The 56,930-nt window shown below is 60.9% G+C and carries 50 protein-coding genes and 2 pseudogenes (2 of these 52 cut by a window edge); 36 read left to right on the top strand and 16 right to left on the bottom strand.

What is annotated here, in order from left to right; genetic code table 11:
- From K6M89_RS01285 to K6M89_RS01295, 3 genes are all read left to right on the top strand, one after another.
- Nucleotides 1-567: the 3' portion of a pyrroline-5-carboxylate reductase gene (locus K6M89_RS01285; RefSeq protein ID WP_222138144.1), read on the top strand. Its footprint begins 216 nt before the window's first position; the window shows 567 of its 783 coding nt (coding positions 217-783); its start codon lies off the left edge, out of view; the stop codon is at nt 565-567.
- 5 nt (nt 568-572) lie between these two features.
- Nucleotides 573-1,019 (top strand): DUF5086 family protein, encoded by a 447-nt coding sequence (locus K6M89_RS01290; RefSeq protein WP_222138145.1) that lies wholly within the window; start codon nt 573-575, stop codon nt 1,017-1,019.
- A 285-nt stretch (nt 1,020-1,304) separates the two neighbouring features.
- Nucleotides 1,305-2,492, top strand: a complete 1,188-nt coding sequence (locus K6M89_RS01295) for an aq_1923 C-terminal domain (protein WP_222138146.1) — start codon at nt 1,305-1,307, stop codon at nt 2,490-2,492.
- Between the two features lie 89 nt (nt 2,493-2,581).
- Here K6M89_RS01295 and K6M89_RS01300 read toward each other — a convergent pair whose 3' ends face one another.
- Nucleotides 2,582-3,130 (bottom strand): type II toxin-antitoxin system RelB family anti-toxin, encoded by a 549-nt coding sequence (locus K6M89_RS01300; protein WP_222138147.1) that lies wholly within the window; start codon nt 3,128-3,130, stop codon nt 2,582-2,584.
- A 142-nt stretch (nt 3,131-3,272) separates the two neighbouring features.
- Between K6M89_RS01300 and aptA the strand changes: the two genes are divergently transcribed.
- A complete protein-coding gene (gene aptA, locus K6M89_RS01305; RefSeq protein ID WP_222138148.1) occupies nt 3,273-4,607 on the top strand; it encodes an omega-aminotransferase AptA in 1,335 nt (444 codons plus the stop codon).
- An 84-nt stretch (nt 4,608-4,691) separates the two neighbouring features.
- Here aptA and K6M89_RS01310 read toward each other — a convergent pair whose 3' ends face one another.
- From K6M89_RS01310 to alr, 3 genes are all read right to left on the bottom strand, one after another.
- Complete coding sequence (locus K6M89_RS01310) at nt 4,692-5,711, bottom strand: helix-turn-helix transcriptional regulator (RefSeq protein ID WP_222138149.1); 1,020 nt, start codon at nt 5,709-5,711, stop codon at nt 4,692-4,694.
- Between the two features lie 83 nt (nt 5,712-5,794).
- The gene (locus K6M89_RS01315) at nt 5,795-7,051 is read right to left on the bottom strand and encodes a D-amino acid dehydrogenase (RefSeq protein WP_222138150.1); all 1,257 of its coding nucleotides are present in this window, start codon (nt 7,049-7,051) and stop codon (nt 5,795-5,797) included.
- A gap of 30 nt (nt 7,052-7,081) precedes the next feature.
- On the bottom strand, nt 7,082-8,215 hold the full coding sequence (gene alr, locus K6M89_RS01320) for an alanine racemase (protein WP_222138151.1): 1,134 nt from the start codon (nt 8,213-8,215) through the stop codon (nt 7,082-7,084).
- A 125-nt stretch (nt 8,216-8,340) separates the two neighbouring features.
- On the opposite strand from alr, the gene K6M89_RS01325 reads away from it, so the two are divergent.
- Nucleotides 8,341-8,805 carry an Lrp/AsnC family transcriptional regulator gene (locus K6M89_RS01325; RefSeq protein WP_010033371.1) on the top strand — a complete coding sequence of 155 codons (465 nt, stop codon included), beginning with the start codon at nt 8,341-8,343 and terminating at the stop codon, nt 8,803-8,805.
- 16 nt (nt 8,806-8,821) lie between these two features.
- Here the strand turns inward: K6M89_RS01325 and K6M89_RS01330 are convergent, their stop codons facing one another.
- Both K6M89_RS01330 and K6M89_RS01335 read right to left on the bottom strand, forming a co-directional pair.
- On the bottom strand, nt 8,822-9,547 hold the full coding sequence (locus K6M89_RS01330) for a helix-turn-helix transcriptional regulator (protein ID WP_097581131.1): 726 nt from the start codon (nt 9,545-9,547) through the stop codon (nt 8,822-8,824).
- A gap of 158 nt (nt 9,548-9,705) precedes the next feature.
- On the bottom strand, nt 9,706-10,344 hold the full coding sequence (locus tag K6M89_RS01335) for an acyl-homoserine-lactone synthase (protein WP_222138152.1): 639 nt from the start codon (nt 10,342-10,344) through the stop codon (nt 9,706-9,708).
- A gap of 174 nt (nt 10,345-10,518) precedes the next feature.
- Between K6M89_RS01335 and K6M89_RS01340 the strand changes: the two genes are divergently transcribed.
- From K6M89_RS01340 to K6M89_RS01380, 9 genes are all read left to right on the top strand, one after another.
- Nucleotides 10,519-10,863, top strand: a complete 345-nt coding sequence (locus K6M89_RS01340) for a helix-turn-helix domain-containing protein (RefSeq protein ID WP_020919472.1) — start codon at nt 10,519-10,521, stop codon at nt 10,861-10,863.
- Between the two features lie 262 nt (nt 10,864-11,125).
- The gene (locus K6M89_RS01345) at nt 11,126-12,553 is read left to right on the top strand and encodes a glycoside hydrolase family 15 protein (protein ID WP_222138153.1); all 1,428 of its coding nucleotides are present in this window, start codon (nt 11,126-11,128) and stop codon (nt 12,551-12,553) included.
- Nucleotides 12,554-12,648: 95 nt separating this feature from the next.
- Complete coding sequence (locus K6M89_RS01350) at nt 12,649-14,520, top strand: GMC oxidoreductase (RefSeq protein WP_097581134.1); 1,872 nt, start codon at nt 12,649-12,651, stop codon at nt 14,518-14,520.
- Between the two features lie 100 nt (nt 14,521-14,620).
- A complete protein-coding gene (locus K6M89_RS01355; RefSeq protein ID WP_222138154.1) occupies nt 14,621-15,739 on the top strand; it encodes a ferritin-like domain-containing protein in 1,119 nt (372 codons plus the stop codon).
- Entirely contained in the window at nt 15,736-16,293 is a 558-nt protein-coding gene (locus K6M89_RS01360; RefSeq protein ID WP_097581136.1) for a hypothetical protein, read from the top strand. The genes K6M89_RS01355 and K6M89_RS01360 overlap by 4 nt, the downstream gene beginning before the upstream one ends.
- Nucleotides 16,259-17,197 carry a myo-inosose-2 dehydratase gene (gene iolE / locus K6M89_RS01365; RefSeq protein ID WP_222138155.1) on the top strand — a complete coding sequence of 313 codons (939 nt, stop codon included), beginning with the start codon at nt 16,259-16,261 and terminating at the stop codon, nt 17,195-17,197. The genes K6M89_RS01360 and iolE overlap by 35 nt, the downstream gene beginning before the upstream one ends.
- A gap of 128 nt (nt 17,198-17,325) precedes the next feature.
- Entirely contained in the window at nt 17,326-18,354 is a 1,029-nt protein-coding gene (locus K6M89_RS01370; RefSeq protein ID WP_222138156.1) for a sugar phosphate isomerase/epimerase family protein, read from the top strand.
- 114 nt (nt 18,355-18,468) lie between these two features.
- Nucleotides 18,469-19,293 (top strand): MBL fold metallo-hydrolase, encoded by an 825-nt coding sequence (locus K6M89_RS01375; RefSeq protein ID WP_077980537.1) that lies wholly within the window; start codon nt 18,469-18,471, stop codon nt 19,291-19,293.
- A gap of 38 nt (nt 19,294-19,331) precedes the next feature.
- Nucleotides 19,332-20,987, top strand: coding sequence for an alpha-keto acid decarboxylase family protein (locus K6M89_RS01380; RefSeq protein ID WP_222138157.1), 1,656 nt, complete (start codon nt 19,332-19,334; stop codon nt 20,985-20,987).
- 37 nt (nt 20,988-21,024) lie between these two features.
- Here the strand turns inward: K6M89_RS01380 and K6M89_RS01385 are convergent, their stop codons facing one another.
- Nucleotides 21,025-22,755, bottom strand: coding sequence for a putative bifunctional diguanylate cyclase/phosphodiesterase (locus tag K6M89_RS01385; protein ID WP_376744695.1), 1,731 nt, complete (start codon nt 22,753-22,755; stop codon nt 21,025-21,027).
- A gap of 666 nt (nt 22,756-23,421) precedes the next feature.
- Between K6M89_RS01385 and K6M89_RS01390 the strand changes: the two genes are divergently transcribed.
- From K6M89_RS01390 to K6M89_RS01405, 4 genes are read left to right on the top strand one after another with little or no spacing between them, the layout of a single operon-like run.
- Nucleotides 23,422-24,735, top strand: a complete 1,314-nt coding sequence (locus K6M89_RS01390) for a CmpA/NrtA family ABC transporter substrate-binding protein (RefSeq protein ID WP_222138159.1) — start codon at nt 23,422-23,424, stop codon at nt 24,733-24,735.
- Nucleotides 24,736-24,791: 56 nt separating this feature from the next.
- Nucleotides 24,792-25,685, top strand: a complete 894-nt coding sequence (gene ntrB, locus K6M89_RS01395; RefSeq protein WP_222138160.1) for a nitrate ABC transporter permease — start codon at nt 24,792-24,794, stop codon at nt 25,683-25,685.
- A gap of 11 nt (nt 25,686-25,696) precedes the next feature.
- The gene (locus tag K6M89_RS01400) at nt 25,697-26,494 is read left to right on the top strand and encodes an ABC transporter ATP-binding protein (protein WP_097581143.1); all 798 of its coding nucleotides are present in this window, start codon (nt 25,697-25,699) and stop codon (nt 26,492-26,494) included.
- A 46-nt stretch (nt 26,495-26,540) separates the two neighbouring features.
- A complete protein-coding gene (locus tag K6M89_RS01405) occupies nt 26,541-27,260 on the top strand; it encodes a 4'-phosphopantetheinyl transferase family protein (protein WP_222138161.1) in 720 nt (239 codons plus the stop codon).
- Here K6M89_RS01405 and K6M89_RS01410 read toward each other — a convergent pair.
- The 3 genes from K6M89_RS01410 to K6M89_RS01420 are packed head-to-tail and all read right to left on the bottom strand — an operon-like array spanning nt 27,233 to nt 32,812.
- The gene (locus tag K6M89_RS01410; protein WP_222138162.1) at nt 27,233-28,591 is read right to left on the bottom strand and encodes a lysine N(6)-hydroxylase/L-ornithine N(5)-oxygenase family protein; all 1,359 of its coding nucleotides are present in this window, start codon (nt 28,589-28,591) and stop codon (nt 27,233-27,235) included. The two genes, K6M89_RS01405 and K6M89_RS01410, sit on opposite strands and share 28 nt — an antisense overlap.
- Nucleotides 28,588-32,574 carry a non-ribosomal peptide synthetase gene (locus K6M89_RS01415; RefSeq protein ID WP_222138163.1) on the bottom strand — a complete coding sequence of 1,329 codons (3,987 nt, stop codon included), beginning with the start codon at nt 32,572-32,574 and terminating at the stop codon, nt 28,588-28,590. The genes K6M89_RS01410 and K6M89_RS01415 overlap by 4 nt, the downstream gene beginning before the upstream one ends.
- 19 nt (nt 32,575-32,593) lie before the next feature.
- Complete coding sequence (locus K6M89_RS01420) at nt 32,594-32,812, bottom strand: MbtH family protein (RefSeq protein ID WP_097581147.1); 219 nt, start codon at nt 32,810-32,812, stop codon at nt 32,594-32,596.
- 194 nt (nt 32,813-33,006) lie between these two features.
- On the opposite strand from K6M89_RS01420, the gene K6M89_RS01425 reads away from it, so the two are divergent.
- From K6M89_RS01425 to K6M89_RS01435, 3 genes are read left to right on the top strand one after another with little or no spacing between them, the layout of a single operon-like run.
- Nucleotides 33,007-33,993 (top strand): GNAT family N-acetyltransferase, encoded by a 987-nt coding sequence (locus tag K6M89_RS01425; RefSeq protein ID WP_222138362.1) that lies wholly within the window; start codon nt 33,007-33,009, stop codon nt 33,991-33,993.
- Nucleotides 33,990-35,408, top strand: a complete 1,419-nt coding sequence (locus tag K6M89_RS01430) for an MATE family efflux transporter (protein WP_222138164.1) — start codon at nt 33,990-33,992, stop codon at nt 35,406-35,408. The genes K6M89_RS01425 and K6M89_RS01430 overlap by 4 nt, the downstream gene beginning before the upstream one ends.
- 10 nt (nt 35,409-35,418) lie before the next feature.
- Nucleotides 35,419-36,606, top strand: coding sequence for a PLP-dependent transferase (locus K6M89_RS01435; protein WP_222138165.1), 1,188 nt, complete (start codon nt 35,419-35,421; stop codon nt 36,604-36,606).
- Here the strand turns inward: K6M89_RS01435 and K6M89_RS01440 are convergent.
- Nucleotides 36,497-37,153 carry a sigma-70 family RNA polymerase sigma factor gene (locus K6M89_RS01440; RefSeq protein ID WP_222138166.1) on the bottom strand — a complete coding sequence of 219 codons (657 nt, stop codon included), beginning with the start codon at nt 37,151-37,153 and terminating at the stop codon, nt 36,497-36,499. The two genes, K6M89_RS01435 and K6M89_RS01440, sit on opposite strands and share 110 nt — an antisense overlap.
- A gap of 164 nt (nt 37,154-37,317) precedes the next feature.
- Here K6M89_RS01440 and K6M89_RS01445 point away from each other — a divergent pair, with 164 nt between their 5' ends.
- From K6M89_RS01445 to fhuB, 3 genes are read left to right on the top strand one after another with little or no spacing between them, the layout of a single operon-like run.
- The gene (locus K6M89_RS01445) at nt 37,318-37,809 is read left to right on the top strand and encodes a GNAT family N-acetyltransferase (RefSeq protein WP_222138167.1); all 492 of its coding nucleotides are present in this window, start codon (nt 37,318-37,320) and stop codon (nt 37,807-37,809) included.
- A gap of 32 nt (nt 37,810-37,841) precedes the next feature.
- Nucleotides 37,842-38,672: an iron-siderophore ABC transporter substrate-binding protein gene (locus K6M89_RS01450; RefSeq protein WP_222138363.1), complete on the top strand. Its 831-nt coding sequence runs from the start codon at nt 37,842-37,844 to the stop codon at nt 38,670-38,672.
- Nucleotides 38,672-40,636, top strand: coding sequence for a Fe(3+)-hydroxamate ABC transporter permease FhuB (gene fhuB / locus K6M89_RS01455; protein ID WP_222138168.1), 1,965 nt, complete (start codon nt 38,672-38,674; stop codon nt 40,634-40,636). The genes K6M89_RS01450 and fhuB overlap by 1 nt, the downstream gene beginning before the upstream one ends.
- Before the next feature lie 13 nt (nt 40,637-40,649).
- Here fhuB and K6M89_RS01460 read toward each other — a convergent pair whose 3' ends face one another.
- Entirely contained in the window at nt 40,650-41,399 is a 750-nt protein-coding gene (locus K6M89_RS01460; protein ID WP_222138169.1) for an SDR family oxidoreductase, read from the bottom strand.
- A 95-nt stretch (nt 41,400-41,494) separates the two neighbouring features.
- Between K6M89_RS01460 and K6M89_RS01465 the strand changes: the two genes are divergently transcribed.
- Nucleotides 41,495-42,412 carry an AraC family transcriptional regulator gene (locus tag K6M89_RS01465; RefSeq protein ID WP_222138170.1) on the top strand — a complete coding sequence of 306 codons (918 nt, stop codon included), beginning with the start codon at nt 41,495-41,497 and terminating at the stop codon, nt 42,410-42,412.
- Nucleotides 42,413-42,424: 12 nt separating this feature from the next.
- Here the strand turns inward: K6M89_RS01465 and fhuF are convergent, their stop codons facing one another.
- On the bottom strand, nt 42,425-43,210 hold the full coding sequence (gene fhuF / locus K6M89_RS01470) for a siderophore-iron reductase FhuF (RefSeq protein WP_222138171.1): 786 nt from the start codon (nt 43,208-43,210) through the stop codon (nt 42,425-42,427).
- A gap of 4 nt (nt 43,211-43,214) precedes the next feature.
- Nucleotides 43,215-45,386 carry a TonB-dependent siderophore receptor gene (locus tag K6M89_RS01475; RefSeq protein WP_222138172.1) on the bottom strand — a complete coding sequence of 724 codons (2,172 nt, stop codon included), beginning with the start codon at nt 45,384-45,386 and terminating at the stop codon, nt 43,215-43,217.
- Between the two features lie 373 nt (nt 45,387-45,759).
- Between K6M89_RS01475 and K6M89_RS01480 the strand changes: the two are divergent.
- Nucleotides 45,760-46,087: pseudogene (locus K6M89_RS01480) on the top strand (ATP-binding cassette domain-containing protein); the annotation flags it as partial.
- A 5-nt stretch (nt 46,088-46,092) separates the two neighbouring features.
- Nucleotides 46,093-46,286, top strand: a pseudogene (locus K6M89_RS01485) (dihydrodipicolinate synthase family protein); the annotation flags it as partial.
- 59 nt (nt 46,287-46,345) lie between these two features.
- Here the strand turns inward: K6M89_RS01485 and K6M89_RS01490 are convergent.
- Nucleotides 46,346-47,110, bottom strand: a complete 765-nt coding sequence (locus K6M89_RS01490; RefSeq protein ID WP_222138173.1) for an IclR family transcriptional regulator — start codon at nt 47,108-47,110, stop codon at nt 46,346-46,348.
- A gap of 193 nt (nt 47,111-47,303) precedes the next feature.
- Here K6M89_RS01490 and K6M89_RS01495 point away from each other — a divergent pair, with 193 nt between their 5' ends.
- The 9 genes from K6M89_RS01495 (at nt 47,304) to K6M89_RS01535 (ending at nt 56,866) form a co-directional block, all read left to right on the top strand.
- The gene (locus K6M89_RS01495) at nt 47,304-48,878 is read left to right on the top strand and encodes an ABC transporter substrate-binding protein (RefSeq protein WP_222138174.1); all 1,575 of its coding nucleotides are present in this window, start codon (nt 47,304-47,306) and stop codon (nt 48,876-48,878) included.
- 144 nt (nt 48,879-49,022) lie between these two features.
- On the top strand, nt 49,023-49,877 hold the full coding sequence (locus K6M89_RS01500) for an alpha/beta hydrolase (protein WP_222138175.1): 855 nt from the start codon (nt 49,023-49,025) through the stop codon (nt 49,875-49,877).
- Complete coding sequence (gene ggt / locus K6M89_RS01505; protein WP_222138176.1) at nt 49,874-51,484, top strand: gamma-glutamyltransferase; 1,611 nt, start codon at nt 49,874-49,876, stop codon at nt 51,482-51,484. Before K6M89_RS01500 ends, ggt begins: the two co-directional genes overlap by 4 nt.
- Before the next feature lie 11 nt (nt 51,485-51,495).
- The gene (locus K6M89_RS01510; protein WP_222138177.1) at nt 51,496-52,470 is read left to right on the top strand and encodes an ABC transporter permease; all 975 of its coding nucleotides are present in this window, start codon (nt 51,496-51,498) and stop codon (nt 52,468-52,470) included.
- A 3-nt stretch (nt 52,471-52,473) separates the two neighbouring features.
- Nucleotides 52,474-53,388, top strand: coding sequence for an ABC transporter permease (locus K6M89_RS01515; RefSeq protein ID WP_064684084.1), 915 nt, complete (start codon nt 52,474-52,476; stop codon nt 53,386-53,388).
- Nucleotides 53,385-54,362 carry an ABC transporter ATP-binding protein gene (locus K6M89_RS01520; RefSeq protein WP_222138178.1) on the top strand — a complete coding sequence of 326 codons (978 nt, stop codon included), beginning with the start codon at nt 53,385-53,387 and terminating at the stop codon, nt 54,360-54,362. Before K6M89_RS01515 ends, K6M89_RS01520 begins: the two co-directional genes overlap by 4 nt.
- Nucleotides 54,362-55,366 (top strand): ABC transporter ATP-binding protein, encoded by a 1,005-nt coding sequence (locus K6M89_RS01525; protein WP_222138364.1) that lies wholly within the window; start codon nt 54,362-54,364, stop codon nt 55,364-55,366. Before K6M89_RS01520 ends, K6M89_RS01525 begins: the two co-directional genes overlap by 1 nt.
- A gap of 275 nt (nt 55,367-55,641) precedes the next feature.
- Nucleotides 55,642-56,316 (top strand): L,D-transpeptidase, encoded by a 675-nt coding sequence (locus tag K6M89_RS01530; RefSeq protein WP_222138179.1) that lies wholly within the window; start codon nt 55,642-55,644, stop codon nt 56,314-56,316.
- Nucleotides 56,317-56,329: 13 nt separating this feature from the next.
- On the top strand, nt 56,330-56,866 hold the full coding sequence (locus K6M89_RS01535) for an OmpA family protein (protein WP_222138180.1): 537 nt from the start codon (nt 56,330-56,332) through the stop codon (nt 56,864-56,866).
- Between the two features lie 60 nt (nt 56,867-56,926).
- Here K6M89_RS01535 and K6M89_RS01540 read toward each other — a convergent pair whose 3' ends face one another.
- Nucleotides 56,927-56,930 carry the end of a glycoside hydrolase family 3 C-terminal domain-containing protein gene (locus K6M89_RS01540; RefSeq protein ID WP_222138181.1) on the bottom strand. Its footprint extends 2,456 nt past the window's final position, so only the last 4 of its 2,460 coding nucleotides appear in the window; the start codon falls outside the window, past its right edge — the gene reads right to left on this strand; it ends in the stop codon at nt 56,927-56,929.

Genomic DNA, 56,930 nt, shown 5'->3' on the forward strand with positions numbered 1-56,930 from the left:
CCGCAGATCGCCGAGGAGGTCGTACGGGCGCTTTCGTTCAGAACCGGCCAGGTGGTCGTCAGCCTCGTTGCAGCGACCGAGCGCCAGGCTCTTCTCGATTGGATCGGCGCCGACGTGCACCTCGTCCAGGCCATCCCCCTGCCCTTCGTCGCGCAGCGGCAAGGCGTCACCGCCATTCTCCCGCCGGATGCCGCCGTCGCGGCGCTGTTCGATACGCTCGGAACCGCCGTCCAGTGTCAGTCGAAAAAGGAATATGATCTGCTCGCGGTGGCGAGCGCTGTGATGTCAACCTATTTCGGCATTATGGAAACCGTAGCCGTCTGGCTGGAAAAAAGCGGCCTCGACAGGTCGAAAGCAAATGCCTACATCGCGCCGCTTTTCGCAAGTCTGGCGCAGAAGGCCAACAGCCCAGGCACCGAGCCGTTCAGCGCGCTAAGCCGTGAATTCGCCACCAAGGGCGGATTGAACGAGCAGGTTCTTTCCGACGTCGACAAAAAGGGCGGCCTTGCTGCGCTGACGGCAGCGCTCGACGGCGTGCTCGCCCGAATCGAGGGCCGCAGCAGCTGAAGCGCATGCACGCCAAGCGAGAATCCCTTACCGTCGTTTTTTCGGTCGCCGCGATTTTGAGCCAGACGATTTTGGCGCGCGCAGAACCGGTGGAGCGACCGACCATTTCCGCCATCATTCTTTCCGTCTCACTTCGGACCGTCCATTGGGCCACCGTCCACAAGGCTCCCGATCCCGGGGAAGACGACCCCCATTACCACGTCGGGGTGATCGAGAAGGAGCGACGCACACCGCCGTGGCAATTCAAACGGCTTGCCACCCATGTCGTGGTCACGGCCGATGCGATGAACAGGAGCCGCTCGCGACAAAAAGCCAGGACCTATTTTTACAAGGATATCGAATTCCGGATCGCCTACCAGAACTGGCGCGCGCAGCCTCTCCCGCAGCGGGAGGCGGGTGTTTGCCGCACGACCATCCTCGAATGCGTCGGCCTCGCCGGCAAGCCTGACTGATTCCGCTCCACCAACGAAAATTCGCGGTTGCAAAAATCGAAGAAATGCAATTTAGCTCTGGCGATGAGTCAGAAAACTACTTTTGCTAGAGAAAATATCCTCGCCCGGCCCCCGGCGGCGGGGTGGCCGGATCTCTCCGGCCTGCCGGCTCCGGCCGATCCCGATCGCGTCACCCCCATTAGCTGATCTGACGAACCCTGACGTCCCGGCCGCTCTGCGAGCAGAGCGCGGCGGGGCATATTCCATGAATTTCCCCGCATCTACTTTCAACACAAGGACATCTCCATGAAGCATCTGCGCAATTTCCACCTGATGATGGCAAGCACCGCGTTCCTGACGCTGGCCGGCCCGGCGCTCGCCCTCGACGGCGCGGATATGATGAAGAAGCTCAGCGCCGCAACCAACGCCGGCGGCACGGTCATCACCTTCGAGAATGCCGAAGTCGACGGCGACACGGTGACGGCAACAGGCGTCCAGGTGGGATTTGCGAACCTGCCCGGCGACACGCTGAAGATCGGCGACCTCACCTTCGAGGGCGTCGAGGAAAAAGAAGGCGGCGGCTATTACGCCAAGACCCTTTCCTTCGCGGATGTCGATATCAACCAGGAGGGAGGGCGCTTTTCCGCCAAGGATATTCTGTTCACCGGCCTGACGATTCCTGCCAATGCGACCGGCGAGACGCTGGACGATATCCTTCTCTATGAGAACGCCAGCGTTGGGCCGATCGCGCTCAACATCAAGGGCAAGGATGTGCTTGCGATCGAAGGCGTCCAGGCAAACATGGGGCGCCAAGACGGCGGCTTTGCCTACGACGCCAACGTCGCCGGCTTCAAGGCCGACCTGTCGCAGGTCGAGGACGCGGCTGCGAAGGAGGCCATCGAGAAACTCGGACTGACGACGCTCGACGGCACCATGACGATGAAGGGAAGCTGGGAAGTCGAAAGCGGCAAGGTTGTCCTCGACGAATATGCTTTCGATTTCAAGAATGTCGGCCGGCTGAACTTCGCCGTCGACTTCTCCGGTTATACGCTCGGCTTCATCAAGTCGCTGCAGGAGGCGGTCAAGACAGCCGAAGCCAATCCGAACAAGGAAGAGGCCAACCAGGCCGCCGGACTTGCGATGATGGGGCTGATGCAGCAGCTGACGTTCAACAGCGCCTCGATCCGCTTCGACGACGCCTCGATCACCAAAAAGGCGCTCGACTATGCCGGCGCGAAGCAGGGCGTCACGGGCGACGAACTGGCACAATCGCTGAAGGCGCTGGTTCCGATGATGATGGCGCAACTCAACATGCCGGAACTGCAAAACCAGATATCGGCGGCCCTCAACACCTATCTCGACGGGCCGAAGAGCCTGACGATCAGCGCCGCTCCGGAAAAGCCCGTTCCCGTGCCGATGATCGTCGGGGCTGCCATGGGTGCGCCGAACACCATTCCCACGGTGCTCGGCGTCAAGGTATCGGCGAACGACTAAGTTAAGATCAACTGCCGGAGACGGGTCCTTACCGATCCGCCTTCGGGATCATCTTTCCGAAACCATTGCGCGCATTTTCTGAAATTGCGTTAAAACGTCGGCGGCGTGCAGGCGCTGATAACCTCGCAGGGCACCGGTCCGACGCAGCGGAACCGATGCGGGCGCCGGCTTTCGAAATAATAAGCGTCGCCCGGCCCAAGGATACGCCGCTCGTCGTCGACCGTGACCTCGAGTCTTCCCGAGAGCACGATCCCGCCCTCCTCCCCTTCGTGAACAAGGGGAATTTTTCCGGTGTCGGCACTCGGCTGGTAGCATTCCTTCAGTATCTGCAGGCTGCGCCCGAACAGGGTTTCACCGACTTGCTTGTAGGAAATGGCGCCTTTGCCGATCTCCACCAGCTCCTCGGCGGCGTAGAAGGCCTTTTTCGGACGCTCCGGTTCGAAGGCGAAGAATTCCGCCAGCCCGATCGGAATGCCGTCGAGAATTCGCTTCAGAGCTCCGACCGAAGGGTTGGAGGCGTTCGATTCGATCAGCGAGATCGTCGAGTTCGGCACACCGGTGCGTTTGGCGAGCTCACGCTGGGAAAGCTTGTGGGCGAGGCGCAGATGGCGAAGGCGGCTGCCGATGTCGACTGACATGATGGATCCGTTTGCGTTGTCCAGAATATCCGAAAACCTACTTTCTTATCTGTTCGATTTCAATAAGTTGCGCCGATGAAGAAAAGGACTTGTTTGAAGGATAGAAATTGCCATTCTCCAGGCGATTTCAAAGGAGGCCAGGATGGACCAGATCAGCAAGACGAATGCGCCCGTACTCGAAAATTTCTGGATGCCGTTCACCGCCAACCGGCAATTCAAGGCCGCGCCGCGCCTGCTGGCCGCTGCCGAAGGGATGTATTACACCGACGTCGATGGAAACCGGGTGCTGGACGGCACGGCCGGGCTCTGGTGCTGCAACGCCGGCCACGGCCGCAGGAAGATCGCCCAGGCGGTCGAGCGGCAGCTTGCCACGCTCGACTATGCGCCGACCTTCCAGATGGGGCACCCGATCGCCTTCGACTTCGCCGCAAAACTTGCCGCCAATGCACCGGGCGGGGCTGACGCCAAGCTCGACCGGGTCTTCTTCACCGGCTCGGGCTCGGAATCGGTCGACACGGCTCTGAAGATCGCCATCGCCTACCAGCGCGCAATCGGCCAGGGCACGCGCACCCGGATCATCGGCCGCGAAAAAGGCTATCACGGCGTTGGCTTCGGCGGCATTTCCGTCGGCGGCCTCGTCAACAATCGCCGGGTCTTCCCGCAGATCCCAGCCGATCACATGCGCCATACGCTCGATATCGAGCGCAACGCGTTTTCGAAGGGGCTGCCCGCCCACGGCGTCGAACTGGCGGATGATCTCGAGCGCCTGGTGCAACTGCACGGCGCCGAAACCATCGCAGCCGTCATCGTCGAGCCGATGTCGGGATCGGCCGGTGTTGTCCTGCCGCCAAAGGGATATCTGGAGAAGCTGCGCGCCACCGCCGACAAGTACGGCATCCTGCTGATTTTTGATGAGGTCATCACCGGCTTCGGCCGTCTCGGCACGCCTTTCGCGGTGGATTACTTCGGCGTCGTACCCGATCTGATCACCACGGCGAAGGGCCTCACCAACGGCGCCGTTCCCATGGGCGCAGTCTTTGCCAGCCGCAAGGTCTATGACGGTCTGATGGTCGGACCGGAAAATGCGATCGAGCTCTTCCACGGCTATACCTATTCCGGCCACCCCGTCGCCTGCGCCGCCGGGCTCGCCACGCTCGAAATTTACGAGGAAGAAGGCCTGCTGACCCGCGCAGCCGAGCTGGCCGACTATTGGCAGGACGCCCTCCACTCCCTGAAAGGTCTCGCGCACGTCATCGACATCCGCAACCTCGGCCTGGTCGGAGCGGTCGAACTGGCGCCGCGTGACGGCGCTCTCGGAACACGGGCCTACGACGTCTTCGTCGACTGCTTCATCAAGGGACTGCTGATCCGCGTGACCGGCGACATCATCGCCCTGTCTCCACCGCTGATCATCGAGAAGGACCAGATCGACACGCTCGTCTCGACGCTTGCCGATGCCCTGAAACGCGCGGCCTAGATCTGGCATCCGGGGCACAATCCCGTCGGCGATCGGACGCCCGGTCCCTCGCCGATGGAACCATCCGGCACGCCGAGGCGGAGCTCAACCCCTCAGCGTCTGTGAGGGCAGCTCACCGAAACGCTTCCTGTATTCGGCGGCGAAACGCCCGAGATGGGTAAATCCCCACCTGAGCGCGATATCGGCGACGGCCTGCTTCGCGCCGGATTCGAGCAAGTCGCGACGGGCAGCGACCATCCGGATTTCATGGAGGTAGGCGATCGGAGTGGTATTCCTGAACTGCCGGAAGCCCTGCTGCAAAGTCCGAATGCTGACCCTGGCTGCCGTCGCGATCTCGCTGAGCGAAATCGGTTCGGCGATGTGCGCGTGCATGAAATCGATGGCCCATTTCACATGGCGTGGAGCCGGCGCCGGTGCAGGAAGCGCCAGCTCGTTCGAATAGCGATGCGGAAAATTCTCGAGAAGCAAATAGATCGTCGCGTCACAGAGCGCGCTGACGGCCAGCGGCGACTCCTGCAGCAGCCCGCCCCCGCCAAGTCCACGATGCAGGTTCGTAACGAGTTGTTGCAACAACAGCCCCGGGCCGGCCGTCAGATCAATATAAGGATGAAAATCGGCGTCACCGGTGATCGTTCGTTCGAACATACGCGTGAGGTGCGCGTTGATCCTCGCCTGATCGACGAACAAACCGAGATGGCGGCGACGGCCAAGCAGACGGGCGCCGGTGGCGCGACCTGCTGCCAGAATGGTGGCGCGACCGGGAACTGAATGGATCGCCTCCTGCCCGACATTGAAGATCGCATCTCCCTCCACCGGTAGGAATATGATCACTTTGCCGCTCGGCGCCTCCCGCCTGAGCGAGATCGCGCCCTCATAGGCGCAATCGGCTATGGCCAGATCTCCCGCCGAGACGAAATTGCAGCTATATGCGATGGAGGCATTGGCTTGCGCCGCAGCCTTGATCGGAGAGGTCGAGGTCGACAATATTTCCGAGAGGGCATCTGGGTCCGTCCCGCTGTATGCCGTTTCCGAAAAGATTGGGCTCTGCACCGCCGGATGGTGGAGGAAGCCGCCAGCGGCATGTACCTCGGAATTAACGGACATTCACGACCTCGAATTTAATTCCTACGAGTAATAGTCGATTCCCGCAGATAAACACTTCTCTTTTTGCGCTCCCTCAGTGGATTTCAGGCGTAGCGACTGATCGCAAGATCCCGCGCGTCGATCTCAGGGGTGCGGGCGCCGACGAGGTCGCTGATGAGTCTTGCCGAGCCGGTGCTCATGGTCCAGCCGAGCGTGCCGTGACCGGTATTGAGGAAGAGGCCTACGATCTTCGTCGGACCGATGACCGGCGTGCCATCAGGAGTCATCGGGCGCAGACCCGACCAGAAGGAAGCCTTGGACACATCGCCGCCGGGAAAGAGATCGGTGACGGAATGTTCCAGCGTGCCGCGACGGGCGAGGCCGAGATCGTTGGTATAGCCTGATATCTCGGCCATGCCGCCGACGCGGATGCGGTCGCCGAGCCGGGTGATGGCGATCTTGTAGGTTTCGTCCATGACAGTCGATTCCGGCGCGCGCGACGTGTCGGTGATCGGGATGGTGAGCGAATAGCCCTTGACCGGATAGACCGGCAGGCTAATGCCGAACGGCTTGAGCAACAGCGGCGAATAGCTGCCGAGCGCAACCACCACCGCGTCCGCGCTCATCCGTTCGCGATCGCGATCGGTGACGATCCCGCGCACCCGGCCGTCTTCGACGTCCAGCGCCTTGATCGTCGTGCCATAGGCGAAGCGGACGCCGAGCGCCTCGGCTTTGGCGGCCAGCGCATTGGTGAATTTGAAACAGTCGCCGGTTTCGTCCTTCGGCGTCAGAAGGCCGCCGACGATCTTGTCGCGCACATGTCTCAGCGCCGGTTCGACACGAATGCAGCCGTCCTGGTCCAGCACCTCATAGGGGATGCCGTCGGCGGCCAGCGCCTTGACGTCCTTGGCCGAGGCCTCGAGCTGCTGCGCCGTGCGGAACAGCTGCAGGGTCCCCTGCATGCGTTCGTCATAGGCAATGCCGGTCTCCGTGCGAAGCTCGGCGAGCGCGATGCGGCTGTAATCGGCAAGGCGCAGCATGCGGCTCTTGTTGATTGCGTAACGCTCGGAGGTGCAATTGGACAGCATCCTCGTCATCCAGGCGAGCATGGCCATGTCGAATTTCGGGCGCAGGATGAGCGGCGCATGCTTCATGAACAGCCATTTCATGGCCTTCACGGGAATGCCGGGGGCTGCCCAAGGCGAGCAATAACCGAAGGAGACCTCGCCGGCATTGGCTAAGCTCGTCTCCAGCGCCGGCCCGGATTGCCGGTCGACGACGGTTACCTCATGGCCGGATTTGGCCAGCTGATAGGCGGATGTGACGCCGACGATGCCGGCACCCAGAACGATGACTTTCATGATTTCCTCAAGAACAAAGCCGGCCGGCTCTCAGCAATAGTGCCTGTCGTAACGATCGCCCAGACCGGTTAGTATTTCGTAAGATATCGTTCCGGCGTCGCTAGCCACGTCTTCAAGCGTCTGGTTGGGGCCAAGCACTTCGACAAGGCTCCCGAGGCTCAGCGCCCCTTCGGGCAAGGCCGTGATATCGACGGTCGCGCTGTCCATCGACACGCGCCCCACGATCGGCAGACGGATGCCCTTGTGATAAACGGCGCCGCAGTCGCCGAGACTGCGCGGCAGGCCGTCGGCGTAGCCGGCGGCGATGGTGGCAAGGCGGGTTTCGCTGCGCGTCACATGCGCGCCGCCATAACCGATCTTGGCGCCTGAAGGTACGGTACGCGTCTGCACGACGGCGACGTCCAGCCTGACGACCGGTTCCATCGGGTTCGTGCCGCCGGCATTCGGTGCGCCGCCATAAAGGGCGATGCCCGGGCGGGCGAGCACGCCATGATAGGCATCGCCGAGAAAGACGCCGCCGGAATTGGCGAAGGAGATGTCGAAGCCCGGAAATTCATCGGCAATGCGCGCCATCTCGGCAAACTGTTCGCCGTTCTGGCTGCTCTCCAGGTCGTCGGCGCAGGCCAGGTGGCTCATGATGAACAGGATATCGACATTGGCGCCGTCGCGAAGGGCTGCCGCCAATTCGGCTCGCTCTTCCTCGGGAAAGCCGAGCCGCGACATGCCGGTATCAAATTGCAGAACGGCCGGCAGGCAGCGCTTCAGCCGGCGCGCGGTCGCCGACCACTGCCGCCACTGCGCGAGCGAATTGAGAACCGGAACGATGCCGCTTTCGGCGCAGGCGACTTCGTTGCCGGGCTGCAAGCCGTTCAGCACGAATATCTGGGCACTCTCAGCAAGGGCCGGCCGCAGCCTCACGGCCTCGACGAACTGGGCGACGAAGAAATGCCTGCAGCCCTGATCGTAGAGCGTTTGGGCGACCCGTTCGGCACCGAGGCCATAAGCATCGGCCTTGACGACGGCGCCCGCGCGGATCGGCGCCAGCATCGATGCAAGCTTCGAATAATTCCGGCCGAGTGCCGCAAGATCGATCGTCAGATAGCCCGTGGCTCCCTGGGTGATCGTAGCGGTGCGTGCGCGGGAAACCAAAATATCGCTATCCATGTCCACCCCATCTCGATATCAAGAGCTTATGAAATAATGAGCGAAATTGCCGATGGTTTTGTCGTTGGTTATTGCGAATTTTGCATATTATTCGCATAATCAACCAAGATGTGAAGGAAACCGTCATGCCCGCCCTCGATACGGTCGACCGCAATATCCTCAGGCTGTTGCGCCTTGACGCGCGTATGAGCAACGCCAAGCTCGCCGCAGAGATTGGCCTTTCGCCGTCGGCCTGTCTCAGACGCATCAAGATCATGGAAAAATCAGGCGTCATCCGTGGCTATACGGCGCTGGTGGACACCGGCAATGCCGATGAGATGATCGCCGTGATCATCAACATTACCCTTGAGCGGCAGACGGAGGACCATCTCGACCGCTTCGAGGCGGCGGTCCGCCGGCATCCGGAAATCCGCGAATGTTTTCTGATGACCGGCGGCTCCGACTACCTGCTGCGCGTCGAGGTCGCCAGCGCCGGCGAGTTCGAACGGATCCACAAGGAGATCCTTTCGACCCTGCCCGGGGTCCTCAGGATCCATTCCAGCTTCTCGATCCGCAACGTTCTGGCGACGCGCACCAGAGGCCGGCGCTGAACCGCGATCCCCACACTCATATCAATTCAAGCGCCGTGGCCTTGGCGACCGCTTCGCTCGTCGTGGCGACAGTCAGCTTCCGGCGCGCCGAGGCGAGATAGAGCTGCACTGCACTCACCGAAATGGACAGGCGGGCACAGATCTGCTTCGCCATTAGGCCGCTGGCCGTCATTTCAAGACATTGCAGTTCGCGCCGCGACAATTGCGGAAAATCCGCAATCTCCCTCATGCCCGACAGCACCATGACCCTGTCGTGGAGATGGTGGGCGAGAAACTGGAGGTCGCGCATGCTGTCCATGCGGAACTGCCGCCAGTAGGCGTCGGGATGATTGGAGGTCACGGTAAACAGCGATCGCTCCCCCTGAGGTCCCCGCACCGGCAGGGTAACGCCTTGCCGGCCGACACCGAAGGCCATCGCCTCCTTGAAGAAGCCATAGGCTCGGCCTGAATCCCATTTTGATGCGGACCATTCCACGGGCAGGAAGCCGCGCCGGCCGAGACGCACGACGGGGTCGATGCTGAAGTAGTCCCGGTCACGATATTGTTTCACCCACTCGGGCGGGTAGGTCAGCATCAGCAATGGATTGCTGTCCGCCATCCCCGAGGAGCGGGTCACATGCAGAACCATGTGCGATATCGCATAGATGTGGCGGACTTCGTCCAGCGTCGTTTCCAGATCCTGCAATGTCGGCGCTGCGGAGATCCGGTCCAGACAGTAGAAAAAACGAGAACTGCTCAGCATGAGATGGACTCGTGGTTGCGTGATTTCATAACTGCTCGCAACGGTAACATTTCGCGGCAGCCGAGAACAGCGTATTTTTTAGCAACCATGGCGCGACATGAAGAACAGGTTAAAGACCGACGAGACCTATCCCATGCCGAGCGGGACAGAGACTGCGCTTACCGCATGCCGCCATCGACAAGGGCTTCGGCAGGATAGGGAGAGGCTTGCTCCAGAAGTCGGGACAGGTTGGCCCGAAGTGTCCGACAATTGTCCGCCGTCACATCCCATAGTCCGACATACAGCTTGCCGATCTCGGGCCGGGATCGGGCAAGCGGCGTCGGCCTCCAGCCGATCCTGCGGTATACGGCGACCATCGCGGCGTCATAGACGCCGACAATGCTCTCGATACCGGTGTCGAGCGCAAGATCGCAAAGCCCTGTGAGCAGTTCCGTGGCGACTGCCCGCGACTGCTCCATGTGTCCGGCATGCGGATGAAGGCAAAAGCGGGTACATTCCCAGGTCGTCGGGCTATCGACGTCGATAGGCTGATCGAAGAAATGCCGGAACTCGCTTTTGAGCATCGTCGCTCCGGTGGTCGGCAGCAGGCGCAGCGAACCCGTCAGCGTGCCGGAAGGTCGTTGCGTGACGAGATAGACAGGATCTTCGGCCTCGTCGTATCGGTCCCTCTCCCATTGATCCCGGACATCGACCTGCCATCCCAGCCGATCGCGAAAAACGGCGGCGCGAGCCCGAAACATTTCATCGAAAGCACGTCGATCGGTCTCGAGCATGTCTTTGGTGAGTATCCGCAACATATGCGTCCCTCCTGATGTGCTGACGTTTCACAACAGGAGGCCGAGCGGGAGCAATCTGGATATTTCACCAGGTTGACCGGTGCTTGGCTTTGCCGTCCCCTTCCATAAGAAGTTTCTGATGTTCGTCGATCGGAAGCTTTTGGTAATTTGACGCAACAACGGGGAGGATTGTTGATGACCCACGACATGGCGCGCGGCAGACGTATTCGAGAGGCGATATCCCGCGGCAAGTTCCGGAAAGTTCATGCCCTGGCGGCCGAACTGGACGTGTCCGTCGCTGCCGTCTCACGCTGGCAGAATGGCGGTCATACCTCGCTGGAAAGCGCCTGCGCGCTCGCCGACCTGCTGGATGTCTCCCTCGACTGGCTGCTGCTCGGGCGCGGCACGATGGACTGGCATAGGAACAGCGCGATCTCCGCCACGGAATTGCAAATGGTACTGGCGTTGCGCAACCGGTCTGCGGCAACACGCTCCAATCTCGTCGGGCTGGTCGAATCCATCCCGCCGGAGCACCCGTAACGCCAAGCGCAATTCTCTGGGATTTTTTGACCTGAGATCAACACGTTTAGGTTGATAAAAAGCAGAGCCTCGACGATCTTTCTAGTTAAAGGTTCAGCGGCGGCGAGGGCGGGGCGGCGGGCGGCCAGCCACCCTGCCCCTCGCCGCAGAGACCTTGTGTTCACTCTCGACGCCCATTCGGCCGCAATATTTCTTCCATCCGGGTCCGGACTATTTTCTCGATCTGGTCCCGGTAAGTCTCAACCGATCTTGGAGTCAGTCAATGACAGTTGCGCTTTGGAGTCAGTCAATGACGGGTGCAAACCCGGCCCATATCGGCGCCAATGCGCCTACAGTCAAACCGAGGCCTGCCTTCGCGCAGACCGATCTGGTCGCATTGTCGCGCTATTTTTCTCTTCTGATGATGCGCAACATCACAAGCGATGGCTATGTCATCGAGGATCCCACATCGCCCGGCGTCTTCTCTGCCCCCGGCTGCGTCATCGCCGCACCCTCCTATCCAGCGAACACGCCTGGGGTCGACCAAGACTATGTTTTCAACTGGGTCCGCGACGGGGCGATTACGGCCATCGAGATCGCGCTTGCCTGCTTGCTGCCCGTTCCGGGCGGAGTTTTGCCGAGCCTGGTCGACTACGTGAACTTCGCCGCGCTCTGCCAGGCGAACGCGAAGAATTCCGACACCGTTACACTTGGTCACGCCTGCTTCACCATCACCGGCGAGGTTCGTCCGTGGTCGGAGCAGAATGACGGGCCGGCCATTCAGTCGATTGCGATCCTGACCCTGTTCGAGCAGCTGGATGGCGCCACGCAGACGATCGCCAAACAACTGGTCCAGGCCAATCTCGCTTATCTTCTCGAAGTTTACCAGAACAAGACCACAAATCTCTGGGAGGAATATGAGGGCTATTCGTTTTTCGCAAGAGCCGTACAGCTGCGCTTTTTCCGGGAAATTTCCACAAACACGATCGGTATTGCGGTGCCTGCCGGGGTGGCCGACGCCATCTCCTGGCTGGAAAGCCAACTGGCAACCCACTGGAACGGGCAGCTCTATGTGAGCATTCTGGATGCGGCGGAGCAAGCCGGTTACGACGCGAATATCGATATCGTCTCTTCGGTCTGCTATGGCGGGATCGAGCCAACCGATACCAAGCTTCTGGCAACGGCGGCCATCCTGCGGCGCCAGTGGGCCGATCCTTCGTCTTCGAACTATTACCCGGTCAATGGCGCCGACGCGGCCAACGGGCTCGGACCACTCTTGGGGCGCTATCCAGGCGACCATTACGATGGCGATGTGGCGGCGCCGGTTGCCGGCGGGCATCCCTGGGCTCTGTGCACCGCCAACTTCGCCGAGTTTCAATATCGGCTTGCCAATGCCATCGATTCCAGCGGCGCTATCCCCCTCGATCAGTTCTCCGAACCCTTCTTCGCGGAACTGGGACTTGGCGCATCCAGCAGCGCCGCCGACGCGTCGGCTGCCTTGCGGGCTTCGTCTGACGCCATGCTGCGCGCCATCGTCTATCACAGCGATCACTATGAGCTGAGCGAACAGTTCGATGGAACCGTTGGCTACGAGAAAAGCGTCCGGAATCTGACCTGGAGCTATGCCTCCTTTCTCTCGGCAGTCAGAGCCCGCGCCGCCGCCCCGGCCGCCAAGTCCAAACCCCGAAACTCTCGCGGCCCGAAATCATGACGATTGAAGGCCGCAGGGCCTGAAATCTCGATCGAGTCCAGAACGGCATGGTTCGCAAAGCTGATGCAGCTTTCCGGGATTAATGGAGGACCAAAGTGCTTTTTCCCCTCGAATCGGCGATAAGAGCCGATGCCAAGACCGTCGCAGAGTCTGGCGACTACGATATCGTGATCGTCGGCAGCGGCATTTCCGGAGCAATCATTGCCAAGCAGGCTGCGGAAGCGGGCAAACGTGTCCTTATCCTTGAAGCCGGAACCGGTTCCAATGTCACTCTGGCAGGCTATGACAATCTGCTGACGACTTTCTATTCGGCAGCCTCCAAGGACAACCAGTCGCCCTTTCCGCTGAATGCGAACGCGGCCATACCCCGCAGCCCGCAGCTTCGCAAGCTGCAGGCGGGGGAAACCGATAGTTCGAACTATATCGTTCAATCCGGCCCTTATGTCAGTGATACGGTATATACCCGTATTTTCGGCGGAACGACCATGCACTGGGAGGCGAAAACGCCCCGCCTGCTTCGCTCCGATTTCAAGACGCGCACCATTTTCGGCCACGGACTGGACTGGCCGCTGAGCTTTGAGGAAGTCGAGGAGGATTACCGCCTGGCCGAGCGGGAAATCGGCGTATCGGCGAATGTCGAAGATCAGCAATATCTCGGGCAGACCTTCCCGGACGACTATGTCTTTCCCATGCGCGGCCTGCCGCTTTCCTATCTGGATCAGCAGGTCAACAAGGGCATCGAGGGCACCAGCGTCGAACTTTACGACAAGACCTATCCCCTGAAGGTCAGGCCCTTTCCGCAGGGGCGCAATGGCATACCCAACCCGGCCTATGACGGTGGGAAGGGCTACCGTCCAATCGGCGCGGTCGATACGCATCAGGTCGAAGAGGGCGGTCGCTGCCAGGGCAACACCAACTGCGTACCGCTCTGTCCCGTGCAAGCGCGCTACCACTCCGGCAAAACCATTGCCAAGGCATTCGCTGTAAGTGGGGAAAGGGGCGAGCGGCTTGTCGAGCTATTGCCGCAGGCGGTCGCATCGAAAGTCAACATCGATCCGGATAGCGGGAAAGTCCGCTCCCTCGAGGTCAAGATTTACAAGGACCCCGCCTCGCCGGCCCATGAGACCATCACCGTCAAGGGCAAGGTTTTCGTGCTTGCGGCAGGCGCCATCGAAACCGCGCGTCTTATGCTGGCCTCCGGCCTGCGCAGCACCAGCGGTCTTGTCGGACGCAATCTGATGGACCACGCCTACCTGCTGAACTGGGCACTGATGCCGGAGATCTGCGGCACGATGCGCGGAACCAGTTCGACGGGCGGTATCGTCGACCTGCGGGACGGCCCCTTCCGGGAAAAGCAGGCCGCCTTCGCCATCGATATCCATAACGACGGCTGGGGTTGGGCCACGGGTGCGCCGACCTCCGACCTTCTGGAACTGGTGGATGATCGCAACCTCTACGGCGCGGATCTTCGGCGCGGCATGGTCGACCAGGTTTCGCGGCAGTTGCTGCTGGCGTTCATGATCGAGGTCATGCCCGTCGACAGCAATCGCATCACGGTGGATCCGCAATATACCGATGCTCTGGGCAACATGCGGCCCATCCTGTCCTTCACGGTTCCGGAATATACCATGAAGGGCGCCGCCTATGGCCGCCAGTTTGCGCGCACCGTCTTTGCGCGCCTGGGCGCGCAGGACCATACCCATTACGACCCCAGCGATTACGGCTATGTGGCCTATGAGGGACAAGGCTATGCGATCCGCGGCGGCAATCATCTGGCCGGCACCCATATCATGGGAACGACGAAGACCAATTCCGTCGTGGACAAAAACCAGCGCAGCTGGGACCACGAAAATCTCTATCTCGTGGGCGGCGGCAGCATGCCGACGATCGGCACGGCCAATGTCACCTTGACGCTGGCCGCCATGTGCTTCCGAAGCGGTCGCGACATTCTGAAGTCTCTGCATTGAACGAAGACCGGCATCCGCTGCGCGGAACGAACCTATGGGTTCGATGCAAGCGACACGAAGCCGGCCGGTGCACCCAACTTATCTTTCACGGAGCATGAGCATGGATTCCTACAGTATCAAGACGCTCGATGAGCTGAAAGAGTTTCTCTACCGGGCGATGCAGCTCGAACATGCGACGATTCCGCCGTATCTGACGGCGCTTTACTCGATCAAGCCCGGCGTCAACCAGGATGCGACCCAGGTTCTGCGCGTGATCGTCGTGGAAGAAATGCTGCATCTGACGATCGCGGCCAATATTCTCAATGCCATCGGCGGCAAGCCGGATCTTGTCAGGCCGGATTTCGTAGCCAGCTATCCGGCCGCCCTGCCGGACGGCGAGACCGATTTCAAGGTCGGCATCCAGGCATTCGGCCGTGAGGCGCTGGCGACTTTCCTGAAAATCGAACGGCCGGCCCAGCGTCCTGAACATCTCGTCGGCAAGGGCCTGATGCACCGCAAAACTCCCGCCGATATCACCGCGCTTGCCAGCCATCCGAGGCATGAGGACTTCCATTTCTACAGTATCGGCGAGTTCTACTCGGCCATTGCGGAAGGCATCAAATATCTGGAAGCCGAAGCGCATAAGGCGGGCGCAACCATCTTTACCGGCGACAGGTCGCGCCAGATCACCTCGGAATATTATTACTCCGGCGGCGGCGAGCTGTTTCCCGTCACCGATCTGAAAAGCGCCCAGGAAGCCATTGAGCTCGTCATCGAACAGGGCGAGGGCGACGGCGGCGGTATCTACGACGACAACGACCACGAACTGGCCCATTACTATCGTTTCGAGGAGCTGGTCAAAGGCCGCTACTACCAGAAGGGCGATCAGCCCGGCCAGCCCACGGGTCCGCACTTACAGGTCGATTGGGAGGGCGCCTATCCCATAAAAGAGAACCTGAAAGTAAAAGATATACTCGAAGGTTCGGAACTGCGTGAGGCGGCGATCGCCTTCAACACGCGCTATGGCGAATTTCTCCAGCTTTTGACGCGTGCCTATAACGGCCAACCAAACCTGCTGCTGGAAGCCGTTCCGATGATGTTCGAATTCCGCAACATGATCCTCGAACTCATCCGCAATCCGCTGCCGGGGCATCCCGGTAAGAACGGCAGCCCCACCTATGAGATCCCCGGCGGCATCAAACAGCCAGCCATCACCCGGCAGGCGGAGGTGAACGCATGAGCAGCCGTTTCGAGCCATTTCTGGGTCTTTCCGTCGAATTGACGGCTTTCTCCTACTTCGATCTTCTGGGAACCGGCCTGGCAGAACGCTATCTCGCCACGCTCGACACGGTGGTCGGCAGCGAAATCACCGACGCACTGCTGGCCGCTTTCACCGCCCTGCCACCGCCGGAAAGTGAAGCCCGTATCCACGCCGTGCGCACGACCATTCTCGGCAATGAATTGCTGGGAGATGTGGCCCGCGCGCTGATCAAGCTCTGGTATTCCGGCACCTGGTTCGAGCTGTCCTCCGCTTGGACGGAGCGCTTTGGCCCCAGGCCTGCGAATACCACCTTCGTCGTTTCTCCCGATGCCTATATCGAGGGTCTGCTCTGGAAGGCGATCGGAGCTCACCCTGCGGGCGCCAAGGGGCAGGGTTTCGGCTCCTGGGCCTTTCCACCGAAAATTCCGGCTCCGGCCCCCGTTCCAAAACCTGACCTGACGCCACTTCCGCTTGTCTTCAAAGAACTGGATCAACGCCATGACGAATTATCTGCATCGACTGACGCCCGCTAAGGTCTGGCTCGGCGTCATCCCCACGCTCTGGTGGAATGACGATTTCATCAACATCGACATCGGCATCCCCTATGAGCAGGCTCTGAGTGAAATGGCGCTCGCCGGCTATGTCGGGTGCGGCGTCGGCCATAAATATCCGACGGATCCGAAAATCTTGCGCCCCGTCCTCGAACTCAGGGGATTGCGGATTTCGGAGCCTTGGGTGAGCACCTACTTCACCATTAAGGCGATGAATCGTCACACGCTTGAAAGCGTCGATGCTCAGCTCGACTTCCTCGAAGCCATGGAAGGCGGCAGCGACGATCCGCGCAGGGCCGATCTAGTCGTCGCCGAGTTTGGCGGAGCGGTCAATCCGCTTCCGGTCGCCCTGTTTCCGAATTGCCCCGAATTCTCCGAGGACCAGTGGAAACAGCTGATCGAAGGCCTGCACGCAGCCGGAGAGAAAGCCAGGGCCCGCAACCGCCGGCTCTGCTATCACCCGCATCTCGGAACCGGGGTGATGAAGACGGAAGCGATCCACCGGCTCATGGACGAGACGGATCCTCGCCTGGTCAACATGCTTCTCGATACCGCGCACCAGGCGGCCGCCGGTGTCGATCCGCTGGCGCTGGCCAGAAAATACGCCCACCGCATCAAGCATGTTCACCTGAAAGACATTCGCGCCGAGGTGGTTACGAAGATTCACACCGGAGAATTGTCCTTCCAGCAAGGGATCGAGGCGGGGATCTTCACCGTGCCGGGCGACGGCTCCATAGAGACCTTTCCGGAAATCCTCGATGCGTTGGCCGAGGCGGATTTCGCCGGCTGGATCTGCATCGAGGCGGAGCAGGACCCGGCCAAGGCCAATCCGCTGCAATACGCGAAAATGGGCCGCGAATATCTGCGCAAGCTGCTTGGATGGTAGCCCGGCGCGGGCCGTTTGTTTCAGCCCGATGACAATGTGAAGGAGGCGGGGACGGATCTCGCCTCATCACAATGCCGGGCGAGACATCACCCTGAACCACGCATTCCTGGATAGCCACAGCTGGAGCGATGAAGATGGAAGAGACACGCAGGCGAGATATATATTTCAGCTTCTTTACGTTTACAGCGGACTTGAGGCCGAATGACGCGGCCTATACCCAGGTTCTCGTCAGACATCTGAAAGCTCTTACCGACATTGGCTACACCGGCTTCGATGTGCATATCGCCCCAGGACCGGCCCATGTAGGTCATCATGCTGAGGTCGAAAGCTACATCAGCCTCAGACGAGCCTTCGATCAGGCCGGCTTCCGGGATGTGAAGTTCACAACCAATGTGGGGACCACACGAACCTTCGATCCGACCTCGCCCTACGAGGAGCAGCGCAAGCAGGCTCTGTCCTATCTCAAATCCCGCGTCGACATCACCTCAGTGCTGGGCGGGGAGAATACGATCATGTCAGGGCCGTTCCTCTACCCCTATGGCATCTTTCCGCTGACGGATGACGGTGAAGGGTTATGGAGCGACGCGCTTCAGGATTGGATGAAGCCGCGATACGCGGCGGCGGCCTCCATCTTCCGAGAATTGGCGCAATATTCCGCCGAGAAGCGGGTGAAGCTCGCCATCGAACCCGTCAAGAATTGGGAAACGCCCGGGCCGACAATGGTCTCGGAAGCGCTGAATTTTCTCGAAAGCGCCGACATTCCGGTCTGTGGCGTCACGATCGATACAGCCCAGGTCGTGATGGAAAGCCAGGGGCCGGCAATCTTCAGGAAAAATGTCGCCCGGGCCGCACAGCAAAGCCGGCTGAATTACGTTCATATCTCAGCGCCGGACCGGGGCGCTGTTAGAGATAGCTGGATTCCCTGGGAGATTATGCTGGACGAAATCGAGCCGGTCTATTCCGGCCCTTATCTCGTCGAAGTCTTCAACGCGATTCCCCCCTTCGAGAGCTCGATGCGAATGACGCGCAGACGCTTCTGGCGGCCCGGCGAGGACGCGCCGGAGGCGGGCGTCGACAGCGCGTACGACGTTGCGCGCGCCGCCCTGAGGACATTGGAGGAAAAGATCGCGTCCCACGGCCGTCGATCTCATCCGTGATGGCGCTCCGGCGCGCATGTTGGAAACAGCCCGGGAATGCTGGGGAACCATATCTCCGCCATCCCCAAGTGAACGTCAAACCTCAGCAAACGACCTTCAAACAGGGAGATACCGATGGTGACGCAATTGCCGGAGCCCATTAAAATCGTCAGGCGAGCAGGCGATGTCCGTATTCATACTTTCATTTCAGCTTTCACGGATGACAATATCGCCAATGCAACGCACATCATCGAAAGCAGGAACAAGCTTGTTCTTGTCGATGGGCAATTCCTCGTTCCCTATGCGCTGCAATTCAGGGCGTATGCCGACAGTATCGGCAAGGAGATCGACCGGATTTACCTGTCGCACAGGCACCCCGACCATTGGTTCGGCCTGGGAGCCGCATTCAGCGACATTCCGATTCATGCATTGTCGGAAACGAAGGAGTTCCTGAGGCAGCATGGGCAGGATTCCCTGAATGACCATTGGAAACTTGGCAACCTCGCTCCGACGAGCTTGGTCATTCCCGAAAAAACCGTCCGTGCCGGCCACGAGATCATCGACGGAGTCAAATACGTATTTGATGAAGTCGTTGATACGGAGATCGATTTTCTCCTCACCATAGGTCTTCCGGATGTGGGCGTTTTTATTGCGCAAGACCTGATCTACAGCGGAACGCACCTTTATCTGACGAAATACATGGAGCATTGGATCGGGATTTTGCAGGGCATGCTGCTGTCCGACTATGAGCTGTTCCTTCCCGGTCATGGCTTTCCGGCTGACAAAAACGAGGTTGCCAAAAATATAGAGTATTTGTCGGTCGCCATGGAGGCCGCCGGCAACGGACTCACCAATGATGCTTTCAAGCGCTTCCTGCTGGAAAGATTTCCCGAACGAAAATGCCCCGGAATATTCGACATATACATACCGCGCTTATTCGATAACGCGAGCGAGTTCTAATATTCGTCAATTCTCGTTAGCAGGGGAGCCGCTGGAACATGGGCGATACATACACGGTTGGACAATATCTGGTCGACAGACTTCGCGAACTGGGCCTGGGGCACCTGTTTTCCGTGGCGGGCGATTATTCGATCGAATGGGTAAACAGCTATGTCGAGAAAAGCGATATTCAGGTCATCGAAGAGGTGAATGAACTGAATGCCGGTTATGCAGCCGACGGCTATGCGAGGCTGAAAGGAATTGGTGCGCTGTGCGTCACCTATTCCGCAGGCTCGCTTTGCGCAACAAATGCGATCGCCGGATCTTACGTCGAGAAAGTGCCGGTCGTTCTGATCAACGGTGCGCCGAGCATCCAGAAAACACTCACATTCGAACAAACCGGCTACAGTTCGCATCACTTCATCAGCGGACGGGAAACGGATCTTCAGGTGTTCGAATACATAACGGCCGCTGCCGTCCGCATCGACAGCCCTCATCTTGCGCCAATGCTCATAGATTACGCGCTGACACAGTGCATCACGGAAAGACGTCCTGTTTATATCGAGTTGCTCGAGGATATGGTCGACCTGCAATGCGCGCGCCCGTCGGCCGCATTAAAAGCGGCGCCTGACATATCCGACGAGGACAGTCTCAACCAGTCGATCGCGCAAATCAGCGAAAGATTGCAGAATGCCACCAAACCCCTGATCTGGATCGGCGTCGAGATCGACCGGTTTGGCCTGCACGACCAGGCAGAGCGGCTCATTCGGGACCTCAAAATCCCCTACGTGACCGAGCTATTGAGCAAGGCCATCCTGTCGGAAGACGATGTCCAATTTGCCGGGGTGTTTGACGGCAAATCGTCGTCACCTTATGTCCAGTCTTTGGTCAAAGACTCCGACTTCGTATTGGCGCTGGGCGTCTGGTTGACCGATATCAACGATTTGGGCTGGCCTATCGATCTCGCCAAGACCGCATTCGCCTCCTGGGATACAGTGAAATACGGCACGATCTTCAACGCACAGGTGTCGCTGGCGGATCTGGTCAACGGCTTGATCGACAAAAGGCTGACGTGCAAAGCCCAAAGCCTTCCGGCGAAAACGGCCCGGCAAGCGCCGGTCGCGGTGCCGGCAGGCGAAATTACCTATCAGGGCTTCTACGATTTCATTCAGCAGCAGATCGACGGAAATACCATCGTCGGTGCCGACGCCAGTTTGAATTATTTCGGCAGCCTGCTTCTTGAAGTGGGGGCTCGCCGCGGTTTCATCGTCCAATCATCCTATTCGGCGATCGGTTATATCGGCCCGGCCGCGACCGGGGTTTCGCTGGCGAAGCAAGATAACCAGAGGCTGCTGGTCTTTGCCGGGGATGGCGGGTTTCAGATGACCGCTCAATGCCTCTCGACACAAACCCGCTTCAACCTCAACCCGATCATCTTCGTGATGGACAACGGCATCTATGGCGTCGAGCAATGGCTTGCCGATGCATCGGTTTTCCATGGTAACAGGCCGTTCTACAATTCATGCATCCTGCACCGATGGAATTACAGCAAGTTGGCAGAGGTCTTTGGCTGCCAGGGCTGGAAAGTGGACACCTATGGCGAACTCGAGGATGCCATAAACGGCGCCAAAGAAAACCTGAACAGTCCGTCCATCATCCAGGTCGTCGTGCCTCAGCGGTCAATCCCCAATAATGCGAACTGGAAAGCAAGCTAGAGCGTGTCAGCTTTTAAGGAAAGCGCAGAACCATTCGTTATCGACCGGCCCCAACTACTTCGGCCCGCTCGCAATCGAATATCTCCTGCTCCAAACGCGCCGACAGGTCGGCAAACGACCGCGGTCGTCCGAACGCATAACCCTGGAGGGTGTGGACGCCGAGAGCGGCAAGCACGTTGGCGTGCTCGAGGGTTTCCACGCCTTCCGCAATCACCTCCATATCCAGCGCCCGCGCTATGTCGACCAATGAGCCGACCAGCCGGCGGCTGGGCACCGATTGCAGGATCGGCGTCACAAGCTGGCGATCGATCTTGACACGATCCGGCCGCAGCTCGAGCAAACCCAGCAAGGAAGCATGCCCCGAGCCGAGGTCGTCGATCTCGATGTCGATGCCGAAAGACTTGATCGCCTGGATGTTCTGCCGCACTTGGTCACTCAGGCTGTCCAGGAATATCGTCTCTATCAGCTCGAAACTCAACCGGCCGGGCGGGATGTCATAGCCGTCGAGCTTCGCCGTCAGCTCGGGATCGTCGAGACGATCGGCGGAAAGATTGACGGACACCCGGATGCCTTTGAGTGGGGAAGCGGAGGATTTCATGTCCGACAGAACAGCCTTCAGAACGACATCGTCAAGCTCTGCGACCAATCCATTCGACGAGGCGATGGACAGGAAATGCGCCGGGGCGAGAATTCCTCGGGTAGGATGATGCCACCGCGCCAGAGCTTCGACGCCGCTCACCCGGAAAGATCTGGCGTCGACCTGCACCTGGTAGAATGGGCGGATCTGGCCGAGCGCCAGCCCGGACCGCAGATCCTGGGCGAGCTGCCTTTCGTTCGCCAGGGTCGACGCCATTTCGTCGGAAAAAATCTCCGCCCGATTCCGGCCGTTGCGTTTGGCATGGTACAGCGCCAAATCGGATTGGGAGAGCAGCCTGGCGAAATCGGCGCTCATGGCGCTGGCAACGCCAATCGAGCACCGCACGATGAGCGTCTGATCGCCGACAGGAAGCGGGCTCTCCAGACGTCTCTGAATATGATCGAGCACCGCAATCGTCTTGTCACATTCGTCCTCGGTGATAACGACAGCGAACTCGTCGCCGCCGAGCCGTGCCGCGACGTCACCAGTGGAAATGGCCTCCAGCAGAATTTTGCTGACGTGGCAGAGGACGAGGTCGCCGATCGCATGCCCGAAGCGGTCATTGATCTCCTTGAAATGGTCCACGTCTATATGAAGAAGCGCAACCTTGATGCTCTCCTGCCTGGCAAGTTCGGACAGGGCGAAATCGAAGCTGCGCCGGTTCAACAGGCCGGTGAGGTGATCGTGATCGGCCGCGAACCGCGCCTCCGCCCGGCTCCTCTCTAGCTCCTTGTTGAGAAGCACGTCGTCCGTCACATCCCATTCGGCGCCGACAAAGCATGGGTCACCGGCGGCATCGACGAAATAACGAGCACGCGAACGTAGATAGCGGGTCGCTCCATCCGGCCGAATGATGCGAAACTCGGATGCATAATCCGATTTGGTTTCGATCGCGCGGAGAAAGACTTCATTGGTCGGCACGAGGTCGTCCGGGTGGATACTGTCGAGCCAGATGACATCGAGCGGCGCTTTCGGAACGCCATAGATCGATTTGAGCTGTTCATCCCATCTCGTCTGGTTTTTTGCGATGTTGTGCTGCCAGATCCCGACCCCGGACGCTTCAAGGGCCAGTCCAAGCTGGCGAAGCAGGTTCTCAAGCTCGACATTTGTCCTGGATAGTTTGTTGCTCAAGGCGATCTCGCTGTTTCGTTCGCCCGAATGTCGCATTGAACATTTTAAAGAGTGCTAATCGAGAGCAACCCGCCGGCGGGAATCCGACCGTCGCAAATCGCACATCGGCCGAAATGTGTCCGTGACCTCCTGACGTCGGAACAAGGGCAGCTTGCGGACAAAGAGTTCCTCCGGAAATTCGGGCGCGGAGATCAGTGCGACGGGCGCCTTCAGACTCCCACTGCGTCGCGATTTGGAATGCAACCACCCCGTTTGATGCCTTCCGTCGTTGAAGGCCAGCGTGCAGCATTCCATGGGGTCGCAGGGCCTAAATCGCGTGGTCACGTTTATGTGCGCTGCACAAATATGGCGCTTGCGAGTGCGCCCCGCATTCGCAAGCGCCCAAATCGTGATCATATTTTCCATGTGCACAATAAATAATCATTGACGAAATTTCCGATTTTCCTGTTTTGCTTCCGGCGGTTACTCGCCATCCCTGGAACTGGCACGCTGATTGCAGGGTCTCAAACGCCCGGTCAACGGCGACTGAGGCAGAGAGGCGCGGCATAGGCGCCGACTTCGACACCGACGTCGCAAGGTTTTTGCTGTCCGGGATCCCCATCCCGAACGCAGATGCCGGCGGCGTTTTTTTGCGTCCGAATTCACCAAGCAGAGGGGAACCTGCAGATGAAAAAGCTTTCGACGACTGGGATTTCGACAACCGGCATCACCCGCCGCAGCATGCTCAAGACGACAGCGGCGGCCGCCCTGATCGGCGCCGTCAAGACCGCCTTTCCCTCCGGCGCCTTCGCAGCCGGAGCCGGCCCTGAAGTGAAAGGCGTCAAGCTCGGCTTCATCGCCCTCACCGATTCCGCGCCGCTCATCATCGCCAAGGAGAAAGGCTTTTTCGACAAGCACGGCCTGCCGGAAACGGATGTCGCCAAGCAGGCCTCCTGGGGCGCGACGCGCGACAATCTGGTGCTCGGCGGCGCGGCCAATGGCATCGATGGCGCGCACATCCTTTCGCCGCTCCCCTACCTCATGCAGACGGGCAAGGTGACGCAGAACAACAAGCCGGTGCCGATGGCGATCCTTGCCCGGCTCAACCTCGACAGCCAGGGCATTTCCGTCGCCAAGGAATATGCCGAGACCGGCGTGCAGCTGGATGCCTCCAAGCTGAAGGCCGCCTTCGAGAAAAAGAAGGCGGAGGGCAAGGAGATCAAGGCCGCCATGACCTTCCCGGGCGGCACCCACGACCTCTGGATCCGTTACTGGCTCGCCGCCGGCGGCATTGATCCGAACAAGGATGTTTCCACAATCGTCGTGCCGCCGCCGCAGATGGTGGCCAACATGAAGGTCGGCAACATGGATGTCTTCTGTGTGGGCGAGCCGTGGAACGAACAGCTCGTCAACCAGGGCATCGGCTTCACCGCGGCGACCACCGGCGAACTCTGGAAGGGGCATCCCGAAAAGGCGCTCGGCCTGCGCGCCGAGTGGATCGAGAAGAACCCCAATGCCGCCAAGGCCCTGCTGATGGCCGTCATGGAGGCGCAGCAATGGTGCGAAAGCATGGACAATAAGGCCGAGATGGCCGAGATCCTCGGCAAGCGTCAATGGTTCAACGTTCCGACCAAGGACGTGCTCGGCCGCCTCAAGGGCGACATCAACTACGGCAACGGCCGCGAAGCCAAGGCCACCGACCTCTATATGAAATTCTGGAAAGACGGCGCCTCCTATCCGTTCAAGAGCCACGACACCTGGTTCATGACGGAAAATGTCCGCTGGGGAAATCTGCCTGGTACAACCGACATCAAGGCGCTCGTCAACCAGGTGAACCGCGAGGACATCTGGCGGGAAGCCGCCAAGGATCTGGGCGTCGCAGCCGCAGACATTCCCGCTTCCTCGTCGCGCGGCAAGGAAACCTTCTTCGACGGCAAGGTCTTCGATCCTGAAAATCCCTCCGCCTATCTCGACAGCCTTTCGATCAAGGCCGTCTCCTGATCCCGCCTCCGGCGCGCGCGGCGCGCCGGCCTTTCATTCCCGTGAGGAGCGCGCTGATGTCCGCCCTGGCAAATAAAGAAAATCCCTCGATCGTCGCCTCTGCCAAGCCGGCGGCGAAGATTCTGTCATTCTCCGGCAAACAAGGATCGCGGATCGATTTTCGCCGTGCGGGGCTGACCGCACTTCACAATGTCGCTCCACCGGCCGTCGTGCTGGCACTCGTCCTCATTCTCTGGCAGGCGCTCTGTTCATCGGCGGATGCCTCTCTGCCGTCGCCGCATCAAGTCTGGCAGGATAGCTACGACCTCATCGCCTATCCGTTCTTCAACTACGGTTCCCAGGATATCGGGCTCGGCTGGCGGGTGCTGGTCTCGCTGCAGCGCGTCGCTTATGGCTTCGGCCTTGCCGCGGTCGCCGGCATCATCATCGGGGCGATCATCGGCCAATCGGTCTGGGCGATGCGCGGCCTCGATCCGATCTTCCAGGTGCTGCGCACGGTGCCGCCGCTCGCCTGGCTGCCGCTGTCGCTCGCCGCCTTCCAGGATTCCAACCCTTCGGCCATCTTCGTCATCTTCATTACCTCGATCTGGCCTGTCATCATCAACACCGCCGTCGGCGTCCGCAATATTCCGCAGGATTATCGCAACGTCGCCGAGGTGCTGCGGCTCAACCAGCTCGAATTCTTCTGGAAGATCATGCTGCCGTCGGCAGCCCCTTACATCTTCACCGGCCTCAGGATCGGCGTCGGCCTGTCCTGGCTCGCCATCGTCGCGGCCGAAATGCTGACCGGCGGCGTCGGCATCGGCTTCTTCATCTGGGACGCGTGGAACTCATCGCGCCTTTCGGACATCATCGTCGCGCTCGCCTATATCGGCATCGTCGGTTTTGCTCTCGACAAGCTGGTGGCCGCGCTCGGCAAACTCGTCACCCGCGGCGCCATGGCCAACTGAGGACCATTCTGATGAACGCCTATCTCAAGCTCGATCATATCGACAAACATTTCGACCGCGGCAGCGTGCGCGCCGAAGTCCTGAAGGATATCAACCTGACGATATCCGAGGGCGAATTCGTCTCGATCATCGGCCATTCCGGCTGCGGCAAATCCACCCTGCTCAATCTCATCGCCGGCCTGACCCCGGTTTCTTCAGGCGCCGTGCTCCTGGAAAATCGCGAAGTCAACGAGCCAGGCCCGGAACGCGCCGTCGTCTTCCAGAACCATTCGCTCCTCCCCTGGCTGACGGTCTATGAGAACGTAAATCTCGCCGTCTCCAAGGTCTTCGGCCGAACGAAGACCAAGGCCGAGCGGCATGACTGGGTCATGACCAATCTCGACCTCGTGCAGATGGCGCATGCCAAGGACAAGCGGCCCGCGGAAATATCGGGAGGCATGAAGCAGCGCGTCGGCATTGCCCGCGCGCTTGCCATGGAGCCGAAGATCCTGCTCCTCGATGAACCCTTCGGCGCGCTCGATGCGCTGACGCGCGCCCATCTTCAGGACGCGGTGATGGAAATTCACGCCCGGCTTGGCAATACGATGGTGATGATCACCCATGATGTCGATGAAGCGGTGTTGCTCTCCGACCGCATCGTGATGATGACCAACGGCCCGGCGGCCCGCATCGGCGAAGTGCTCGATGTCACCATGCCCCGCCCCCGCAATCGCATCGAACTCGCCTCCGACCGGACATATCTCAAATGCCGCGAGGCAGTGCTGAAGTTCCTTTACGAACGCCACCGCTTCATCGAAGCCGCGGAGTAGACCCCGCGGCGATTGCCAATCGGTCCGCGGTACGCATACTGGCCTGATGCATCAAACAGATAATCAAGCGGCCGCCATCGATGTCGCGCTCTGGCAATATCCGCAGAACGAAGGCGATGAGAAGCGCTGGATGCGATCTCTTTCATCGAATGAGCGGGAGCGCGCCGCGACCTACCGGTTCGAACGGGACCGGACCTCGTTCATTGCCGGCCGGTATCTGCTGCGGCAACGGCTGGGCGTGCATACGGAAACTCCGCCTGACAAGCTCGTGTTGGTGGCGGACGCATACGGCAAGCTGAAGGTCGCGGGTCATGATGGGCTGCAATTCAGCCTTTCCAATGCCGACGGGCTGGTGGCGCTCGCGATCGCTTCAGGGTGCGAGCGCATCGGCATCGACTGTGAACGCGCCGACGCCGAAATCGAAGCGGCGGCGTTGGGAAGCTATTGCAGTCCGGATGAAAGGCGTTGGCTCGATCAATTGCCTGCGGGCGAAGGGCCGCGGGCAGCCGTTGCATTTTGGGCGCTCAAGGAGAGCCATCTCAAGGCACTCGGGGTGGGCCTGCGCGACGATCCCCGCAGCGTCGCCTTTTCCTGGCAGGACGGCATCCCTGTCATGGTTGAGAGCGGCGAACCGGACCGGCAATGGCATCATAGTCTGATCGAGGGCGGCAGCCAGCACGTCGTCGCGCTGGCCGTCCGCTCCCAATCCGGCGCCCCCGGCATTCATGTCCTGACGTTTCAGGATGACAGCATGCCGTCCGAATAGCCGGCCCGGAGCTGATGCGGCATGGCTGAAGCTGCCTCCGTCGCCCAGACCAGCTGTGCATTGTCGGGTTCGGCATCGAAATGCTGCCGGCCGAGAAGCGCGTTGACGATGCTTGCACTGCGCCAGGCCATCAGGCTGAGCTGAGAGTCGGCGATGCCGTGCGAGTATCGGCCGGCATTCTGTGCGAACAGCCGGTTGGTCCTCGGGCCTGTCCACTGCATCGTGTAGTCGTCGTTCAAGGTGGGATAGCCGTTTCTGTCGAGGCTGATCCTTTCGCTGAGCGATCCGAGCGCATCCGGCAAACGGAACCTGTAGCCGGTTGCCAGCACCACCGCATCGGCATGCAGCACCTCGATCCCGCCGTCGAAGTGGTTGCGGACGATCAGCCGATAGGCATTGCCGTTCCGCTCCATCTGGATCACATCGCGGTTCGGCGACAGAGATGCATTCAGCGTGCTCGGCTCGAGATAACGCAGCGCGTAGAGGCGGCGGTAGATCGAGTGGATCGTCGAAATCGACAGGCCGTCGCTGGTCAGGATCGAGTTCTTCAGCGCCGCCTGCTTCTGCTCGCCGCTAAGTTTCAGATAGGCCTGCACATATTCCGGCGAGAAGACCTGGTTCGAAAACGGCGTGTCGTTGATCGGCTCGAAATTGTGGCGCCGGCTGATCCAGGTCAGCTCCTTCATCGAGCTGGCATCCCCAAGCAGCGCTTCGACCACCTCGCCGCCGCTCTGGCCGCCGCCGACCACGACGATGCGGGCGGCGCGAAGATCCTTGAGACGCGATTTGGCCTCGCTGTTGTGGAAGCAATCAGGCCCAAGGAAGGGTATCGCCCAGTCGGGCACGAAGGGCGAGGATCCGGTGCCGATCACCAGGTTCTTCGCTTGTTCCTGGCCGTTGTCGAAGCGCAGAACGAAGCGGTCGTCGCGGTGCTCGACATCGCGAATGTCCGTTCCGTAACGCAAGCCGTCAACGCCGTTGGCGACCCAGGCGAGATAGCTCGCAAATTCCTGCCGGGGAACGGCTTCGTAATTGGCGTTCAGGAAGGCGTAGAGCCTCTTATGCGCCACCAGATAGGAGACGAACGACCAGCGGCTTGTCGGCAGGACCGGGGTGACGAGGTCCTTCAGGAAGGACGACTGCAGCTCGACGCCGGGCATCATCATGCCGGGATGCCAATCGAAGGAACCCCGCCGCTCGAAGAAGCGGCTGCGCACTTCGGGCACGGATTCCAGCAGGCAGGCAAGGCTCAGATTGGAGGGACCGATGCCGATGCCGGCAAGTTCGAGCGGCTCGTTGAGGGCATCCCTGCGGGTGAAAGCGACGGTCATGCGTTATCCTTCTCTGTTTCCTTGAGACGCAGGGCAAGCCTTGAGTGGAAGGCGGGAGACCCGATCATGTGCAGATGGTTGGTGCCGGTGATGATTTCGGCCGCACGCGCCCGCGGCGACAGGCGGCGCCAATCGATCAGGTTGAGGCCGCGGTTGAGGCTGTCATCGGCCGCCCAGGGATAGATTGGCACGTCATGGGGAACGAGCCGATGCTTGCGGAAGATCAGGGCATTGTCGATCAGCACCCAGAACGTATGCTCACGGCTGCTGATATCAGGCCCGTCGGTCGGAAGCGGATCCTTCTCGTCGCCGACGAAGCGCAGGAACTGCTCGTAAGTATCCGCGTCCATGGTTGAAAGCAGCCGGTCCCATTCGGGGCGCATCGCCGTTTTCTGCAGCCATGCCTGCACGTCCCGATGCAGCGCATCGCGTTCGCCGGGCCGGAAGCGCGGTTTGGCGCCGACCGCGAATTCCGAGCCGAGATCGCAAACGTCGACCATCGCCATCATCCTGACGTCGACCTCGTTGCCGAGGGTACGGGCGGCCTCATAGGCGAGAAGCCCGCCCCAGGACCAGCCGAGGAAATAGCAGGGCGCGCCTTTGCTATGCGTCCTGATATAATCGACATAGCTCTCGATGATCTCATCGATCGGCGCGCCGACTTCCTTCTTCTCGGAAAGCGAATGGCAAATGAAGCCGGTCGCCGGCTGGTCGGCGCCGAGATAATCGACGAGCTTCACATATTCTCGAGTGCTGACCAGAAGCCCCGGGAAGCAATAGAGCCGCGGCTTGGCGCCGGAGGCGCGCAGCACGATCACCTCGGAGAGATCCCGCTCCTCCCCCTGCTCCATCACGCCGGCAAAGGCGCGAATGGTCGGGTTGTTGAAGATATCGGCGACGGTCAGCGGAACCTTCGGCCGGCGCTGCCGGAGCAGCGAAAGGATGCGGATCGCACCCAGCGAATTGCCGCCGATCGTGAAGAAATTGTCCTCGACGCTGATCGCTTCCAGCTTGAGAACCTGGCGCCAGACATCCAGCACCGCCTCTTCGAGCGCAGTCGCCGGCTCGATGATGGCGCGTTTGACCGGCTGGGGTGCCGGCAGCGCGAAGCGGTCGAGCTTGCTGTTCGGATTGGTCGGCATCTTCTCGAGTTCGACCACGGCGGCCGGCACCATGTAGGATGGCAGGCTGCGTTCGAGTCCGGCGCGGACCGTCTCGATGTCCAGCCTCTCATCCTTCTTCGGAACGACATAGGCAACCAGCGCCTTTTCGCCGCCGGCATCGTCATCGCGCAACACGACCAGGGCTTCGCCGACGCCGGGCTGCTGGAGGAGTGCGGCTTCGATCTCGCCGAGTTCGATGCGGTATCCCCGCAGCTTGACCTGGTGATCGACGCGGCCGACGAATTCGACCGTGCCGTCCTCACGCCAACGCGTCAGATCGCCGGAGCGATAGAGCCGGCCGCCTTCCCTAGAGAATGGGTCGGGGACGAAGCGGTCCGCCGTCGTATCTGCTTTGCCGAGATAACCGCGCGCGATGCCTTCGCCGCCGATATAGAGTTCGCCGGTCACGCCGATCGGGCACAGGTTGAGGTCGGGGTCGAGCACATAGACACGCCGCAGCCCTACCGCGCGGCCGAGCGGGGCATAGACGCCCTGGAACTTCGTACCGGCCCTGACCTTCCAGACCATCGGCGTCATGATCGTTTCGGTCGGTCCGTAACCATTGATCAGCCACTCCGATTTCAGCGCCCGCGACAGAAGATCGAAGGTCGACTGCGCCAGTCCCTCGCCGCCGAAGGAATAGAGCCGCATCGGCGGCGCGCCGTCGGTGATATCGGCCCATTCCGCCAGTTGCTGCAGATAGGTTGTGGGGATGCTCGCATTGTTGGCGCCATGCTTGCGCATCGCCGTCAGCGTCTCTTCCGGCGTCCACAGCGGCTGGTCGGGAAGAATGATGCTGCCGCCTTCCATCAGCGGGTTCATCCACCGCTCATGGCCGCCGTCCGAACTGAAGGGCAGGAAGGGCAGCTCGCGCGATTCCGCGCTCATGCCATAGACACGCGAGGTATTCTGCAGATGGTGCGTCAGCGGCCCGTGCTCGACGGCGACGCCCTTCGGCAATCCCGTCGATCCCGAGGTGTACATGACATAGGCGAGCTGGTTCTTGTGCGTGGGAACATAGAGCGGCGCATCCGGCTCGCCGTCGAGGTCGAGCTTGTCGAGTTCGAGGACGGTCGCGTCGAGCTCCTCCGGCAGGCGGTGGCGCAGCCAGCTATGGGTGAGCACGATCTTGACGCCGCCGTCGCGCAGGATGTGGTGGTTGCGCGCGGGCGGATGGTCTGGTTCGACCGGAATATAGGCGCCGCCGGCCTTCAGCGTCGCGAGGATGCCGACGATCGCCTCTGGCGAGCGCTTGATGAAGATCGCGACCGTCACTTCGGCGCGAACGCCGAGCTGCCGCAGCCGATGTCCGAGGCGGTTGGTGCTCGCCTCCAGCCAGCCATGGCTCCATTCCTCGTCGCCATAGACGATCGCGGTCTTGTCGGGCGTGCGGCGCGAATGGGCCGAGATCAGCTCGTGCACCGGCCTGTCGTCGTTGACGACGTCATCCTCATAGGGCGCCGACAGCCAGTCGAGCTCGTCGCTGCCCATGAGTTCGATATCCTTGATCCTGAGATCCGGCCTCGCGACGATCTGCTCCAGCACCAGGCAAAAATGCCTGGAGACACGGGCAATCAGGACCCCGTCATAGAGATCCCCGGCATAATCGATCAGCCCGCGCGCGGCGCCATCGGCACGCGCCTCGATCACCAGGGAAAGCTCGCTGTCGGCGCGTGCGCCTGAAGGCTCCAGGTTCGTCGCCTGCCTTGCGACGGGATAAGGCTCGCGGAATTCGAACAAAGCCTTGACCACGGCCTCCTGGGCGGCGGCTTCGTCGACGACCAGCTCCTGCGTGATGCGCTCCAGCGGCACGAGGCGGGCAAGCCCCTCCTCCGTCACCGACGAGATCGCCGCGACGACGTCGTCGAGAGTATGCCTGGATGTCAGCGAAAGCACGAGGGGAAGAACCTGCTCGGCGCGGCCGCGGCTGGCGAGATGTTCGGTGCGCGGCCGCGCGACGAGGAGGCCGGTCAGCAAGGCGTAGTTGCCGCTGTAGCGCACCAGCAGAGCGCAGAAAGCGGCATGTAGCACGCGCTCGACCTGAACGCCCTTCCCCCTCGCATGCCGTTCGATTCTGCCCCAGAGGTCGGGCTCGATCGAAAACCGATGTTCGGCGCGTGCCACACCGGCCAGACCGCCGCTGTTGAAGCGGGTCGGGAAGGTCGAGGCCGCATAGTCGAGGCCGATCGCATCGCGCCAATGGGCAAGCGCTTCCCGCGCCTCATCCGTCTCCAGCCAATCGGCCTCCCGCGCCCCGGCGGCAATTTCCACCGGATGCATGTCGCCGGCGGGTTCGCCATCGAGAATGCGCGCCAGCGAGCCGGCAAGAACGGATTTTTCGCGGTCGTCGCAGATGATCGGATGCAGCACGATCGTCAGCAACGACTGGCCATCGGCAAGCCGGATGATCTGGATGCGTGTACCGGGGCCTTCCAAGAGATCGAAGCGCTTGTCGCGGAAGGCTTTCCGTGCGGCCAAGGGCTCGGAAACGGCCGCGCCGTCTTTGCCGAGGATCTCGACCGGCACCGCGTTCGACGCGCCGCGATATTGCTCGATGCGGCCGCCCGCCAGCCGGCGGAAACGGAAGGCGAGCGACGGATTCTGCGCCACGAGCGCCCGGCAAGCGCCGGCAATCGTCTCGACGTCGATCGCGGCACTCAACCGCAGCCCGATGACCTGGTCGGGAAAGACGGTGTAATTGCCGATCTGCTCCAGCGACCAGATGCGCTTCTGCGCGATGGTCAGCGGAAAACTCTCGAAAAGGGCGTCCACTGGGTCGGTCGGGCGGGCATCGGCGAAATTGGTGATCTGCTTGTTCATCTTGCCATCCAGACGGTTTTCAGAGACGTGCGTCATCGGCCATGGCCGAGCGCAGGGAGAGCGGGCGGGGATCGGTCCAGATTTCGCGGATATGGGCCAGGCATTCCTGGCGCGAACCGGCAAAGCCCGCGGCCTCCCAGCTCACCGGAATCCGCTTGTCCTGCGGCCAGACCGAGTAGTGGCGCTCGGTGTCGTAGACGACGATCCAGAGATCGTCGCGGGGCTCAAGATTGTCCATTCGAAGCTCCTGCTGAGATTGACGTCATGCGCAAATGACGGATCGGGCAGGTTGCAGTTTAGAAAATTGATGAGAATTTTTTTCTTCGCTTAACCCTAAATCGGGCCAGAGATGGATCGTCATTCTACCAAATCGGCACAGGAGCGGGCTTCATGCTCGCAGCGTCAAGAGCACTGTCGATCAAGGAGAACATCATGGATTTCGACGCCGCCAAACAAAGGCGGGCTCTGCAGTCGCGGAGCTACATCAGGCTCGCCCCCAATCTCGTCCACTTGAAGACCGCGCACGGACAGCACGAGGCCGCTTTGGAGATCGAGGCCAGTGTCGCAACGGTCACCTTCTACCACGGCGAGCCGCCGCAATCGGCGGAGCTTCTGATGGCCGCCGCCGAAGCGGTGACGGCGGAGGATCGCTCGCTCAAGTCGGTCGCCTTCGAAGGCCATCAGGCAAGCCTTCCCAGACATATTTCGAGCACGGGAAAGCTTGATTCCGCGATCCTGTGGCAATGGCCGTCGCTGTGGCTGCCGCAGCTCTCCTATCCGCTGCCGCCCGTACGCGAGATGACCGCGGGCCGCTATCATCCGCGGCGGCCGGCAAAGCCGAAGGGCACCGTCTACCAGCGGTTCATTCCCTGGCTGGAGCGGGACATCACCTTCCGGGTGGCCGATCCCGAGACCGATCTTGCCGCCTTCCACCGCTGGATGAACGACGAACAGGTCAACACGATCTGGGAGGATGCGGGCTCGCTCGACAAGCACCGCGAGATCCTGGAAGAACGGCTCGCCAATCCGCATGTGCTGCCGCTGATCGGCAGTTTCGCGGATATCCCCTTCGGCTATTTCGAGGTCTACTGGGCCAAGGAGAACCGCCTCGGGCCGTTCTACGATGCCGACGATTATGATCGCGGATGGCATGTGGCGATCGGCGAACCCGATTATCGCGGCAAGAAATGGATCAGCGCCTGGCTTCCCTCGCTGATGCATTTCATCTTCCTCGACGATCCCCGCACCCAACGCATCGTCGGCGAGCCGCGCGCCAGCCACGAGCAGCAGATCCGCAATCTCGACCGCTCGGGCTTCGCCAAGATCAAGCATTTCGATTTTCCGCATAAGCGGGCGCTTCTCGTCATGCTGACCCGCGAGCGCTTCTTCGGCGATCATCTCTGGGTGCCCGCATCATGAACGACAAGAGCGAAATGAGCGGCAGCCTGCGGAAACGGCGGCTTGCGCCGGAAGATCTTGCCAGCCCGCACCTGTTCAGGCTGCTGCTGCGGCTCGGGCTGCCAGCCATGTTCGGCCTGTCGATCAACGCCGCGCATCACACGATCAACATGGCCTTCGTCGGGATGATCGGCGAAGACCAGATCGCCGCGATCATGATCGTGCTGCCGATCCTCATGCTCGTCGCCGCTTTCGGCGAAGGCATCGGCGTCGGTGTGGCGACCGAGGTCGGGCGCGCACTCGGCGCCGGCAATCGGTCGAGAGCCAGCATCCTTGCCTCGGTCAGCCTTTCCGCCGGCATCGTATTCGGCGCTGCGAGCGCGATTGCGATCGTCGCCTTTCCCTCGGTCCTGTTGTTCGGCGCCACGCCCGCGATCGAGCCGCTCGCGCAGCGCTATCTCCTCATCATCGCGGTCTCGATACCGCTGACGATGGCGCAGATCATTCTCGATTTCCTGGCGATCGCCGAGGGCAATGCCCGCTTCAGCATGTGGACGCTGGTCGCCTGCTTCGCGCTGAACATCATTCTCGACCCGATCATGATCTTCGGCTTCGGCCTCGGACTGCAGGGCGTGGCGATGGCAACCATCCTCTCCCAGCTCGTGGCGCTTTCAATCTACGGCGCCTATCATGCAAGGCGGCTCGGGACGATCCGGCTTTCACTCGGCTGGCGACTCGCCGATATCAGCCATCTCAAGCCGGTCCTTGCGGTCGGCGCGCCGACGACGCTGACGAGCCTCGCAACGGCGGGCGCGATTGCCGCGATGCTGTCGGTCGCCGGGACCTATCACGGTGAGGACGGCATTGCCGGTGTCGGCATCGCCTTGCGGCTGCTTGCGGTCGGCGCACTGCCGGTCATCGGCATATCGCTCGGGGCGCAGTCCATCCTGAGCTTTGCCTGGGGGCGCGGGGATATATCCCGGGTCCTGGTGGCAGCCCGCATGCTTTCCGTGGTCACGAGCGCGGTCGGCGGCGTCTACGGACTGACGGCGATCATCTTTTCCGAGCGCCTTGCCTCGTTCTTCACCGACGAAGCATCCGTGCTATCGATCGCCGGCCAGGCGATCATTGCAACCCATCTTCCCTTCCTGCTGTTCGGCCTGCGGCAGACGGTGCTGATCCTCTTCCAGGCTCAGGGCAGGCCGAAAGCCGCGCTTGCCGTCGGACTTGCGCAGAACGGGTATCTTCTCCTTCCGCTGCTTGCACTCCTGCCACCCTTCTTCGGCTTCTCCGGCCTGCTCGCCGCCATGTTCCTGGCCTCGGCGCTGACCGGCCTGCTGTCATGCTTCTGCCTGGCGAGATCGCTCAGCGCGCTCCGGCAGCGCTCGGCGGACGATCTGGCCGCCCTCAATCCCTATCCCAGCTTTTGTCCATGAGAGGATTATCATGAACCAGTCGTTCAGCCCCCGCGACCTTGGCGCCCATGCGGCCGCCGACGATCTCTTCACGCCCGTCGATCCGGCGGCATTCAACGCCGTCTCGCCGCCGATCTTCCAGACCTCCCTCTTCACCTATGACAGCTACGAGGCGATGGAGGATGTCTTCGCCGGCCGGACGCGCAACTTCATCTATTCGCGCGGCGACAATCCGACCGTCCGCGAATTCGAGCTGCTGGTCGCCCGCCTCGAGGGCGCCGAAGACGGGCGCGCTTTTTCCAGCGGAACGGCCGCCGTCACCGCGACCATTCTCAGCCTGGTGGAAGCGGGCGACCGGGTCGTTGCCGTCCGCCACCTCTATAATGACGTCTACCGTCTTCTGGTGAAGCTGCTCGGCAGGCTCGGCGTCACCGTCGATTTCGTCGATCCCTCCGACCATGACGAGGTGCGCAAGGCGCTGCCGGGCGCCAAGCTGCTCTATCTCGAAAACCCGTCGTCCTTCATCTTCGAGCTTCAGGACATCGTGGCGCTGTCGGCCATGGCGAAAGAGGCCGGTGTGACGACCATCATCGACAATTCCTGGGCGACGCCACTCTTCCAGAAGCCGATCCAGCATGGCGTCGATATCGTCATTCACGCCGCCTCGAAATATCTCGGCGGCCACAGCGATACGGTCGCCGGCGTCGTCGTCGGCACGAAGGAGGCGATCGCGAAGATCAATTCGACTTCCTATCCCTATGTCGGCGCCAAGCTCTCGCCCTTCGAGGCGTGGCTGCTGCTGCGCGGCATGCGCACGCTGCGTGTGCGCCTCAAGGAGCATGAGCGCAGCGGGCTTCTGCTCGCTGATCGGCTGAAGCAGCATCCCGACATCGCGCGCGTCCGCCATCCGGCCTTTCAGGATCATCCCGGGCGGGCGACGTTGTCAGGCTATGCCGGGCTCTTCGCCTTCGATCTGACACCCGATATCGATGTCGAGCGCTTCGTCAACGCGCTTCGCGAGATCCGCCTCGGGGTCAGCTGGGGAGGGCCGGAAACGCTGGTCGTTCCGGCCAAGGTCGCGCTGCAGATCCCTGACCGGATGACCACCTTCATCCGGTTCGGCGTGAGCGAGCAGACGATCCGTTTCGCTGTTGGGCTGGAAGAACCGGAATTGCTGTGGAGCGATTTGCAGCAGGCGCTGCACGCCGCGAAGCGGTAATATCCCGCAGGCGCTCGTGATCGGGGCGGGCGGGCTCGGCGATTGCCAGGTGGCAATGCTGATCCGCCGCCTTGATCATGAAGTTGACGAGGGTTCTGGAGACACCGAGTTCGGCGGCGATGTCCTTCTGCGGCACACCGTTCAGGCGATGGCGGATGAACGCGTCGTTGGTGCGCTTCGGCAACGCCTCGAGCGAGGCAAGCACATCGCGCAGGGTCTCTGCGGCGACCAGTTGATCGAGAACGGTGGGGATGGGCGCCGTCATTTCTTGAACCTGGTCAATCGACCTATAGTTGTTCACTTGCTGGCGTCGTCGGCGGCTCTCGTCCAGGGCGAGATTATACACCATCCGGAAGGCGTAACCGATCGGGCAACGGATGTCGTCGGTGTTGACCCCGTAAGCTTTTATCACTCCGTCCTGAAATATATCCTCAGAATATGACCTTGATTTGATAACGCTTTCAATCGTTTTAAGGAGCTTATCCTTGTTTTCGATCATGGCGTTGACCACGGCATTTCCATTCACATCACGATGCGATGCTCGCATTGTCCTGTACCCTTTTTACAAATGGAAAATCAGGCTCTGTCGTTGCTGGTCGGTGCGGTCTTGGCGTTCCTTTCTCGAAGGAAGCTACACGATGTGATTGCAGTGTCTATTTTAAGATGATAACAAGAGTCAAGTTTAAATCGACCGAACGAAGGCGAGAAAAAATGGGACGAACAGTTGAAATTCTGACGGGTAAGGCAGAGCTCTGCCGATCGATCATGGTGGCCTTGCCCGACTGGTTTTCAGAGCCGGAGGTGATCGAGGCAAGCGCCCTTGCGGTCGAGGACCTGACGGTGTTTGGATATATCGAAGCGGATGTCGTCACCGCCTTGATCGCCCTGAAGCCGCACCTGCCCGGCGCCGTCGAGATTGCGCTGATCGCAACGCGGCCCGAATATCATGGCCGCGGCGCCGGGCGCCATCTCGTCGATGCGGCCGAGAACTTTGCCCATGACTCCGGCGCCCGGCTGCTGACGGTCAAGACGCTGGCGCCGCGCGGCCGCGACGAGCCGCAATTCGAAGCGACGCGGCGCTTCTATGAGCGGACCGGATTCGTCAGCGCCGAGGTCTTTCCAAAACACTGGCATGAGGACCATCCGTGCCTGTTCATGGTCAAGCCGCTCACGGAGACGCAGCCGGGCAGGACCGCGCTTTGAGACGACGAGACTTTCTTCTCGGCGCGCTGGCTATGACCGGCGCGCCCACTATCGCACGCGCCGGCGATACCAACATCGTTTCGCTCGACTATGGGCTGGCGTCGACGATGCTGGCGCTCGGCAGTGTGCCGCGCGCGATCGCCTCCCTCAGGAACTGGCCGGAATGGGTGGTCGAGCCGGCGATGCCCTCAGGCGTCGTCGATATCGGCACCACCGCCGAGATCAATCTCGAAGTCCTGAAAAGTCTGCGGCCATCGCTCATCCTCAGCACACCATTTCTTGCAACTATGGACGAAAAACTGTCCCGAATCGCACCGGTCGAAACCTTCACCGTCTATGCCGAGAATGGCGAGGCGCTCGACCGCTCCTACGCCGAAACGCTGCGTCTCGGCGCCATGATCGGGCGGCAGCGGGAAGCGGAGGCATTTCTGTCCCGCGCCGACGCCGCGTTCGCCCGGCTGCGCGACCGGATGAAAAGCCTGTCCGCGCCGCCGGTCGCCGTCATCAATTTCATCGACCAGAGGCATGCGCGCATCTATGGCGGCCCCGGACTTTACGGCGGCGCCATGCGCCGGATCGGCCTCGAGAACGCCTGGAAAGGCGACGCGAGCTACTGGGGATTTCAGACGATCGGCCTTGAACAGCTCGCCGAACTCGATGAAGAGGCGCATCTTGTCGTCGTTTCGCCGCTGCTTCCGCCCGATGTCCTGACCCGGCTTTCCGAAAGCCCGCTCTGGACCAGCCTTCCCTTCGTCGGGCGGCAGCGGATTTCGGTCATTCCAGGCGTGCTGATGTTTGGAATGGTCCAGGAGGCGCTGCGCTTTTCGACTTTGATGGTCGATGTTCTGGAGACTGCCGCCTGATGAAAGCGCAAATTTCCGGCCTTGGCGCGCCCGCGCTCGCGGCGCTGCTTCTGTTTTCGGGCCTCGGCCTGGCTCTCCTCGACCTGATCCCGGCGCTGCCGCATCTGGAGGCATCAGGCGGATACGACGCCCAGCACCTTCTCCTTCTCTATTCGACGCTTCCGCGCATGGCGACGGCCCTGATCACCGGGGCCGCCCTCGCGCTCTCGGGCACGATCCTGCAGCAGGTGCTGCGCAATCCGCTGGCTTCGCCGACGACGCTCGGTGTCTCGGCCGGCGCCAATCTGGCGCTGGTCTCCGTCATGCTCGCCTTTCCGTCGCTGACGGGATGGGGCCGCGATGCGGTCGCGCTTGCCGGAAGTGCTGTTGCCGCATTCGCCATCTTCTCGATCAGCGCCCGGCACGGATTTTCGCCCTTTTCCCTCATCCTGTCGGGCATGATCATCGGCCTGTGGTGCGGGGCGGCGGCGGCCATTCTCATTCTGATGAACGATCAGTATCTCTCCGGGATCTTCATCTGGGGCGCCGGCTCGCTCTCGCAGCAAAGCTGGGCGATCCCGATATCGCTGCTGCCCAAGGTCGCCCTGCTCGCCGGCCTTGCCTTTCTCGCCGCGAGGCCGCTGGCGCTGAGCCAGCTCGGCGACGCCGGCGCGACGAGCCTCGGCCTGCCGATCAAATGGTCGCGCGGCTTCATCCTGGCGATCGCAATTGCGCTGAGCGCGCTGGTCACCAGTGCCGTCGGCGTCATCGGCTTCATCGGGCTGGTCGCCCCGCAGATCGTCCGGCTGGCCGGCGCACGCCGTGTCGTCAGCCAATTGATCTGGTCGCCCATTGCCGGCGCCGGGCTTCTTCTTCTGACCGATGAGGCGATCAAGCTCGTTGCTCCCGGCGACTTCGTGCCGACGGGGGCAGTAACCGCGCTGCTCGGCGGACCGATCCTGATTGCGCTTCTGCCGCGCCTTGCCACGGCAACCCGCGCGCTGCCCGGCACGGCTTCGCCAAGAGTTTCGGTCGGCAACAGAACGGCATCCCTTGGCGTGCTGTTGCTCTCGGTCGCCACGCTGGCAGCGGCAGCGATCTTCTTCGGCCGCGCGCCCGACGGAAGCTGGGCCTGGCTGCCGGCCGCCGCGTGGGATGATATCCTTCCCCTCCGCCTGCCGCGCGTCGCCGCCGCATTCGGCGCCGGAACCGTGCTCGGCGCGACCGGGCTGATCCTGCAGCGGCTGACCGGTAATGAAATGGCAAGTCCCGAGGTGCTCGGTGTTTCGGCCGGGGCAACGCTCGGTGTCGCGGCCGCCATGTTCGCCTTTGCCGCGCCGGGTCTGACCGTCCAGCTTGCCTTTGCCGGCGGCGGCGCTCTTGCGGTTCTGCTGCTGATCTTCCTCTTGAGCGCTCGTTCGGGCTTCGGCCCGAACCGTGTTCTGCTCGCCGGCATCGCTTTCGGCGCGATCCTCGATGCCGGGATTGGCGTGCTGGCGGCAAGCGGCGATCCGCGCGGCCTGGCGCTGATCCGCTGGATGTCGGGCTCGACCTATTTCGTCGACAACAGCGCTGCGGCAAGCGCCATGCTGATAGCGCTTGCCTGTCTCATCGCGGCCTTTCTCGCCAGCAGATGGCTGGCCCTGCTGCAGCTCGGCTCGGACACGGCGAGCGAACTCGGCCTCAGGATTGCTCCCGCGCGCGGCGTCCTGTTCGGTCTCTCTGCGATCATGACGGCAGCAGCGACTCTGGTGGTCGGCCCGTTGAGCTTCGTCGGACTGATGGCGCCCCACCTCGCCCATGGGTTTGGTCTTCGCCGTCCCTCGACCCAGCTCCTCGCCGCTGCGCTGATTGGGGCGACCCTGCTCGTCATTGCCGACTGGGCCGGGCGCATGATCGCCTTCCCCTACCAAGTCCCTGCGGGATTGATCTCGGCCCTGGTCGGGGCGCCGATGCTGCTGTTCGTTCTGCGCCGGCGGCCTTGAGAGGCCGCCGGCTTCATCCTGCCAATGCTTCGGCGTCGGCCCCTGCAGGGATGCGCAACGGAGAGGAAGGGTCGGTCGCAGCGCGCCATACTGCCTCGACGACGTCTCCGGGCTGTGTCAGGGCGGACTCCGACTGCCGCTCCCACGACGCGAACACGTCCGCGACGATCGACGAATAGGCTTCCGGGAAGCCGCCCTGTTGTTGAATCCGTGAGCGCGCCGTATCGCCGAACTGCGTCTCCGGTGCGCGCCCTGGAAGCACGATCCTCACGCGCACATTGAATGGCTCGAGTTCAAGTGCGGCTGACTCGGTGAACGCGTTCACCGCGGCTTTGCTGGCCGTATAGACCGAGAGGAGCGGGAGCGGCTTGAGCGTCACGCTCGACGTGACGTTGATGATGACCCCTTCCTGCCGCTCCCGCATCTGCGGCAGAATCGCTTGCGTCATCGCGATCGTTCCGAGCGTGTTCGTCTCAAAAATATCGCGGGCGATCTCCATCGGCGTTCCCTCAACCGCGTTGAGCCAACCGATGCCGGCATTGTTTACCAGCACATCCACAGGACCTGCGGCATCAATCGCGGCGCGGATGCTTACGGGGCTCGTGACATCGAGCGCAACGATCTTGAGGTGGTCCGAGGTCGGCAGAAGGTCTTGGCGAGGCGTTCGCATGGTGGCGATCACCTTCCAGCTCTGCGCGAGAAAGAATCTGGCAATTTCCAGCCCGAACCCCGACGAGCATCCTGTAACGAGAACGGTCTTCATATCTGTCTCCTATCAATACTGAGAGCGACAGATGTAGACGGCGATGTCGCTACTGAATATAACGCACCGTCCTTGTTTCATTATCAGGAGTATCGATGAGCGACCCTTTGGCTGATATCGTCACACTGCTGCAGCCAGCGGCGCGCTATTCAAAGCTCGTCAGCGGCGCAGGGACGTGGCGCGTTGTGCGCCAGGAGACGGGTCAGCCCTTCTACTGCGTCATCCTGGAAGGTTCTTCGCGGCTGAGCGCGGAGGACAAGCAGATCACACTACGCGAAGGCGACTTCATCCTGATTCCGGCGGCCCATGCCTTCACAATGTCGAGCCTCGATGACGGATTATCGCTCGGCATCGATCCCCTCACCGTCACCATGCTTCCTGAAGAAACCCGTCACGGCGATCCCGAAGGGGCTCCGAATGCACGATTGCTGGTCGGCCACTTCGCTTTCGGCTCGCCTGACGCGGCCCTGCTGGTTTCCCTGCTGCCGCGGATCATCCATATCCGTGGCGACAGCAGACTGTCGGCGATCGTTCGACTCGTGACAGACGAAGCCCGCGCCGAACGGCCGGGAAAGAACATGATCCTGGCGCGGCTGTTGGAAGTCTTGCTTGTCGAGGCGCTGCGCTCGAATGCCGGGGAGAAGGCGCCGCTCGGCATCCTGCGGGGTTTGAGCGATACACGCCTCGCCCTGGCCATCCGTCGGCTGCATGACAATCCGGCCAGGGAATGGACGGTGCAGCAGCTTGCCGGCGAGGCTGCCCTTTCCCGGTCGGCGTTTTTCAACCGCTTCCGCCGCGCTATCGGCCTGACGCCAATGGAATATCTGATATCGTGGCGCATGGCGCTCGCCAAAAATCTGCTGAGGCAGGAGGATATCGGAATTCAGGAGATTGCCGAGCGCATCGGCTATGGCTCGGCAAGCGCGTTCAGCACGGCATTCACGCGCTTTGCCGGATTGCCTCCGTCAAGATATGCCGAGCAGACAAAGACCATTTCAAACGCCTCCGCATGACGGCGGGCTGCGTCAATGCCGCCCGTCCGGTAGCGGGCAGGCTTCGCCACAGCCGCCGACGCCCGGCAGATTGTAGCGCAGGCAGCAGACTTTGCGGCGGGCGAATTCCAGCCCGCATTGCTGGCGCGCCATGCGGATCATGCCGAACATCGGGTTGCGCCCGCCGCCCGGCCACTCGGCATCGTTCAGCAGCGCCATGCCACCCTCGACAAGGGGAGGCTCATGGCGGTGAGCGATCTCTTTGAGGATCCAGGAGAGATAGGCCGCGGCGTTGTTCCAGAGAAGCTTCGGCGCGACGCCGGCATTGGCAGCGATCGCCGCAATGACCGGTTCGGCGTGACCGAGCATCAGCCGGTGAAGCTCGGCTGTCGGATCGGCCCCAGCCTCCGGCCGATCGGACATCACGAATGCTTCCGGCTCGCCAGTCTCACCGTTGCAAACGAGCGACAGCCGGTCGATGTCCAGCGGCAGCGCGATGCGGTTCACGAACATGTGGACGCTCGGAGCGATCGTCAGCATGCTGAAATAATAGAGCGTCCACATGGAGACGATCGCGCGGCGGTCGCTGCCCGGAAATTTTTCGGCATAGCGCGCGATGATGCCGTCAAACACGTCGCGATCGCCGAGATCCCTGCAGGGAACAACAATCCCGGTCGGCGGCGGAGAGGCAAGCAGCTTGCCGCGGCAATATGAGAACGGGCCATCGCCCACCAGGCCGTCGAGGTCGACGGCCTGGTGGGCGACAGGATGATCGGCGATCGAAGGGCGTGAGACCGCCCCGTTCATCTCTGCCGCCATGGTGCTACCACCGATACTTCAGGGTGCCGGTCATGTTGCGACCCTGGCCGAGGTAGCAGAAGCCCTCTTCGCAGACTGTTTCGCGCTCATCACCGATGTTGCGGATGTTGAAGGCTGCCGTAAGTCCTTCATATTTCTTGTCGACGGCCCCAAAATCATAGGCGAGGGCGGCATCGACATAGAAAGTTGCGGAATTCTTCGAGGTGTTGGCGACATCCGTCCAGGTCTCGCCGATGTAGCGTACGCCGGCGCCCATCGACAGACCGTTGAAGGGGTTGCTTTCCTGGAAGGTATAATTCGCCCACAGGCTCGCAACATGGGTCGGGGTGATAGCGGGCGTATTTCCGACGTTGTTGCCCCCGGTTATTTCCGAGTCGTTGTAGGTGTAGGCGGCAATAATATCGAGGCCGTCGGCGATTGCCGCGCGGGCTTCAAGCTCGATACCTTTTCCCGTCACCTCGCCCTGGGAGTCGTAGGCGAAGGTCAGCGGGTCGGCGAGCCTCGGCTTGTTTTGCTCGACGATGTGATAGGCGACAGCCGAGAGCAGGATGTCGGAGCCGGGCGGCTGGTATTTCACCCCGAGTTCGAATTGCTCGCCCTTCGTCGGCGGAAGAATCGTGTTGGTTGCCGACCGGTTGGTGACCGGATCGAAGGAGGTAGCGTAGGAAGCAAAGGGCGCGATACCGTTGTCGAAGAGGTAAAGCGCGCCAGCCTGCACGGAGAATGCATTTTTGTCGACGTCCTCCGAGCTGACTGTGGGCAAGGTCGAATCTCGCGTCTGGTTCACCCAGGTCTGCCGACCGCCGAGGTTGAAGCGCCAGTTTCCGACCTCGATCTGGTCCATGACGTAAATGCCGAGCTGCCGCATGTCGGCATCGGACGCCAATATATTATAATCCGGTGTAGCGCCCGAGACTCCATAGGTCGGATTGGCGATATCGAAGTCGAATGCCGGATCTGCGGCTCCGGCGCCGTAGCCAAAGCTCGACTGGAGATTGGTGTAGTCGAGCCCGAACAGCATCGTATGCGCAAGCGGGCCTGTATCGAACTTCGCCTCGAGCTGATTGTCGACCTGGAAAACGTTCATTTCGTCCCGGATCGCGTTGGTGCCACGATGCGCGACGGTCCCGGTCCAGCTGGTAACACCCAGGTAGCGAGCCTCCAGATCGAGATGCGAATAACGCAGGTTCTGCCGGAAGGTCAGGCCGTTGTCGAATTCATGCTCGAACTGATAACCGACCTGCTGCTGCTTGACCTTTTGATAGTCATAGTCGGGATCGCTCGCCCTGAGATCGAGAATCCTGCCGTCTACGGTCGTGATCGCGCCGACGTTGGAGTCGGTCTCGTCCGACTGCGCCAGGCCGTAGACCGTGAAGGACGTGCCCTCGTCGGGTTTCCAGGTGAAGGACGGCGCGAGCAAATAGCGGTCGTCGGCAATATCGAAATTCGTGTCGCCGCGGCGGGCGACACCGACGATGCGATAGAGGAAATCGTCGTTGCCCTCGCTGATCGGCCCACCGAAATCGAACATCCCCTGCACCCGGTCCTCGGTGCCGTAGGTAATGCCGACTTCGCGGATCGGCTCCTCGGTCGGAAGCTTCGATATCTTGTTGACGAGGCCGCCCGGCGAACCGGAACCGTAGAGAACGGAAACCGGTCCCTTGATCACCTCGACGCGCTGCAGCTGATAGGGATCGGTGCGGAACATCCCATAATTGATGTAGGGCTGGCGCAATCCGTCACGATAGTCACCGACCGTCGTGGCGTTGTAGCCGCGAATGTAGATCTGGTCGAAACGCGGGTCGAAGCCGCTCGTTCCCGTCGTCACGCCGGCGGTGTAGCGCACCGCCTCGATGACCGTCTGCGCGCCGCGCTGCTCGATTTCCTTCTCGGTGGTGACCGACACGGAACGCGGCGTCTCGACGAGCGGCGTGCTGATCTTGGTCGCGCCGGCGCTGTTTTTGGCGGTGACCGACGTCCGGTCGGTCTTGCTATCAGAGGCTGCACCTTGGATGACAATCGGTTCCAGCGTCGTCGCCGTGTCGCCGGTGGGGGCGCTCTGGGCGGAAGCCGGCGATGCCGCGATGCCGGTCAGCACGATCGCCGTCGTGGCAAATAGGGTCCCTCTATAAATTCGCGATACATTATTAGAAACATTCAAAAAAAAACGCGCCATTGCCTGGTCCCTACGTCATAGATGCGCGCGGAACCTATGGAGCGAAGAAAGCCTTGTCAACATAAGATGATTATTTTTGTCATCTTTTAATCGATGATTTTCGCATGCTCGGCACTCCCGAAGAGGTTGCACGCGCCTTCGAGGCTCGGCCCGGTCTCTGCCTTGGGTTCAACCGCACAAATACCAAATTGGAAGTGGACAATGCGCTCGCCGGGACGCCGTTTTCGCGAGGGATATGGCTACGAAGCCCGTGCCCGACGCGCCACCACCAGCCTGACCATTTGACAGATATCCTACGGTCAGCCTTTATCGGCGATGCGAGTAAGCGACCCGGCATTGACATTGAAATCGATGAAGCCGCTCACGCGCGCACTGCTTTACGGCGGTCAATGATATCGACCTGACAGTTGCCGCCGGCGAGACGCTGGCGCTCGTCGGCGAATCCGGCTCCGGCAAGTCCGTCACCAGCCTGTCGGTCATGGCTGCTCACCCGCAATATCGGTGTGATCGCCGCAGGCAGGATCCGCCTGACGACGAGGGGCGGCGTGGTCCGCGATGTCGTCTTCCTCGATAAAGAAAACATGCGCCGGATCAGGGGCGACGACATCGGCATGGTGTTCCAAGAGCCGATGTCGAGCCTCAATCCCGTCTTCACGATCGGCGACCAGATTGCCGAACCGATCCGCATCCATCGCGGCACACACTCATGGACGCGCATATCGTCCCCTTCCGCCAGCAATTCGGCTATTCGAACGCCGCTCTCGACAAGCTTTTGAGCGCCATCGGCAACTGGGACCCGTGAGCACCCGTCTGCGGTTTCCTTATCGTTCGATAGACATGGAGGAAGCAGTCAGGTTGCGACGCATCGCCCACTCCGAACTCCCCGATCTTTTCGCCTGAGTTTGCTTAACAAACGAGCTGAGCTTTGGTTCGCCAAAGGGGCGTCGAACCGCAAACCTCTACCATCCCAGTCGGGCCGATATCTTGCTGGCGGCCTCCTTCAGCAGAACGATAAAGCGGTCGACGTCGCTTTTTTGCGTGCGGAAGGCCGGTGCGCCGACATTCACTGCGGCGATCACGGATCCGTCGAATGCCAGAACCGGCACTGAGACGGAGACAAGCTGCTCGCTGACTTCACCGTAACTCACACAAAATCCCTGGCGGCGGATTTTATCCAATTCGGCGACCAACTTGCTGCGATCCGTGATGGTGCGCTTGGTCAGCCGGGGCAAGGTCTCCGGGATCATTTGCAACTGCACCTGGGGGTGGAGATAGGCGAGAAGCACCTTGTACGAGCCGGCCGTGAGCGGCCGTCTTCGACCGATCATCGCCTGCACCCGCAAGTCGCGCATCGGTTCGAACTTTGCAATACACAGGGATTCGCCATTGTCGATGATCCTGAGCTGGGTCGTTTCGTTCGCCTTCTGGCCGACTTCTTCAAGAATAGGATTGGCTATTCGCACCAGATCAACTTGTGTCGAGGCAGCGGTTCCGAGAATGATCGCAGTCGTCCCCAGCCGGTAAGTGCCTGTATCGCTCTTCCGCACCAGGCCGCGCCGTTCCAGTGTGCGTAACATGCGCAAAATTCTCGGTTTGGTTTCCCCGAGGTTCTGCGCCACCTCGGTCAGTCTGATATCCGGGTTTTTGGCGACGTTCAGCAATACCTCGATGCAGACATCAACAGATTGCACGATATCGCTTTTTGATGGTTGTCTTTTGTCCATGGGACCAGAATTTTCTCCGCGACCAAGGCTGAAGGAGTGGCATAATTTCAGGTTACGCCTATCGTAACGCTCTTGTTTTCCGTTTGACAGCCCCCTTGAGGCCCCCTTACCAATTTGTGTCAAGAGCGGACGGGAACCTGCTCGCACCGACCGGGCAAGGTCGGCCCAAAAACGCTAAACCGGGATGGAAGAAATGGCCGCAAAAACATTGACGCGGGCAGCGATCGGGCTGCTTGGCACGATTGCTATTCCTGCTATGGTCGCCGCACAGGAAACCCGGCTGACGATCGGGATGTCGACGACGCCGACGACGCTGGATCCTCATGAAGACAGTTCGGCGCCAAACAATGCGACCTCGCGCCATATCTGGGACAGCCTCATAAACCTCACGGGAACGTCGGCAAATGCGCCGGAACTCGCCACCGAATGGAAGGTCGTCGACCCGACCCACTGGGAATTCAAGCTGCGGAAGGGCGTGAAATTCCATGACGGCAGTGAGTTCAACGCCGATGACGTCATCGCTTCGCTTCTGCGTGCCCGCGACAAGCCCAGCCAGAGCTTTGCTTCCTACACCCGCAATATTGTCAATGTCACGGCCACCGATCCCTATACCATCGTCGTCGAGACCAAGGTTCCGGATCCGATCCTGCTGAATTCCGTCAGCCGAATCCGCATTATCAGCGCCGATTGCAAGGAGGCGCCGGTCCAGGATTTCGACAACGGCAAGTGTGCAATCGGAACCGGGGCCTATTCCTTCGTCTCCTATTCGCCAGGCAGCAACCTGACCTTGAAGCGCAATGACAGCTATTTCGCTGGCCCCTCGCACTGGTCGAACGTTACGCTGCGCTTCCTGCCCGATGACGGCGCCCGTCTGGCATCGCTTCTTTCCAACGAGATCGACATTGTCGAAACCCTTCCTGCCGATGGAATGGCACGCGTGGAAGCGAGCGATAATCTGCAAGTCATCAACGGCCTGTCTTCCCGCTTCGTCTATCTTGGCCTCGATGTCAGCCGCGATGTTTCGCCTTTCGTGAAGGCTGCGGATGGTTCCGATCTCGACAAGAACCCGCTCAAGGATGAACGGGTGCGTCGGGCAATGCTGATGTCGATCAACCGGCCGGCAATCGTCGACCGCGTCATGCAGAAGAACGGCACGGTGGCCGATCAATTCGTCACCCAAGGCTATGCGGGCTATTCCGAAAAAGTCGAGAAGGTGGGTTATGATCCCGCCGCCGCCAAGGCGCTTCTGGCCGAGGCCGGTTATCCCGATGGCTTCAGCCTGACCCTGCATGGCCCCTCTGGCCGTTATGTCAAGGATGCCGAAGTTCTGCAGGCGGTCGGCCAGATGTTCACGCGCATCGGCATCAAATCGAAAGTCGAGGTCCTGCCCTGGTCGATGTATTCGGAAGCCTATTCAAAAGGCACCTACAGCACCTATTTCGGCTCCTGGGGTGTGAACACCGGCGAAACCACCAATCCGACTGTCGCGCTCGTCGCGTCGCGCGACGAGAAAAAGGGGACCGGCAGATATAACGGCGGCGGCGTGTCCGATCCGAAGATCGACGAGGTACTGGCCAAGGCGAGTTCGACACTCGATGAAGCTGCACGCGCGCCCCTGCTCGAGGAGCTGTCGACCGAGACCTTCAACAACCTCTGGCTCCTCCCGATGCATTACGAAAACGTCGTGCTGGGTGCAAAGAAGACCGTGTCCTACACACCGCGCGGTGACAAATATACGCTCGCTTACGACGTGAAGCCGGCGGATTAATGCATGTCGTCCAAAAGCGTACAGCGGTTTTGGGACAAATAAAGATTTGAAGTGCGTCGCATCGATCCAATCGATGCGGCGCGGTTTAAAACAGCAGCATGGGACCGCCGAGGCCGCCCTTTCTTCATCTCCCAGGAGACATTCATGCAGGAACTTGGAACGGGCGAAGCCGTCGCCCGGGCGAAGGCCATCTATGACTATGGCCAGACGGCCATTTTCGCCTCTCAGGCCGATCCTCGCCTCCATATGGTGCTTTATGTGCCGCCGACGGCGGCAGATGGCCGCAAGCTCGACCTCCTGGTCGCGGTCCACGGCACCGGGCGCACATCGGCTATCGATTTCCGCGACGGTTTTGCCGAATTCGGGCTCTACAACGACTGTGCCATCCTTTGCCCGATCTTCCCGGTTGGCGTTCTCGGTGATGGTGCGCGTTCCGGCTACAAGTTTCTCGAGGAGGGCGACATCCGCTACGATCGCGTCGTCCTTGCCATGGTCGAGGAAGTGGCCGAAAAATACCGTCAGGACTGGTCTAAATTCGCCATGTTCGGCTTCTCCGGCGGCGGCCATTTCGTGCACCGTTTCGCCATCCTGCATCCGGAAAAACTCTGGGCGGCATCGATCGGCGCACCGGGTTCCGTCACCCTTCTGGATCCGACGCGTGACTGGTGGGTCGGCATCCGGGATCTGGAGGCGCGCTTCGGCAAGGCCTTCCGGTCGGAAGAACTCGCCAAGCTGCCGGTGCATATGATCGTCGGCGACGCCGATCTGGAGACCTGGGAAATCACCCATAAGCCGGGCGGCAAATATTATATGGATGGCGCAAACGATGCCGGCAAAACGCGGCCCGAGCGGCTTGCCGCCCTGGCGAGCTCATTCCGCGAAGCGGGTGTCGACGTGACGTTCGATCGTGTTCCTGGCGTCTCTCACGACCGAATGAAAGTTCTCGGTCACGTCAAGGCCTTCCTGGCAAAGGTGCTGAAAGAGCGGCGCGCGAAATGAGAAATGCAACGATCGTGGCGCCTCAGCCGGAGGCAGTCGAAGCCGGCGCGGAAATTCTCGAGCGCGGCGGCAATGCCATCGACGCCGCACTCGCCTGTGCCTTCGTCCAAGGCGTGGTCGACCCGCAAATGGCCGGCATCGGCGGCTTCGGCTCCATGCATGTCTACATGCCGAAAAAGGGCGTGCACGAGATCCTCGAATTTTATGCGCGCGCGCCGCTCAAGGCTGCGCCGGACATGTGGCTCGACAAGATCAAGCACCAGAGCCGCGACGGCTTCGGCTACGTCCTTGAAGGCAATATCTCCGATATCGGCTACCTTGCCGTCTGCACCCCCGGCTCGCTGAAGGGCTATGAGACCGCGCTGCGCGACTACGGCACCTTCGAGTGGACCGATCTCATCAAGCCGGCCATCCGCCTGGCCCGCAACGGTTTCATGATCCGAAACCACATGCATTGGTATTGGGCCAAGGACCAGGCGAACGACGGTTTTGCCAACACGATCGACAAGCTGCGCTTTTCCGCAACGGGGCGGAAAACCTACTTCGACGCCGACGGCGTACTCAAAAACGTCGGCGACCTGCTCGTCAACAGCGATATGGCACAGACCCTCGAACGCATCGCGCGAAGCGGCGGGTCAGACATTTTCTATCACGGCGACCTGGCCGAACAGATCGCCGACGATTTCAAGGCAAATGGCGGTTTGATCGATCGGGAAGATCTGGCGCGCTACGAATTGTCGAAGGTAAAGCCCGTTTGGGGCGACTATCGCGGCAACCTCATTGCCACCTCACCGCCTCCAGGCTCGGGTTTCCCGATGCTGGAACTCCTGCATATCATGGAGCAGTTCGACGTCGGCTCGCTGCAGCATGGCAGCGCGGAGCATATCCGCATCCTGTTCGAAGCCATGAAGCGAATGACGATCGACAAGGACGCGCATATGGGCGATCCCGCCTATGTCGACGTGCCTTATGAAAGGCTGCTGTCGAAAGAGCATGCGCAGGCGCATGCCCACGCGATCAAGGCAGGCGAGGTCACCAGCGTTTCGCGTCTTGATGGCTCGCAGCGCGACACCACCCACATCTCGGTGATAGACAAGGACGGCAACGCCGTCGCGATGACCCACACCCTCGGCAGTCCCTCGGGCGCGATCACCGATGGCCTCGGCTTCATGTATAATGGCACGATGAGCCGCTTTAATCCGGTTCCGGGCAAACCCGGCTCCATCGCGCCCGGCAAGCGGCGTCCAAGCTCGGCGGCACCGACGATCGTCTTCAAGGGTGACGAGCCCAGCATCGTCATCGGAGCGCCGGGCGGCAGCTATATCGCACCGGCCGTTGCGCAATGCCTGATGAACATGATCGATTTCGACATGTCGGTGCTCGAAGCCGTCTCGGCGCCGAGGATCGTAGGGGTGTCAAACACGATCGACATCTGCAATCGTATTCGACACTCTGTCGAGGACGAGCTGCGGACGCAGGGCTACCAGGTGGCGCGGTCGCCGCAGACATACGCATTCGCCGCAGTCCACGCGATCAAGATTGAAGGCGGTGTCTCTAAAGGAGCCGCTGATCCGCAGCGCGACGGGATGGCGATCTCCGTCGCCTAAGGAGAGGTTCTATGATCACATCCATTATCAGGCGATTGATACAGGCGCTCTTTGTCATTGTCGCGATGACGATCATTGTCTTCATCGGCGTCAATGTGATCGGCAATCCGGTCGACATCCTCATCAACCCCGACGCCAATCAGGCGGAGCGGGCACTCGTTATCGCGCATTACGGTCTGGATCAGCCGCTCTGGAAACAATATCTGCTGTTTCTCCAAGGGCTTCTGCACGGGGACTTCGGCAACAGCTTCGTTTATGGGCGGCCGGCGCTGGGTCTGATCCTCGAACGTCTCCCGGCAACGCTCGAACTGGCGATCACGGCTCTCGGCATCGCGCTCTTGTTCGGCTTGCCGCTTGGGCTGTATGCAGGGCTTTACCCCAATCGGATTTCCTCCAAGCTCATCATGAGCGGCTCGATTCTGGGCTTCTCGCTTCCGACCTTCTGGGTCGGCCTGATGCTGATCATGGTGTTTTCCGTCGAGCTCGGCTGGTTGCCGACGAATGGCCGCGGCCCGACGCAGGAACTGCTTGGTGCACAATGGTCGTTTCTGACCGCAGACGGCATCAGGCACCTTTTATTGCCCGCCTTCAACCTGGCTCTGTTCAAGACGTCGCTCATTCTTCGGCTGACCCGCGCCGGCGTGCAGGAGGTCCTTCCCCAGGACTATGTGAAGTTTGCCCGCGCCAAGGGATTGCGAGAGCGGCGGATCATTTCCGTGCACGTTCTCAAGAACCTGATGATCCCGGTGGTGACCATCATCGGTCTCGAGTTCGGCTCACTGATCGCCTTTTCGGTCGTCACCGAAAGCATCTTTGCGTGGCCGGGCATGGGCAAGCTCATCATCGAGTCGATCAACCTTCTCGATCGCCCGGTCATCGTCGCCTACCTGATGATGATGGTGCTGCTCTTCGTCATCCTCAATTTCATCATCGATATCTGTTATACCCTTCTGGATCCGCGGGTCCGGCTGGAAGGAAAGGCTTGACCCATGGCCGAACCAAACACCCAAGACACAAGCGCTCCAACGCCCGAACCCAGTCGTCTGTCGAAAGGGATCGCGGATTTCTTCAGCTCTCCGGCAGCCGCGATCGCCTTCCTCACGCTGGTGATCATCTGTTGCCTGGCGCTGTTTGCGCCATGGATCTCTCCGCAAAATCCCTATGATTTGATGCAGCTCGACATCATGGATGGTCGACTGCCGCCGGGGTCCGAATCCATGACCGGGCTTGTCTATCACCTCGGCACTGACAGCCAGGGCCGCGATATCCTGTCCGGCATCCTCTATGGCCTGCGCACCTCTTTGCTGGTAGGCGTTCTGTCGGCTTTCGCTGCTGCCATCATCGGAACCTCGGCCGGATTGTTCGCCGCTTACATGGGAGGGCGCACGGAAACCGCGATGATGCGGCTCGTCGACCTGCAGCTCTCTTTTCCCACCATATTGATGGCGCTGATGATGCTCGCCGTGCTCGGCAAGGGCGTGCCCAATGTCGTGATCGCACTGATCATCGCCGAGTGGGCGACCTATGCCCGCACGGTCCGCGGCACCGCTCTGGTCGAGCGCGAGAAGGAATATATCGAGGCGGCCCGGATGCTGCGCCTGCCCGGATGGCGCATCCTCTTCAGGCACCTGCTGCCGAACTGTCTTGCGCCGGTCATCGTCATCGCCACCATGCAGATCGCCAGGGCAATCGGCCTCGAAGCAACCTTGTCCTTCCTCGGTCTGGGTGCATCCGTGACCGAACCCTCGCTCGGCATGCTGATCTCGACCGGCTACCAGTATCTTCTGACGGGCCTCTACTGGATCAGCTTCTTCCCCGGTATTGCGCTTCTAATCACGATCGCGGCGATCAATCTCGTCGGCGACCGGCTGCGCGATGTGCTCAACCCGAGGAACATGTCATGACCCCATTGCTGCAAGTGAGCAATCTCGTCACCGAATTCGGTAGCGGCAAAGGTCGCCCCAGTCTTTGCGCCGTCAACGACGTATCGTTCGCGGTGGAGCGCGGCAAGGTTCTTGGTCTTGTGGGGGAATCCGGATCCGGAAAGTCGGTAACCGGCTTCTCGATCATGCGGCTCCTCGATAGACCCGGCCGGGTGGCCGGCGGCCAGATCATCTTCGACGGCGCCGACATCGCGAAATATTCGGACGAGGAGATGCGGCAGCTGCGCGGCAAGCGGATCGCCATGGTATTCCAGGATCCGATGATGACTCTCAACCCGGTCCTGACGGTCGGTACGCAGATGGTGGAAGCCGTCCAGGCACACGACCGAGTCTCGAAGGATGCCGCCCGGCAGCGGGCGCGGGATGCTTTGGCACTGGTCGGAATACCAAGCCCTGAAGAAAGGCTTGCCGCCTACCCGCATCAGTTTTCCGGCGGAATGCGTCAGCGCGTGGCGATTGCCATTGCGCTTCTTCACAAGCCCGACCTTATCATCGCCGATGAACCGACAACAGCGCTTGATGTGACGATCCAGAGCCAGATCATTTCCGAATTCCAGAAGCTCACGGAAGAGGGAAATACGGCGGTGATCTGGATCACCCACGATCTGGCGATCGTCTCAAGATTGGCCGACGAGATCGCCGTCATGTATGCCGGCCGCCTCGTCGAGACCGGCCCAGTGGGCAAGGTTCTGACCGATCCTCACCATCCCTACACCGCCGGTCTGATCGCATCCGTTCCTTCGCAAAACAGACGCGGAGAGCCCCTCCACCAGATTCGCGGCATGACGCCGGCAATCAACCGCCTTCCACAGGGATGCAGTTTTCGTACGCGCTGTGACCGGACGACCGACGGCTGTCTGGTCATGCCGGCGCTCATGCCGGAAGGCGACCGCTCCTTCCGCTGCATTCATCCCGTTACGAAAGAGATAGCATGATGACGGCGATCGCCACGCCCCTGATCGAAGCGAGGAACGTGTCGCAGCGCTTCGGAGCCAAGCCCGACCTGGCCGCCAAGATCGCGCATAAGCTCAGGCTGGCCACACCGGCACCTGTTGTTCAAGCGCTTGATAACGTCAGCCTTAGCATTCGACCCGGAGAGGTTGTCGGCCTTGTCGGCGAGAGCGGCTGCGGGAAGTCGACCCTCGGCCGCGCCATTGCAGGGATCACGTCGCCCAGCCACGGCCACATTCTCTGGAAAGGGATCGACCGAAGCGCCATGTCGAAAGGCGAGCAGCATCAGTTCGGTCTCGCCAGCCAGATGATCTTCCAGAACCCGATGGCGGCTCTCAACCCGCGCATGACCATCGAGGAGCTTATCTGGGAAGCGCCTCGAACGCATGGACTTGCCCGCTCGACGGAACGCGACGCCTATGTCGACAGATATCTGATGCTGGCCGGTTTCGACCCGGCCATGAAAAAGCGATACCCGCACCAGTTTTCCGGTGGCCAGCGACAGCGCGTCAATATTGCGCGCGCTCTCGCCGTGCAGCCGAAATTCCTCGTCTGTGATGAAAGCGTCGCAGCGCTCGACGTCTCCATCCAGGCTCAGGTCATCAACCTGTTCATGGAACTTCGCGACAAGCTTGACCTGACCTATTTGTTCGTCAGCCATGATCTCGGCGTCGTCGAACATATTTCCGATCGCGTTGCGATCATGTATCTCGGCCGGATCGTCGAAGAGGCGCCCGTCGAGGAGGTTTTCAGCCGGCCCAATCATCCTTACACGAAAGCGCTCTTGGCCGAAGTGCCGCGCATCGAACCCGGCAAGCGGCAGTTCAAGCCCGTCGATGGCGAGCTTCCCAGCCCGATAAACCCGCCGGAAGGCTGTCACTTCCATCCGAGATGCCCGTTTGCGATGGATCGCTGCCGTCTGGAAGTGCCCGCAAAAAGGGAAGTTGCACCGGGGCACCTGTCGGCTTGCCATCTTAACGATGCATGACCCCGAACTCGCTCCTGGAACCGTGAGCGCAGTCGACCGCATACGCAGATATTTTCGAAGCGGCGTCAGGACTTCTGACAAGGATCCATCCGTTCAAGTGATCTGCGGGTTGCAGGGTGTAGCGTTCTCCTCTCGATTAACGATCGAAGCAAATATATCCAGAAGACCGCAACTCGATCCCGGTCTTTAGGAAGCGAAATAATTTTCTGTTGTCGCCAATGAAAAATCTGATTTACTGATACTCCGCTGCTTTGGCTTTGAGGGGGATATTGCCGATGGTGGGGACCCGCAGGGATATTTTGCTTGGTGGTTTGGCGTTACTTGGCGCCGCTGCAGTTTGGAAACCGGCATTCGCCGCAGCCTCGTCCTATTTTGACGGCACCCTCGTCGACAATGGCGTGACGTTCCGAAAGACCAACCTCGCCAAGATCGACAGGAAGTGGCACCGCCAGGTCGTCAAATATTTCAGCAGCGAGCCGATCGGCACCGTCGTCGTCGATACCAGGCACCATTTTCTCTACGTGATCATGGAGAACAAGACCGCCATCCGCTATGGGGTCGGCGTCGGCCGCGAAGGCTTCAAATGGTTCGGTCGCGCCACGATCGACGCCAAATCGCTTTGGCCGCGCTGGACGCCGCCGCCGGAGATGCGCAAGCGCCATCCTGAACTGCCCGAATTCGTCGCGGGCGGTACACCGAAGAATCCGCTGGGGCCTCGCGCCATGTATCTGCATCGTGACGGCGTCGATACCGGTTATCGCTTCCACGGCACGCTGGAGCCATGGAGCATCGGCAAGGACGCCTCCAGCGGCTGTATCCGCATGTTCAACGAAGATGCCATCGATCTTTACCAACGCTGCCCGATCGGCACCGCTGTACAGGTTCTGCCGCATATTGCCGACCAGGCCGAAAGCACCACGCAGGTCAGCCAAACAACCCCGGTCGAATAAGGAATATCACCTGATGTCAGCTACGACCGGATATACGAGCCGCGTTCTCGCCGCGGCCATGCTCCTGGCGCTTGCCGCCTGCTCCACCACCGAGATCGCCTCCCTGGAAGAACCGACTGCGGCGCCGATGACCGGCCAGACCAATGATCCGGCGCCGGGATTCGAAAACGTCGCGGCCGGCAGCGAAGAGGATTTCATCCTCAATGTCGGCCGGCGGATCTATTTCAAGCAGGATTCCGCCGCCCTCGATTCCGTCGCCATGGCAACGCTGGATAACCAGGCCGCCTGGCTCACCAGAAACCCGACCTGGCTGCTCAAGCTGCAGGGATTTGCCGACGATTCCGGTTCTGCCTCCCAGATGGAAACGCTGTCGCAGAAGCGCGCCGATGCGGCGATGGCCTATCTCGCCTCGAAGGGCGTCGACCCGAAGCGCATGTGGGCCAAGGGCTATGGCAACGATAGAGAAGTTCGCGACTGCACGGACCGCTCCTGCAAGGTGCAGAATCGGCGTGTCGTCACCAACCTGCGTGCCCAGCCGGACGCGGCCTGATCGCAGATTGGGCCAATCGACGCTTGCGCAGACGCGCCAGCCGTATCCCGGGCCTCTATTCTAG

It is taken from the genome of Rhizobium croatiense, from assembly GCF_019793465.1.
Taxonomy (GTDB): Bacteria; Pseudomonadota; Alphaproteobacteria; order Rhizobiales; family Rhizobiaceae; genus Rhizobium; species Rhizobium croatiense.

Excerpts from the sequence above, each read along its gene's own strand:
- K6M89_RS01290 (WP_222138145.1), top strand. The coding sequence starts at position 573 with ATGCACGCCAAGCGAGAATCCCTTACCGTCGTTTTTTCGGTCGCCGCG.
- K6M89_RS01295 (WP_222138146.1), top strand. The coding sequence starts at position 1,305 with ATGAAGCATCTGCGCAATTTCCACCTGATGATGGCAAGCACCGCGTTC.
- K6M89_RS01300 (WP_222138147.1), bottom strand. The coding sequence starts at position 3,130 with ATGTCAGTCGACATCGGCAGCCGCCTTCGCCATCTGCGCCTCGCCCAC.
- aptA (WP_222138148.1), top strand. The coding sequence starts at position 3,273 with ATGGACCAGATCAGCAAGACGAATGCGCCCGTACTCGAAAATTTCTGG.
- K6M89_RS01310 (WP_222138149.1), bottom strand. The coding sequence starts at position 5,711 with ATGTCCGTTAATTCCGAGGTACATGCCGCTGGCGGCTTCCTCCACCAT.
- K6M89_RS01315 (WP_222138150.1), bottom strand. The coding sequence starts at position 7,051 with ATGAAAGTCATCGTTCTGGGTGCCGGCATCGTCGGCGTCACATCCGCC.
- alr (WP_222138151.1), bottom strand. The coding sequence starts at position 8,215 with ATGGATAGCGATATTTTGGTTTCCCGCGCACGCACCGCTACGATCACC.
- K6M89_RS01325 (WP_010033371.1), top strand. The coding sequence starts at position 8,341 with ATGCCCGCCCTCGATACGGTCGACCGCAATATCCTCAGGCTGTTGCGC.
- K6M89_RS01330 (WP_097581131.1), bottom strand. The coding sequence starts at position 9,547 with ATGCTGAGCAGTTCTCGTTTTTTCTACTGTCTGGACCGGATCTCCGCA.
- K6M89_RS01335 (WP_222138152.1), bottom strand. The coding sequence starts at position 10,344 with ATGTTGCGGATACTCACCAAAGACATGCTCGAGACCGATCGACGTGCT.
- K6M89_RS01340 (WP_020919472.1), top strand. The coding sequence starts at position 10,519 with ATGACCCACGACATGGCGCGCGGCAGACGTATTCGAGAGGCGATATCC.
- K6M89_RS01345 (WP_222138153.1), top strand. The coding sequence starts at position 11,126 with ATGACAGTTGCGCTTTGGAGTCAGTCAATGACGGGTGCAAACCCGGCC.
- K6M89_RS01355 (WP_222138154.1), top strand. The coding sequence starts at position 14,621 with ATGGATTCCTACAGTATCAAGACGCTCGATGAGCTGAAAGAGTTTCTC.
- K6M89_RS01360 (WP_097581136.1), top strand. The coding sequence starts at position 15,736 with ATGAGCAGCCGTTTCGAGCCATTTCTGGGTCTTTCCGTCGAATTGACG.
- iolE (WP_222138155.1), top strand. The coding sequence starts at position 16,259 with ATGACGAATTATCTGCATCGACTGACGCCCGCTAAGGTCTGGCTCGGC.
- K6M89_RS01370 (WP_222138156.1), top strand. The coding sequence starts at position 17,326 with ATGAAGATGGAAGAGACACGCAGGCGAGATATATATTTCAGCTTCTTT.
- K6M89_RS01375 (WP_077980537.1), top strand. The coding sequence starts at position 18,469 with ATGGTGACGCAATTGCCGGAGCCCATTAAAATCGTCAGGCGAGCAGGC.
- K6M89_RS01380 (WP_222138157.1), top strand. The coding sequence starts at position 19,332 with ATGGGCGATACATACACGGTTGGACAATATCTGGTCGACAGACTTCGC.
- K6M89_RS01390 (WP_222138159.1), top strand. The coding sequence starts at position 23,422 with ATGAAAAAGCTTTCGACGACTGGGATTTCGACAACCGGCATCACCCGC.
- ntrB (WP_222138160.1), top strand. The coding sequence starts at position 24,792 with ATGTCCGCCCTGGCAAATAAAGAAAATCCCTCGATCGTCGCCTCTGCC.
- K6M89_RS01400 (WP_097581143.1), top strand. The coding sequence starts at position 25,697 with ATGAACGCCTATCTCAAGCTCGATCATATCGACAAACATTTCGACCGC.
- K6M89_RS01405 (WP_222138161.1), top strand. The coding sequence starts at position 26,541 with ATGCATCAAACAGATAATCAAGCGGCCGCCATCGATGTCGCGCTCTGG.
- K6M89_RS01410 (WP_222138162.1), bottom strand. The coding sequence starts at position 28,591 with ATGACCGTCGCTTTCACCCGCAGGGATGCCCTCAACGAGCCGCTCGAA.
- K6M89_RS01415 (WP_222138163.1), bottom strand. The coding sequence starts at position 32,574 with ATGAACAAGCAGATCACCAATTTCGCCGATGCCCGCCCGACCGACCCA.
- K6M89_RS01420 (WP_097581147.1), bottom strand. The coding sequence starts at position 32,812 with ATGGACAATCTTGAGCCCCGCGACGATCTCTGGATCGTCGTCTACGAC.
- K6M89_RS01425 (WP_222138362.1), top strand. The coding sequence starts at position 33,007 with ATGGATTTCGACGCCGCCAAACAAAGGCGGGCTCTGCAGTCGCGGAGC.
- K6M89_RS01430 (WP_222138164.1), top strand. The coding sequence starts at position 33,990 with ATGAACGACAAGAGCGAAATGAGCGGCAGCCTGCGGAAACGGCGGCTT.
- K6M89_RS01435 (WP_222138165.1), top strand. The coding sequence starts at position 35,419 with ATGAACCAGTCGTTCAGCCCCCGCGACCTTGGCGCCCATGCGGCCGCC.
- K6M89_RS01440 (WP_222138166.1), bottom strand. The coding sequence starts at position 37,153 with ATGCGAGCATCGCATCGTGATGTGAATGGAAATGCCGTGGTCAACGCC.
- K6M89_RS01445 (WP_222138167.1), top strand. The coding sequence starts at position 37,318 with ATGGGACGAACAGTTGAAATTCTGACGGGTAAGGCAGAGCTCTGCCGA.
- K6M89_RS01450 (WP_222138363.1), top strand. The coding sequence starts at position 37,842 with ATGACCGGCGCGCCCACTATCGCACGCGCCGGCGATACCAACATCGTT.
- fhuB (WP_222138168.1), top strand. The coding sequence starts at position 38,672 with ATGAAAGCGCAAATTTCCGGCCTTGGCGCGCCCGCGCTCGCGGCGCTG.
- K6M89_RS01460 (WP_222138169.1), bottom strand. The coding sequence starts at position 41,399 with ATGAAGACCGTTCTCGTTACAGGATGCTCGTCGGGGTTCGGGCTGGAA.
- K6M89_RS01465 (WP_222138170.1), top strand. The coding sequence starts at position 41,495 with ATGAGCGACCCTTTGGCTGATATCGTCACACTGCTGCAGCCAGCGGCG.
- fhuF (WP_222138171.1), bottom strand. The coding sequence starts at position 43,210 with ATGGCGGCAGAGATGAACGGGGCGGTCTCACGCCCTTCGATCGCCGAT.
- K6M89_RS01475 (WP_222138172.1), bottom strand. The coding sequence starts at position 45,386 with ATGGCGCGTTTTTTTTTGAATGTTTCTAATAATGTATCGCGAATTTAT.
- K6M89_RS01490 (WP_222138173.1), bottom strand. The coding sequence starts at position 47,110 with ATGGACAAAAGACAACCATCAAAAAGCGATATCGTGCAATCTGTTGAT.
- K6M89_RS01495 (WP_222138174.1), top strand. The coding sequence starts at position 47,304 with ATGGCCGCAAAAACATTGACGCGGGCAGCGATCGGGCTGCTTGGCACG.
- K6M89_RS01500 (WP_222138175.1), top strand. The coding sequence starts at position 49,023 with ATGCAGGAACTTGGAACGGGCGAAGCCGTCGCCCGGGCGAAGGCCATC.
- ggt (WP_222138176.1), top strand. The coding sequence starts at position 49,874 with ATGAGAAATGCAACGATCGTGGCGCCTCAGCCGGAGGCAGTCGAAGCC.
- K6M89_RS01510 (WP_222138177.1), top strand. The coding sequence starts at position 51,496 with ATGATCACATCCATTATCAGGCGATTGATACAGGCGCTCTTTGTCATT.
- K6M89_RS01515 (WP_064684084.1), top strand. The coding sequence starts at position 52,474 with ATGGCCGAACCAAACACCCAAGACACAAGCGCTCCAACGCCCGAACCC.
- K6M89_RS01520 (WP_222138178.1), top strand. The coding sequence starts at position 53,385 with ATGACCCCATTGCTGCAAGTGAGCAATCTCGTCACCGAATTCGGTAGC.
- K6M89_RS01525 (WP_222138364.1), top strand. The coding sequence starts at position 54,362 with ATGACGGCGATCGCCACGCCCCTGATCGAAGCGAGGAACGTGTCGCAG.
- K6M89_RS01530 (WP_222138179.1), top strand. The coding sequence starts at position 55,642 with ATGGTGGGGACCCGCAGGGATATTTTGCTTGGTGGTTTGGCGTTACTT.
- K6M89_RS01535 (WP_222138180.1), top strand. The coding sequence starts at position 56,330 with ATGTCAGCTACGACCGGATATACGAGCCGCGTTCTCGCCGCGGCCATG.